Raw genomic sequence first — 57285 nt, forward strand, 5'->3', positions numbered from 1 at the left:
GGGGACGCGGCGGTGCGGACGCTGATAGCGGCGGAGTGGCGAGTCTGCTTCTCCCATGTCCTCGTGGACTGGACGGAGGAGCAGGACCTGGTGGCCTCGACCGACCGGGTCTGCTTCGAGCACCGCGTCGACGGCCAGTGGCGGCAGTCGCCGCTCGCCGAGGTCCCGCCCCCGGTGTTCAGCGAGGCCATGCGGGACGTGGACCTCTTCGTCGGCGTGACCTCGATCGCCGCCGACCCCGACTGGACCGCCGAGGGCCCGGCCCGGGCTTACTGGGAGCGGGCCGGTTTCGCCGACCTGACCGAGACCGCCGAGGCCCGCCGCGACGCCCTGCAGCGGATCCTGCCCCGCCTGAAGATCGCCGACCGCTGCACACTGGACGGCCGCTTCCTGGTCGTCCGCGGCGACCTGCGCACCTACCGCATCCACCTCGGCTCGGCCAACATCCTGATGGAGCCCGACCACTCCTACCTGTGCATAGTCCCGGCCCGCGGCAAGGCCGGCGGCAGGGTGTTCCTGCCCTTCGAGGACGATCGACTGACCCTCATCCTCAGCAAGGCGTTCCTGCTCGCCGCCGACACCGAGATCAGTGACGCCTCCATCCGTGCGCAGATCGACGGAGGCGTCTGACGTCCGCCGGCGGACGTCCGGTCAGCAGTCCCGGAACTCCGGTGACTGGTTCAGGACCTGCGAGCGCAGCGACGTGAACTTCGTGTAGGTCTCGCTGTCCTGGGTGCCCGGGCGGAAGGCGGCCACGCGGTGGCAGTTCTGGAAGGCCAGGGCCACCCCGAAGTGCCGCTCCAGGCTGCCGCGGATCGCGTCGCTGGCCAGGGCCCGCAGCAGTTGGCCGCGCTCCTTCTCGGACGGCGGGGGCGTCTGGTTGTCGGTGAACTCGGCCTGGCCGTCGTGCAGTTCGGTGGCGAGGGAGGCGATGAGGTCGTAGGCGTAGGGGAGGGACGTGCGGACGGTGTCCACGAAGTCCTCCTCGCGGATGGCGCCCTGCTCGGCTTCGGCGAGGAGCTTCGGGGAGACGTCGAGAGACATGAAGGTGCTTGTCCTGTCTGTGCGTTGAGTGGGGGGTGAGGGGGAGGGGGTGTGTCAGAGGAGGGAAGCGGGGCCAGGGACGAAGTCCGGGTCGACCTGGGAGGCGAGGTCCTCGCCCGCCCAGGCCCGGGCGTTGCGCAGATGGAACTCGACCGCGTGGCGGTGGAGGGCCGTCCAGTCGCGGGGGCGGGAGTCCACCGTCTCGCGCAGGACATTCAGAGCGTGGCGGTTGTGCGGTTCCAACTCGCCCTGCTCGCGGCCCTGTTCGGCGGCGCGGACCCAGGAGGACTGGACCAGGTGGGTCAGGAGGTCGTCCCCCACCTCCTCCTTGAGGAAGAGCAGATCGTCCTCGCCGGTCACCTTGTTGCCGATGACGCCGATCCGGATCCCGAACTCCCGGGCGTGGTCCCGGTACTGGCGGTAGACCGAGACGCCCTTGCGCGTGGGTTCCGCGACCAGGAACGTCATGTCGAAGCGGGCGAACAGCCCCGACGCGAAGGCGTCCGCGCCGGCCGTCATGTCGACGACGACGTACTCGCCGGGTCCGTCGACCAGATGGCCCAGGTACAGCTCGACCGCGCCGAGTTTGGAGTGGTAGCAGGCCACGCCGAGGTCGCTCTCGTCGAACTCGCCCGTCACCATCAGCGGCACGTCACCCACGCGCCGGACATGCCGGGCGTGCAGCTCGTCGTCGCCGAGGAGAGTCAGCAGACGGGAGCCCCGGCCCGGTGGAGTGGTCTTGATCATGGCCTCGGGGGAAGCGATACGCGGGTTGGTGCCGCGCAGGAAGTCCTTGATCTCGGCGAGGTGGGCGCCGAGGGGTGGGGTGTCGAGCGGTGGACCGTCGTGACCCAGTGCCTCGGCCAGATGCTGGTTGATGTCCCCGTCCACCGCGAGCACCGGGGCGCCGGAGCGGGCCAGATGTCGGGAGAAGAGCGCCGACAGGGTGGTCTTGCCGCTGCCGCCCTTGCCGACGAAGGCGATGCGCATCAGCATCCCGCCCTTGCCGCACGTAAGGCGTTTTTGAAAATGGATGTCATGTCGGTAGGTTTAAGGCGTGTTGTCGATCACTGTCAAATCGCCTGGTGGCCAACCTCCTCGCCGCCCGGTGATCAAAGCGGTTCGGCTTAATGCATATGATGTGCAAGTGCGCGACTACAGCATCAGGGCCGCGGGCCCGGACGACCTCGACGGTGCCCGAGCGGTGATGCTCGACACCGTCTACCGCGACTTCGGTTCCGGCTATGCGCCCCGCTGGCACGGCGACATCATCGACCCGGCCGCCGCCTACCTGGTCCCCGAACGCCACACCCTCCTCGTGGCGCTCGACCCGCAAAGCGGCGAGGTCGTCGCCACCGGCGCCCTGGACTCCCGCGGCCCGGCCCATCCGCCGAACCCGCTCCATGTCGCCGAGCGCTACCCCTCGGGGCGGACCGCACAACTGCGCCGCGTCTACGTGAGCCCCGAGCACCGCAGGCGCGGTCTCGCCCGCCGGCTGGTCGCGGAGCTGATGGAGTTCGCCGTCGCCGAGGGCGGCTACCGCTGCGTGTATCTGCACACCGACCCGGACGTCCCGGGCGCCGAGGCCTTCTGGCGATCCCTCGGCAAGCTCGTGCACGACGAGCGCGAGGACCCCGAGGGCGCGTCCGGCGTCCTGCACTTCGAGATCCCGATGGGGCGATGACCCGAATGACCCGACCGCGCTTCCTCCTCGCCCTCCTTCTGGCCCCCGCCCTCACCGGCTGCTTCGCCTCCGACGGCTCGCGCGGCTCGTCCGACGACGTCGGTGACGGCTCCCGGCTGCGCGTCGCCCTCGCCTTCCCGCCGGCCGAGAACCTCTCGCCGTACGGCGCCGACGCCACCCTCCTCAGCCGCCTCGGCGTCACCGAGGGCCTGACCGCCCTGGACGCCAACGGCGCCGCGGCCCCCGCGCTCGCCGCGTCCTGGACCCGCGAGAACGACCGCACCTGGCTGTTCACCCTGCGCGAGGCCACCTTCCAGGACGGCGCCGACGTCACCCCGGCCGCCGTCGCCACCGCCCTCACCCACGCCACCGAGGCCCGGCCGGCCCCCGCCGCTCTCTCCGGCATGACCCTCGCCGCGAAGGCCGAGGGCACCACCGGCGTCCGGGTCACCACGAAGAACCCCGACCCCGCACTGCCGCTGCGGCTGTCCAGCCCGAGCCTCGCCGTTCTCTCCGCGAAGGCCTACGGCAGGACGGACCGCGTCGACCCGATCGGCCACGCCACCGGCCCCTTCGAGCTCACCAAGGTCATGGGCGCCACCGCCGCCACCCTCGACCGCTACGACGACTACTGGGGCGGCCGCGCCCAGGCCTCGGGCATCGACGTGAAGTTCGTCGCCGACGGCACCGCCCGTGCGAGCGCGCTCCGTACCGACCAGGTCGACCTCGCGGAGGCGATCCCCGTCGCCCAGGCCGTCACCCTCGACAAGGGCATCCGCAAGGCCACGGCCACGACCCGCACCACGAGCCTGCTCCTCAACACCGAGTCGGACGTGTTCAAGGACGTCGGCCTCCGGGCCGCGGCCCGGCAGGCGGTCGACGCCTCCGCACTCGCCGAGGGCGTCTACGAGGGGTACGCCGACGCCGGCGCCGGCCTCTACGGACCCGCCGTGACCTGGGTCGAGGGCAAGCGGACCGCGCCGGCCGGCCGGGCGGAGGCCACCGACCCGGACGGAGCCACGATCACCCTCGCGACGTACGACAACCGGCCCGAACTGCCCGAGGTCGCCCAGGTGTTGAAGCAGCAGCTGGAGAAGGCCGGGTTCGAGGTCGAGCTGGAGGTGCGCGAGTACTCGCGGCTGGAGAGCGATGTGCTGGAGGGCAGGTTCGACGCCTTCGTCGGTGCCCGCAACAGCCTCCTCGACACCGGCGACCCCGTCTCACTCCTGGCCAGCGACTTCACCTGCGACGGCAGCTACAACCTGGCGCTGCTGTGCGACAAGGACGTCGACAAGGCGGTGAAGAAGGCCGAGGGCATCGCCGACACCGCGAAGCGCCAGGACGCCGCCATGGCGGCCGAGGCGAAGATCCTCGGCACCGACGCCGTCGTCCCGCTCGTCCACCAGCGCGTCATCACCGGCGTCGGCGCCCAGGTCGGCGGCGCCCTCCTCGACCCGTACGAGCGCACCCTCGTCGGCGTCGGCACCCGGCGCTGACGTATGCGGCAGCAAGCGGCCACGCTCCTGTGGCGGGCCGGGATCGCCGCCGCCCTCGTGTGCGCCATCGGCCTGCTGCCCTGGCTCAACCGCACGGATCCGGCGCTCGCCGAGAACCAGCCCTACGCCGAGCGCGCCCCCTGGGCCGTCCTCGCCCCGGCCGCCGTACTCGCCCTGCTCGGCGCGCTCGCGGTCACCGCGGCGGGAGGAGTGCGCACCCCGCGCCGCACCCCGCGTCCACCCGTGACCGAACCCGAACAGCAGCCTCGTACAAGGGAACTGGTGGAAGCCCGATGAGCAGCTCGCTGTCGACCGCCCTGCGCGGGACGCCGGACCGTACCCGCCTCACCCCCCTCCTGCGGCTGCTGATCCTCACCCAACTCGCCTTCAACGTCGGCTTCTTCGCGGTGCTGCCGTTCCTGTCCGAGCACCTCGGCACGGCGGTGGGCATGGTGGGCTGGATGGTCGGGTTCGTGCTGGGGCTGAGGACCTTCAGCCAGCAGGGTCTGTTCGTGGTGGGCGGGGCGCTCGCCGACCGGTACGGGATCCGGCCGGTCGTGCTCGCGGGCTGCGCGCTGCGGATCGCCGGGTTCGCCTGGCTCGGGTACGCCGAGGCGACCTGGGCGGTCATCGGGGCCGTGCTGCTGATCGGGTTCGCCGCCGCGCTGTTCTCCCCCGCGGTCGAGTCCGAGGTGGCCCGGCAGGCCGTCGTCCACGAGGAGGAGGGCGGCGGATCCCGTACCCGGGTGCTCGCGCTGTTCACCGTGGCCGGACAGGCGGGGGCGTTCGTCGGGCCGCTGCTGGGCGCGCTGCTGCTGGCGGTGGACTTCCGCAGCGTGTGTCTCGCCGGTGCCGGGATCTTCGTGCTCGTCCTCGCCGGGCACGCGTGGCTGCTGCCGCAGCACATCCCGGGACGCCAGCGGGTCCACGTCAAGGGCGGGATACGGGTGTTGGTGCGCAACCGGCGCTTCCTCGCGCTGTGCTGCGCGTACGGCGCCTATCTGCTCGCCTACAACCAGCTCTATCTCGCCCTGCCCGCCGAGGTGGAGCGGGCCACCGGCTCCCAGTCCGCGCTGGCCTGGCTGTTCGCCCTGTCCTCGCTGCTGGTGGTGACCGCCCAGCTGCCCGTCACCCGCTGGGTGGGGCACCGGCTCGCACTGCGCCGCTCGATGATGGCCGGACTGCTGCTGATCGCCGCCGGGTTCGCCGTCGTGGCGCTCGCCCGGCCGGCCGGCTGGACAGGGACGGCGGGGCTGCTGCCCGCGGCCGGGTTCGTCGTGCTGCTCACCCTCGGCCAGATGCTCGTCGCCCCCGTCGCCCGCGCCTGGGTCCCCGACCTCGCCGAGGAGGGGCGGCTCGGCCTCTACACCGGCGCGCTGTCCTCGGTCTCCGGCCTGATCGTGCTGGTCGGCAGCTCACTGACCGGCACACTCCTCGACAGCGGGCTGCCGGCGGCCGTGCCATGGCTGGTGCTGGCCGCCGTACCGGCCGCGGCGATCGCACTGCTGCCGCGCCGTCCCTGAGCGGGTCGGGTGAAGTCCGTTATGGTTCGGCAGCGCCCTGAAGGGGCGCGGGGCCGTATCCATATGCGGCTCCGCCGCGGGGCGCGACCAGCCTCGACGGCGCCGCGGACGGCCGACGGCACATCGCGGCACTTCCCGCGGAGCGCTCAGGGCCTGTTCATCCGGCGACCAGCTCGCGCACGTCCTCCAGCAGGACCTCCTCGATCCGGGAGGTGCGCAGCAGCCACAGGACGTCCCGGCCGAACGACCACACCAGCGCGCCCAGCGCCGTCGCGACGACCCCGAACTCCAGGGCGTACGGCAGCAGGCCCGAGGCGGCCAGGAGCAGGAACACTCCCTGGAGGGCGGCCACCGTCTTGCGGGCCGTGCTCGGCGGGAGCGGGGCGTTCAGCCACGGCCAGAGGCGGGCGGCGGCGACGAAGGCGTAGCGCATACCGCCGATCAGCAGGACCCACGGGCCGTGCGCCATGGACACGTAGACGCTGAGCACCAGGATCAGGAACGCGTCGACCTCCATGTCGAAGCGGGCGCCGAGCGGGGTGGAGGTGCCGGTGCGGCGGGCGACCTTGCCGTCGACGCCGTCGAGGATCAGGGCCACGGCCGTCAGACCGACGAAGAGGGTGACCGGCGGTGAACTCTGGAAGGAGTCGGCGACCAGGGCCGTGACCCCGCCGACCAGGGTGGCCCGGCCGAGCGTCACGCGGTTGGCGGGGCCGAAGGAGCGCGGACGGTGGCGGTGCAGGGCCCGGGAGAGCACCGCCCAGGTGGCGACGGCGAAGACGAGACCGGTCAGCCAGCCCGCCGGTCCCATGCCGATCGCCGTCCCGAGCAGAGCCAGCAACAGGATCTGCAGACCCGCCCCCACAGCGGTCTCCTGCTGGACCAGCCTTGCGTCGTAAGTGTTGTTCAGGGCCACCGAACATCCTCCGGCCGTGTGACAGAGTCGATCAACGCCGCGTACTGTGCGCGACCTGTGCACACCTCGGTACGTGAACCACTTCCCAAGCGTTCAGGAGGATGCCGATGAAGCGCACCGCGAGTGCTTTCTGGCTCAACAGCCCCGGTGCGGGTGAGATACGTGAGGTCACCCTCCCGGCCCCCTCCGAGGGGGAAGTACTGGTCCGCGCCCTGTACTCCGGCGTCAGCCGCGGCACGGAGACTCTCGTCTTCCGCGGCGGGGTCCCCGAGAGCCAGCACGCGGCCATGCGGGCGCCGTTCCAGGAGGGCGACTTCCCGGCACCCGTGAAGTACGGCTACCTCAGCGTCGGAGAGGTCGAGGAGGGCCCGGCGGACCTCGTGGGCGCTACGGTCTTCTGCCTCTACCCGCACCAGACGCGCTACGTCGTCCCGGTGACCGCCGTGACCCGGGTGCCCGAGAACGTGCCCGCCGAACGGGCGATCCTGGCCGGGACGGTGGAGACCGCCGTCAACGCGGCCTGGGACGCGGCGCCGTTGGTCGGCGACCGGATCGCCGTGGTCGGCGGCGGCATGATCGGCTGCTCGGTCGCCGCACTGCTGGCCCGCTTCCCCGGCGTACGGATCCAGCTGGTCGACGCCGACCCGGCGCGGGCGAAGGTCGCGAAGGCCCTCGGCGTCGACTTCGCGCTGCCGCGGGACGCGCTGGGGGAGTGCGACCTCGTCGTCCACGCCAGCGCCACCGAACAGGGACTGGCCCGCTCCCTGGAACTGCTGACACCCGAGGGCACCGTCCTTGAACTCAGCTGGTACGGCGACCGGCAGGTCAGCCTTCCGCTCGGTGAGGCCTTCCACTCCCGGCGGCTCGTCATCCGCAGCAGCCAGGTCGGCACCGTCTCCCCGGCCCGCCGCTCCAGCCGTACGTATGCCGACCGGCTGGCCCTCGCCCTCGAACTGCTCGCCGACCCGGCGCTCGACGCGCTCGTCACGGGGGAAAGCGCGTTCGAGGAGCTGCCACAGGTGATGCCCAGGCTCACTTCCGGGGAAATTCCTGCTCTTTGTCACCGCGTGAGGTACGGCAAGAGCGCCTGACCTGAGAAAAGAGTGAGAGACGGCTGAACGCGGGGAAGCGAGGAGCCGTATAACCCGGCATCCCCGCCGGCGATCAGCCGGGGGGATCAGACGTGCCGCACCTGGAGGGTCGTCCGTTGTTCAGTGTCACCGTCCGCGATCACATCATGATCGCCCACAGCTTCCGCGGCGAGGTCTTCGGACCCGCGCAGCGCCTGCACGGAGCGACGTTCCTCGTGGACGCCACCTTCCGGCGGGAGCAGTTGGACGACGACAACATCGTCGTCGACATCGGACTGGCCACGCAGGAACTCGGAGCCGTCGTCACCGAGCTCAACTACAGAAACCTCGACAACGAGCCCGACTTCGCCGGGATCAACACGTCGACGGAGTTCCTGGCCAAGGTCATCGCCGACCGGCTCGCCGAGCGGATCGAGAAGGGCGCGCTGGGCGAGGGCGCCCGGGGCATCGCAGCGATCGCCGTCACCCTGCACGAGTCGCATGTCGCGTGGGCGAGTTACGAGCGTGCGCTGTGACCGACGTGACCCTGGAGAAGGCCCCGCAGGCGGCCCTGGGCTATGTGCCCGTGCAGCATTCGGCTCTCAAGAACGCGGACATCGTCCCCATGGCTCTGCGCGACGTGCACTTCGTCATGCCCGGCGGTGTCGACGACCCGGCCGCCCCGAGCGGCGGCAACGCCTATGACCGGCGCGTGAGTCTGGACCTGCCGGGCTTCGGCTGGCAGGTCCACAAGCACGCGGTTTCGGGCGAGTGGCCCCGGCCCGGCGCCTCGGCCCGAGCGGAACTGGCCGCTGTGCTGCGGGGGTTGCCGGACGACACCGTGGTCCTGATGGACGGCCTGCTCGCCTGCGCCGTCCCGGAGATCGTCGTCCCGGAGGCGGAACGGCTGCGGCTCGCGGTCCTCGTCCACCTTCCGCTCGGCGACGAGACCGGCCTCGACCCCGTCCTGGCCGCCGAGTTGGACGCGAAGGAGCGCGCGGTGCTCCGCGCGGTCCCCGCGGTCGTCGCCACCAGCGACTGGGCGGTCCGCCGCCTCGTCTCCCACCACGGCCTCGCCCCCGACCGGGTCCATGTCGCCGCCCCCGGCGCCGACATCGCCCCCCTCGCCTCCGGCACCGACGGCCTCTCCCGGCTGCTGTGCGTCGCCGCGGTGACACCCCGCAAGGGACAGCACCGCCTGGTGGAGGCGCTGGCCGCGGTCCGGGACCTGCCGTGGAGCTGTGTGTGCGTGGGCGGCCTCGGCCAGGACCCGGAATACGTGGCCGACCTGCGGTCCCTGATCGCGAAGTACGGCCTGGAACACCGACTGCACCTGGCCGGACCGCAGGCCGGCGCCGAACTCGACGCCAGCTACGCCGCCGCCGACCTGATGGTCCTCACCTCCTACGCCGAGACCTACGGCATGGCGGTCACCGAGGCCCTCGCCCGCGGCATCCCGGTGCTGGCCACCGACGTCGGCGGTCTCCCCGAGGCGGTCGGCCGCGCCCCCGACGGCGGCGTGCCCGGCATCCTCGTCCCGCCGGAGGACCCCGCCGCCCTCGCCGCGGAGCTGCGCGGCTGGTTCGGCGAGGCGGACGTACGACGCCGGCTGAAGGCGGCTGCCCGGGGCCGGCGGGCCGCCCTGGACGGCTGGGCGACCACGGCCCGCAGCCTGGCCGGAGTACTGGGCCGACTGCCGAGCGAACCCAGGAGGGCGGCATGAGGAAGACGGCTACGACGACACAGCGCGCGGGACGGATTCCGGCGCAGGCGGGACCGAGGGACGTGGCAGGGGTGGAGTCCGAGATGGCCGGCGAAACCCCGACGTCCTCGGTGTCATCGGCGTCCGCCGACCCCGGCACCGACACGGAGTCCGTGATCCCCGGCGCCGGCCCCGCCGCCCGCCCCGGTGAGCGGCCCACCGTACGGCTGCGCGAGGACGGGCCCGAGGAGCAGCCCCGGTACGCGCCCGAGTGGCTGGAGCTGCGGGAGCCCGCCGATGCCGGCGCTCGCTCGCTCGATCTGCTCGACCCGCTGCGGATCCGGCTCGCCAACCTGCCCGGCAAGGCCGGGGTGACCGTGCACGACCTCGGGTGCGGTACCGGGTCGATGGGCCGCTGGCTCGCGCCCCGCCTCGACGGCCCCCAGCACTGGGTGCTGCACGACCGCGACCCCTACCTCCTGCACTTCGCGGCCGTCGCCTCCCCGCGGGTCGCCGCGGACGGCAGCCGGGTCACCGTCGAGACCCGGCGCGGTGACGTCGGCCGGCTGACCCCGGACGCCCTCGCGGGTGCCTCCCTGGTGACGGCCTCCGCACTCCTGGACGTCCTCACCCGCGAGGAGATCGAGACCCTGGCCGCCGCCTGCACCGGCGCCGGCTGCCCGGCCCTGCTCACGCTCTCCGTGGCCGGCCGCGTCGACTTCACCCCGTCCGACCCGATGGACACCGAGATCGCCGAGGCGTTCAACGCCCACCAGCGGCGCTCGGGCCTGCTCGGCCCGGATGCGGTCACGGTGGCCTGCGAGGCCTTCTCCGAACTCGGCGCGACGGTACGGCTGAACCCGAGCCCCTGGCGGCTGGGCCCCGCCGAGTCCGCGCTCACGGCCCAGTGGCTGCGCGGCTGGGTCGGCGCCGCGGTGGAACAGCGCCCGGAGCTGCGCGAGCGCGCGGACCGCTACCTCCGCGCCCGGCTGGAGGCCTGCGAGGCGGGCGAGTTGAGCGTGGTCGTCCACCACACCGACCTACTGGCACTGTCCCGCCCGACGGGCGGGGCGGCATGAGCGTGGAGACGGTACGGGCGGCCCACGCGGGCCTGCGGGGGCCGGGCCGACGCAGGCGGTGGGCCGGGGTGAGCCGGGGGCGCGGCCGCGTCGCGGTGACGCCGGTGGACGCGACCGCGTCGGTGCTGGGCGTGGCCGGCTTCCCGGCGCGTACGGCGGTGGCGGAACGGTACGCCGACACGGCGACCGGCGGGGCACGTCCCGAGGCCGGCTCCGCCACCCTCGCCCTCCCGCCCGCCAAGGCCGTCCCGCCGCCGCCCGTCGCCGTCTCCGGGGACCGCATCGGCGTGATCGTCTCCGCCCCCCGGCCCGACACCGCCCCGGCCGCCCCCGGCGCCTCCTGGTGGCGAAACGTTCTCGCCCGCCTCAAGTCGCCCGCCGTACGCACCCACGTCGGCAGCGCCGTCGGCGTGGTCATCCTCGCCGTTCTGCTGTGGCGGCTCGGCACCGGCGTCTTCCTCGACGGGTTGCGCCGGATCGACGGGGCGACCCTGCTGGCCGCGCTCGGGATCGGCGTGGTCACCACCGTCTTCAGCGCCTGGCGCTGGCAGCTGGTCGCCCGGGGCCTGAAGATCCGGCTGCCGCTCGGTGCGGCCGTGGCCTCGTACTACCGGGCCCTGTTCCTCAACGCCGCCCTGCCCGGTGGCGTTCTCGGCGATGTGCACCGGGCGGTACGGCACGGGCGCAGCACCCAGGAGCTCGGGCGCTGTGTGCGGGCCGTCGTCCTCGAACGGGTCGCCGGGCAGCTCGCGTTGGCGGTCGTCGGCGCCGCGGTGCTGCTGACCATGCCGTCACCGGTGCTCTCCCAGGCCCGCCATCTCGCGCCGCTGCTCGTGTTCGCCACGCTGGGAGCGCTGGCCGTCGTGCTCGCCCTGCGGATGAACCGGGCGCCCTCACGGGCCGGCAAGGCCCTGCGCGAGGCCCGCGAGGGACTGCTGTCGCGGCAGAACGGGCCCGGTGTCGTGCTGTCCTCCGCTGTCGTCCTCGCCGGACACCTCGCGATGTTCGTGCTCGCCGCCCGCGTCGCCGGTTCCGCCGCCTCCGTCGCCGTCCTGCTGCCGATCGCCGTGCTCGCCCTGCTCGCCATGGGCCTGCCGCTCAACGTCGGCGGCTGGGGCCCGCGCGAGGGCGTCACCGCCTGGGCGTTCGGCGCCGCCGGTCTGGGCGCCGGCAGCGGGCTGGCCGTCGCCGTCGTCTACGGGGTGCTCTCGCTGGCGGCCAGCCTGCCCGGCGTCATCGTCCTGCTCGCCCGCTATCCGCGCGCCGAATCGTCGTCGGAGGTGAGCAGTGAGAAATACGTGCCGAAGGATTCCGTCAGGCTCGCCAACAGCGCTTTGCCCTTTTCCGCCGAACCCAGCGAAGGACGGCCGATGACACCGGAATCGGTATAGGCGGACATACCGAGGGTGAGCAGATGACGTCGGTCGTCGGCGACGAAATCGGTGGTCTCATAACCGGGTCGGACGAATTCGGGATGAGCGTGCAGAAGGATGGAGGTCTCGATTTCCCCCGCATGCATGTCGGTGAGCAGCGAGGTGACCACCCCCGACTGCTCCCGGGCCGTCTCCCAGTCCTCCGGGGCCGGGAACAGCGCCATTCGCTCGCCGCAGGCGGAGGATTCCTGAACGACGTTGCCCAGTACGTAGTTTCCGCCGTGCCCGTTGACCACGACCAGCGTCTCGACGCCGGACCGGCGGAGCGAAGACGCTATGTCCCGTATCACCGAGTGAAGGGTCACCGAGGAGATGCTGACGGTTCCCGCCCACGCCGCGTGCTCGTGCGAGCAGGAGATCGTCACGGGAGGGAGGAGGTGCACCGGGTATGCCGCGGCGATCTCCCGGGCGACGGCGCAGGCGACGAGCGTGTCGGTCGCCAGCGGAAGGAACGGGCCGTGCTGTTCGAAGCTCCCGACGGGAAGGACGGCGACCTGTCGTGAGACACCCTCGCCCCGCGCCCGTACGTCTTCCGTGGTGTCCGCCGGCAACGTACCGTGCTCCGCCGACCGCGTTTGCGAACCACTCATTCTTTCACGGCCTTTCGTCTCTGCTTAGGAACTCGAGAATCATGACAGAAAAAGTTGGCGTACTCGGCAAGAAGACCCCACAGCGTACGGGCGTGGAACGCGTCGTGAATGCTCCGCTGCCCACCGTGTACGGTGAATTCAGGGCGGTCGGTTACCTCGACCACGATCGCGGTGACGAGCAAGTGGCCCTGGTCTACGGCGAGATCGGCACGGACGAGGTCCTGACCCGGCTGCACTCCGAATGCCTGACCGGTGACGCCTTCGGCTCCCGGCACTGCGAGTGCGGCGAACAGCTCGACTCGGCCCTCAAGGCCGTCGTCGCCGAGGGCAGCGGCATCGTCGTCTACCTGCGGGGCCACGAGGGCCGCGGCATCGGACTGCTCGCCAAGCTGCGCGCCATGGCCCTGCAGGCGGAGGGCCTGGACACCGTCGAGGCGAACCTCGCCCTCGGCCTGCCGGTGGACGCCCGCGACTACGGGGTCGCCGCCGGGATGCTGCACGACCTGGGCGTGCGCTCGGTGCGGCTGATGTCCAACAACCCCGACAAGCGCGAGGCGTTGGTACGCCACGGCATCGAGGTCGCCGAGACCGTCCCGCTGCTGATAGCGCCGTGCGAGAGCAACATCACCTACCTGCGCACCAAGCGGGAGCGGCTGGACCACCACCTGCCGCATCTGGACGCGGTGGCCCACCTGTCCTGATTACGGGCACCGGCGTCCGGACAGGAAGAGGGGACCGGCCCCGACATCCCTGGGAGGCTCGCTCGTGAGGACGCAGGCAAACGCCGTGGTGATCGGCGGCGGAGTGATCGGCGCGAGCATCGCCTACCACCTCGCCGCCGCCGGTGTCCGCGACATCGTCCTCGTCGAACGCGACGAACTGGCCTCCGGGTCCACGTCGAAGGCGGCCGGAGGGGTGCGGGCCCAGTTCTCCGACGCCCTCAACGTGCTGCTCGGCGCGCGCAGCCTGGAGGCGTTCGGCCGGTTCCGGGAAGAGGTCGGCCACGACATCGGCCTGCACCGCGTCGGCTATCTGTTCCTGCTGTCGACGCCCGAGGACGTGGCCTCCTTCGAGGCGGGGGTGCGACTGCAGAACTCCCTCGGCGTGCCCAGCCGCATGCTCACCCCGAAGGAGGCCCGCACGCTCTCCCCGCTGATCAGCACCGACGGGCTGCTGGCCGCCGCCTTCTCGCCGGACGACGGCCACTGCACCCCCGAGGCCGTCGTCCACGGCTACGCCTCCGCCGCCCGCGCCCTGGGCGCCCGCATCCTGCGGCACACCGAGGTCACCGGCATCACCGTGCAGGGCGACACCATCAGGGCCGTCGAGACGACGCTCGGCACCATCTGCACCGACACGGTGGTCTGCGCGGCCGGCGCCTGGTCACGCGCGATCGGGAAGATGGTCGGCGTGGATCTGCCGGTGGAGCCGCTGCGCCGCCAGATCGCGGTCACCGCGCCGGTCCAGGGCCTGCCGCCCGGCCTGCCGATGACCATCGACTTCAGCAGCACCCTCTACTTCCACCGCGAGGGCCCCGGCCTCCTGCTGGGCATGTCCGACCCCGACGAGCGCCCCGGCTTCGCCACCGACACCCACGACCGCTGGATCCCCCGCCTCGCCGCCGCCATGGAGCACCGCGCCCCCTCCCTCCTGGACCTGCGTCGCACCGGCGGCTGGGCGGGCCTGTACGAGGTCACCCCGGACCACAACGCCCTGATCGGCGAGGCGACTTCGGTATCCCGTTTTCTGTATGCGACCGGCTTCTCCGGTCATGGTTTCCTCCAGGGACCGGCCGTCGGCGAGGTCGTCCGTGACCTGTGCCTGGGCCGCGTACCCTTCGTGGACGTCAGCCCGTTGAACGCCGGCCGGTTCGCGGCCGACGCCCCGCGCCCGGAGGCCAACCGCGTATGACCGAGCTCCATCTGTGGCTGCGCCACGAGGACCGTCCCACCGAACGGCGCACACCGGTCGTGCCGTCCGACGCGCGCAGGCTCGTCGAGAGCGGGGCGACCCTGACCGTCGAGGAGTCCCCGCAGCGGATCTTCCCGATCGAGGAGTACGAGGCTGTCGGCGCCCGGGTCGCGCCCACGGGCTCATGGGTGGCGGCGCCGCCGACGGCGGTCGTCCTCGGTCTGAAGGAACTCCCCGGCACACCGGCCGAGTTGACGCACCGGCACATCTTCTTCGGGCACGCCTACAAGCAGCAGCCGGGCGCCGCGGACCTGCTCCGCCGGTTCGCCGCCGGGGGAGGGGCACTCCTGGACCTGGAGTACCTCGTCGACGACCACGGACGCCGGCTCGCCGCCTTCGGCTACTGGGCGGGCTATCTGGGCGCGGCCCTGGCGGTGCTCCAGCACCGGGGCCGGCTCGTCGCACCGCTCACGCCCACCTCGAAGGAGGAGCTCGACGAGATCCTCCGGCCCGCTGCCGGGGACGAGGAGTTCACCGCACTTGTCATCGGCGCCCTGGGCCGCAGCGGCCGCGGCGCCCGCGTCGCCTTCCAGGCCGCCGGGCTCGACCCCACCTGCTGGGACCTGGCGGAGACCCGAGACCTGGACCGCGCGGCTCTGCTGGCGCACGACGTGATGGTGAACTGCGTCCTCGCCACCACGCCGGTCCCGCCCTTCCTCCAGGAAGCCGACCTCGACGCCCTCACCCGCCGCCTGCGCACCCTCTCCGACGTCACCTGCGACGTCGGCTCCCCCCTGAACGTCCTGCCGGTCTACGACCGCACCACCGACTGGGACGAGCCGGTACGCCGACTCCGCAAGGGGGAGCCCCCGCGCCCCCCTCTCGACCTCATCGCCATCGACAACCTGCCGTCGCTGTTGCCGAAGGATTCCAGCGAGGGCTTCTCGGGACAACTGCTGCCGCTGCTCCTGGACTTCGGGACCGGCGGCCCGTGGGGGCGCTGTCTGGACCGGTTCCGTGCGACCTGCCGGCAACTGGGCATCGTAGAAGGGGAGTCGCGGAATGTCTGAGCTGGTTCCGGCGAGCGGCACCGTCCACTGGATCGGCACCGGACTGTCCACGGGCAGCGGTCTGGCCCGGGTGTGCTCGGCGGCCGAGCGGGTGCGGGTGTGGCACCGCACCGAGGAGCGCGCGGCGAAGGCCCTGGACCGGCTGGGTCTCACCGGCCGCGCCGAGCCCCGCGCGTACACCCTTGTCGCGCTGACGGCCGAACTCGCGCCCGGGGACGTCGTCGTGTCGATGCTGCCCGCACCGGAGCATGCCGGGATCCTGGCCGCGTGCGTCGCGCGGAAGGCGCACTTCGCCTGTTCCAGCTATGTGTCGGACGCCGTGCTGGAACAGGTGCCCGCGGCCCTCGCGGCCGGGATCGTCGTCCTCACCGAGGCCGGGCTCGACCCGGGCATCGACCATCTCTTCGCGCACAGCCTCGTCGCCCGCGCCCGGGACACGATCGGTGACGGTACGGCGGCCTCGTACCGCCTCACCTCCTACTGCGGCGGCATCCCCGCGGTGCCGAACGACTTCCGGTACCGCTTCAGCTGGGCGCCCCTCGGAGTCCTGGGCGCCCTGCGCTCACCCGCCCGCTACATCGAGGACGGAGCCGAGACCACCGCCGCGCGGCCGTGGGAGGCGACCCGGCGCCATGTCGTCGACGGGGAGGGCTTCGAGGTCTATCCGAACCGCGACAGCGTGCCGTTCGTCGAGCAGTACGGGATGCCGCCCGCCTGGAAGGCACGGTCCTTCGTGCGGGGCACCCTGCGCCTTGAGGGGTGGCTGCGGGCCTGGGACGCCGTCTTCGAGGAGCTCAAGGCTGGTGACGACGCCCGGATCGCCGCGCTGGCACGGGAGTTGGCGGCGGCCCACCCGACCACGGACACCGACCGGGACCGGGTCGTGCTCGCCGTGTCGCTGGATGTGCGGGGCCCGGCGGGGCAGGCGTGGTCGGGCAGCTATCTGCTGGACCTGGTGGGGGACGAGGAGGAGAGCGCGATGGCCCGCTGTGTCTCCCGCACCCTCGCCCTCGGCGTGCGGCACGTCCTGGACGGCTCGCTGCCGCCCGGCCTCGGCCGAGCCGCCGAGACGGCGGCCCGGTCGCAGGAGTGGCTGCGGGAACTCGCCCTGGAGGGCGTGGAGTTCACTCTGCGCGTCGACGCCTGATCACTCGATCACGGCCTCGTGCACCAGGCGCCTGAGGTCCGGGTTGAGCTTCAGGGATTTCGGCCGTACCTGGGTGTAGAACTGCACGGTCAGATCGCGGCGGGGATCGACCCAGAAGGTCGTGGAAGCGGCTCCGCTCCAGCCGAACGTGCCCGAGGTCGTGGGTGCGAGCGTACGGGCGGGGTCGATCACCACGGAGACGCTGAGACCGAAGCCGACCCCGTCGTTGTTGGGCTCGTCGTGGGCCGGTTTGCTGCCGAAGGCGCGCAGGTCGGCGCCGCCGGGAAGGTGGTTCCTGGTCATCAGGTCCACCGTTTCGGGGGCGAGCAGGCGGGTGCCGTCGAGTTCGCCACGACGGCGCAGCATTTCCATGAAGCGGTGCATGTCGTGCGCGGAGGCCGCCATGCCGCCGCTGCCGGAGAGGAACCGGGGCCGGCCGTGGAGCGGGAGCCCGGGGATCGGCTCGATGCCGCCGTCGTCCTTCTCGCCGTACAACTCGCTGAGCCGGCCCGCCTGTTCGGCCGTGACGCTCAGGCCGGCGTCGGTCATGCCGAGCGGTCCGAAGACCCGCTCGGCGAAGAAGGCGTCCAGCGGCTGCCCGGACACCACCTCGATGACCCGGCCGAGCACATTGGAGGAGACCGAGTAGTTCCACTGCGTGCCCGGCTCGAACTGGAGCGGCAGGCTCGCGTACACCTCGACCGTCTCGGCCAGGGTCGAACCCGGCACCACCGACGACTCCAGGTCGGCCTCTCGGTACAGGGCGTCGACCGGGTGGGAGTGGTAGAAGGCGAAGGTCAGGCCTGCCGTGTGGGTCATCAAGTGCCGTATCAGCAGGGGGTGTCCGGCGGGCCGGGTGACCATGTCGGAGCCCGAGCCGCTGACATGCACCCGGGCGTCGGCGAAGGCCGGCAGATGCCGGGCGACCGGGTCGTCCAGCGACAGCTTCCCCTCCTCCACCAGGATCAGCGCGGCCACCGCGGTGACGGGCTTGGTCATCGAGTAGATCCGCCACAGGGTGTCCGGTTCGACGGGGAGTCCGGCGGCGAGATCGCGGTGGCCGTGCGCCGTGAGGTGGGCGACGCGGCCGCCGCGGGCGACGGCCACGAGGAAGCCGGGCATGCGTCCCTCGTCGACGTAGTGGGCGAAGTGCTGGTCGAGGCGGTCCAGCGCCTTCGCGTCCAGTCCGGCCTCACCCGGGTCGACTTCCTGCCGCAGCTGTGCCATCGCTCTCCTCCGCTCGCGTTCGTCGAGGTGCGATCCGGCATACCCCGCCGCGACGACCTCAGACCTCATCGTCGCGCAGGAATCTCCGAGCGGTTGCCCGGTCGACCTCGATCGGTGATCGTGGCACGGAAACCCGCCGCCGGCACCGCGCCCGCCAGCGCGACAGCGGCGAACGTGACGAGTGACACCTCCGTGGCGGCGAGAGCCACCCCGAGCGTCGGCCCGACGTTCATCGCGGTCTGCTGCAGCCCGCCCGCCACCCCGGCCGACCCGACCGGACTCTCCCGTACGACGACATGGGTGGCCGCCACCATGACGGTCCCGAACCCCGCCCCCAGCAGCGCGAATCCGGCGCCCAGCGCGAGCGCGCCCGACGCGTGGGAGAGCACCAGGATCCCGACGGCGAGGACCGCCATCGCGGTCGCCGCCGTGCGGCGGGCGCCCGCCCGGCGCAGGAGCACGGGGCACATCGCGGCGGCGGCCACCATCAGGACCGCCAACGGGAGGCAGCGCAGGGCACTTTGGAAGGGGTCCAGGCCGAGCGTGTACTGCAGGACGTACGTGCTCACGAACAACGTGCCCGACAGGGCGGCCGACGCGGCGACCAGGACGCCGAGCGGTGCGCCGGGGACGGTACGCGGTATCAGCGGGCTCGCGGTGCGGCGCTCGTGGCGTACGAAGGCGGCGCCGGTCACCGCGGTCACCGCCAGGCCGAGCCAGTGCGGGGACACCAGCGTATGGACCAGGAATCCCAGCGTCACCGCGAGCAGGGCGGCACCGGGCAGGTCCAGCCGGACCTCGGTGGCCCGTTCCGGCTCCCGCACCGCCAGGGCGAGCACACCGAACACCAGCGCGGGCACGACGTTGACGAAGAACACCGCCCGCCACCCGGACCCGGCCACCAGTACTCCGCCGACCAACGGGCCGGCCGCGGCGGCCACCCCGATCGCCGCGGTACGCACGGCGATGGGCCCTTGGAGCCGGTCCGGCGGGTAGGCGACGCGCAGCATGCCGAGGGTCGCGGGTTGCAGCAGCGCCCCGAACACGCCTTGGACGACCCGCAGTCCGATCACCCAGCCGACACCGGGCGCCAGTGCGATGCCCGCCGACGCCAGCCCGAAGCCGAGCATGCCGATCCCGAAGAGCCGCCGGTGCCCGTACCGGTCGCCGAGCCGCCCCGCGAACACCAGCAGACTCGCCACCGCGATGAGATAGCCGGTGCTGGTCCACTGGACCTGGGCGAAGGAGGCGTCCAGGTCCCTTTGCAGGGTGGGCTGGGCGATGGTGAGGACCGTGCCGTCGAGGGCGACGATCACGGCTCCGGTGACGCTGCCCGCGAGGACGAGACGAGGGTTCACCCGCCCTCCCGGCCGAGGTGCGCGTCGAGGGCGTTGCGCAGAAGTGGTGCCAAGTCGTCCGCGCCGGTGGCCAGTTGGAGGCTGCCCCAGCCCCACAGCTGGGCGATGCCGTGCAGGTTCGCCCACAACGCCCCGGCGACGAGGCGGGCGTCCGCGTCCGGGCGGGCCAGGGCGACCAGCTCCACCAGGCGACCGAAGAGCGGCAGGCTGGTGTCCCTGAGACCCAGATGGCCGCTCTCCAGCAGGTCGTGACGGAACATCAGCTCGTACATGCCGCGGTTGTCCAGCGCGAACCGCAGATAGACCCGCCCCAGCTCCGTCAGCCGGCCGCGCGGGCTCGCGGTGCCGTCGTCGGCCTGCTCCGCCCGCTCCGCCAGCTCGCCGAAGCCGCGGCGTGCGATGGCCGACAGCAGTTCCAGATGGGTCGGGAAGTAGCGGCGCGGCGCCCCGTGCGAGACACCCGCCCGGCGGGCGATCTCCCGCAGGGTCAGCGCCTGCACGCCCTCGCGGGCCACCAGCTCCACCCCGGCGTCGACCAGCCGGGCCCGCAGCCCGCTCTCCGGTTCATGCATAGACACTGTCTACCAGTCACTCGTAGACAGTGTCTACCCGCTTCCCTTCCGGGAATGCGCGCACCCCGAGTGCCGGTTGACCCAGGCATGACTCAGGACGCGACGCAGAACGCACTGCTCGGGCTGCTCTCCGAGGGCCACGGCGGGGTGCTGGTCACCCTCAAGCGCGACGGCCGGCCCCAGCTCTCGAACGTCAGCCACGCCTACTACCCCGACGAGCGGATCATCCGGATCTCGATCACGGACGACCGGGCCAAGACCCGCAATCTGCGCCGCGATCCGAGGGCGTCCTACCACGTGACCGCCGCGGACCGGTGGGCGTACACGGTCGCCGAGGGGACGGCCGAGCTCGCACCGGTGGCGCGGGACCCGTACGACGAGACGGTCGAGGAGCTCGTCCGGCTGTACCGCGACGTCGTGGGCGAGCACCCCGACTGGGACGACTTCCGGACCGCGATGGTCCGCGACCGGCGGCTGGTGCTGCGGCTGAAGGTGGAGCGGGCGTACGGGATCCCGGCAGGGGCGAATCAGGGCTAGGGCCCTTCTGACGGATCAGCGTGGGCCGAGGAGCGGCGTCCGGTGCGTGCGATCGCCGTGCGGGTGGAGGGTCATGTGGCGGAGCCACCTGGCCCTTCGCCCCGTGCGTCTGGGGGTCCCCCCACGCCCTTCAGGCAGTGGGGGAGTGCGTGCCGGGCGTCGCGACGCCACGATGATCCGTCAGAAGGGCCCTAGGTGCGGACAGGGCGAGCGCGGTGATCCCGTTCGGCGTGGCCACGTACGCGCGCAGTCCCTGCTCGGCGGCGCTGATCACGGGGCTGTACTCGGCCCCTCGGCGTACTCCGCCCGCACCGCCTTCACCGCCACCCGCGCACCGGTGCCAGGCCCTTTCGGGGAGGTGACGGGACGTCATACTGCTTCCGCCTCGCTAGGGTTGATCCACCGCGAGCGACGCGGAGAGTCGGACGGGGAGCGATCGGCATGATGGACCTGATCTCGGTGGGTGCGATCAGCGCCGTGCTCACCACGGTCTGGCAAGGGATGGGCAGCGAAGCCGGCAAGTCGCTCTGGGTGTCGGCGGGCGGACTGGTCCGCCGGATCGCTGGGCGCGAGGTGGCGGCACCCGCCACCCCCGCTCAACTGGACGGCGTGGCCCGGCTGGTGCATGAACGCGTGCGCGAGGACCCCCGACTCGCCGACTCCTGGTTGCTGTTCGCCAGGACCGTGCCCGCCGCCGGGGCGTCCGCGGTGCTCCGTCGCCCCAGCCTGCCCAACGCCCCGCGCTACTTCACCGACCGCGAGGAGGCGCTGCGGCTCCTGGACAAGGAGGCGTCCCGTCCCCACGACGGCCGCCCCCGGCTCGCGCTTCTGCACGGACGCGAAGGCATCGGCACCAGCACACTCGCCCTCCACTGGGGCTGGCGGCAGATCTCCCGCTTCCCCGACGGTCAGCCGTACGTCGATCTGCGCAGTCTCGGACCCGAGGCGGCCGTCGGTCAGATGCTGCGCCAACTCGGCCTGCGGGACGAGGAGATACCCCTGGCCGCCCGGGACCGCGCCGAACTCCTGAGGCAGTGTCTGGCCGACCGGCGGATGCTCCTCGTCCTCGACCACGCCCGGTCCCTGGCGCAGATCGACCCCCTGCTCACCTCGGCGCCCGGGGTGTTCACGATCGTCGTCGCCCGACAGCCACTCGCCGGCCTCGGTGCCCTGACCATCCCGGTCGGACCGCTGGCGAACCGCGACGCCCGACAGATGCTGGAGCGGCTCGTCGGCACCTCCGCGGTCACCGCCGCCCGGAGCACCCTGCCGACCCTGCTCGATCGCTGTGCCGGCTCGCCCTACGCCCTGCGCGCCGCCGCACTCCGGCTGGCGACCCCGCCCGCACGCCCGCAGGTGGCTCCCGCCGTGCCCGAGAGCGACCCGGTCCGCGCCGCCGCCGAGGATTCCTACCGCCTGCTCACCCCCGGGGCGGCCCGCCTCTACCGCCTGGCCGGACTGCGGGACTGGCCCGCCCTCGACAGCGCCGCGGCGGCCCGGGCCGCGGACGTCCCGTCCACCGAGGCCACCCGGCTCCTCGACGAACTTGTCGCGGCGCTCCTCGTCGAGCGCCAGGACACCGGCCGCCACCGCTACCGCCCCGCCGTGCGCGCCCACGCCGAAGGCATGGCGTCGACGGTCGACGGTATACCGCAGTGCTCGGCGGCCGTGGCCCGCGTCGTCGAGGGCTACCGCGCCCTGGCCCTCGGGGCGGCCCGCGCGGCGCTGCCGCAGAGCTGGCGGGTCCCGCGGGCGACACCGGGCCCGCCGGATCCCGGTGCGGGCGTCGCCGCCCCGCCCGCGCAGGGCGATCCTGGTGCGGGCGTCGCCGCCCCCGGACCGTACGCCGGTCCCGGGGCCGCCGTCGCCGCCCTTGCCGCCGAGGCGCCGAGCCTGGTCGAGGCGGTGCTCACGGCCGAGGAGTACCGCGACTGGGACTCCGCCGTCCTGATCGGCCAGGCCCTGTGGCCGCTCCAGCTGAAGGCCGGCCAGTTCGACGTCCTGCTGCCCGCACTGCGTGCCGCGGCACGTGTCGCCGACGAACGGTTCCCCGGCACCCGCACCGCAGGCGCCCTGCACTTCCAACTCGCCCACTGCCTGATGGAGTCGGCCCGCTGGGACGAGGCCGAGACCGAGGCGCTCGCCGCCGTCCGCGACGAGCGGGCGGCCGGACACGCACGGGGCCACGCCTCGGCGGTCGAGCTGCTGGGCCTGCTGCGGCTGCGCCAGTGGCGGCCCGAGGAGGCGTACGCGTGCTTCGAGGAGTCGATCGTCGTCTACGGCACCATCGGCCCCGGGGAGCTGGGCTTCGCCGACCTCCCGCGCGCCCGGGCGCTGCTCGACCGGCACCGGGGCCACGCCCTGGGGCAGCAGGGCCGACGCCAGGACGCGACGGAGCTTCTCGAGCGCGCCCTGCGGTTCTTCCGGGACAGCGGCGAGGCCTACAACACGGCCCGCACGCTCACCGACCTCGCCTCACTGCATGTCGACGCCGGCGCGGTCGGCACCGCGCTGCCGCTGATCGACGAGGCGCTCGCGGCCCTCGCCGACGAGAAGGCCGAGCACCATGTGCGGCGGCTGCGGGTGCTGCGGGAGCGGTGCGTCAGGCCGGAGTGATCCTGACGTGGTGCGCGGAGCGGCCCATGCGCACCCGCAAGCCCCGCGCGAACAGTTCCTCCAGTGCCTTGCCCGCCCCCACCCACGCGTGCAGCGCGGACGCGTACCCGGCGGGGTCCGCGTCCGCGCCGGATTCCGCCGTGAGGTTCAGGAGTGCGCCGGCGCGGGTGCGGACGACACACGACCCCGGCCCGGTGACGTATGCCGCGAGCGCGCAGTACGGATGCCGGTCGAGGACCTCCGCCGTCCAGAGCGCGGGCGATCCGAACCGGGGGTCGTCCGCGTCGCCGTACCGGAACACCACGTCCGCCAGGGCCAGTCGGTCGGTCTCGCGGGTGTCCTCGTGGACCGCGAGGTGCGCCTCGCCGTCGCCCTCGGGGGCGGGGTGCGGGCCCGCGTACCGGGTCACCGCGACCTCGCCGGAGGCCGTCAGCCGGGTCAGTACCAGGAGCGGCACGGTGGGGACCGCCGGCTCGTACGGCGGCAGCGGGAGCGGTTCCAGGCGGGCGGGTTCCGTGGGCTCGGGGAGGCCGAGGTGGCCGTAGAAGAGACGCCGTAGGCGGGCGGCCGACTCGCCGGGGGCGGAACTGACGAACTCGGCCGGACGGCCCGGGGGTTGCGGGGGCGGTGCGTCCACCTGGGGGCGCAGCGGGCGTGTCGGATCCAGCCGGGGTGCCGTGCGCACGAACTCGTACACCGGTGCCTCGGGGGCGAGACCGGCGAGCGGGGCCGCACCGAGCAGCACCGGAGTGCCCAGGGCGGCGGCGTAGTAGGTGACCGAGCCGTGGTCGCCGATGACCAGGTCGGCGGCGACGAGAGCTTGGCGCCAGCCCTGCAGGGGGTCGATCAGGGTCAGGCCGGCCCGGCGGGCGCGGTCGAGCCAGGCGCGGATCTGGCCGGGGCCGTGACCGTGCCAGATGTTGGGGTGCAGGACGGCCGCGAGCCGGTACTCGTCGGCCGGTAGCTCCGAGGTCAGCCGGGGCAGCAGGGAGGGCAGGACGTCGTCGCCGCCGTCACCGAACAGACTCTCGGGATTCCAGGTGGAGTTGAGGACGATCAGCCGCTGTCCACGGCCCAGGCCCAGAGCCCGGCGGTAGCGGTCGCGGTGTGGGCGGGCCGCCACCATCCGGTCCCAGCAGGGATCCCCGGCGACCACCGCGGTGGGTGCGGCCTCGGGGCAGACGGTGCGCAGTCGCTCGTACTGCTCGGGGTGGGAGAGGACCAGGGTGTCCGCGATCGGCTTCCCGTCCTCGTCGAGCAGCCACTGCGGTGACATCCCGAAGACCGGATCCGATCGCTCGCTCCCACCGACGACCGTCGGGTGTCGGGTGTCGGGTGTCGCCAATCTCTTAGTGTATCCGATACCGTGCGACAATACGGCCAATTTACCGGAAAGTGCCCATAGTTGACCGCCGAAGCTCGCCGAGACCGCGAGTGCGACCGGAGTGGTGACCGCCTGCTCCCACGGCATCACCCGTACACCGGTCTGTGCCAGGAGCTCGGCGAGGCCCGCCTCGAATGCCGACGAGCCGGGGCAGGTCGCCAGCAGCTGCACCTCGAACTCGTCGTGGAAGAGCGGCAGTACATCGAGGAGGCGGGTCGCCGCGGTCACGTTGTGGACGACGAAGAGGACGTTGCGGCCGCGCCCCCGGGTCGCCCAGCGGGCCGCGTCGTCCCCGACCGGCACCCGTATCCAACCGGCCCCCGCCACGCTCTCAACCGCCTCTCGCCGCCCGCCCGTGTGATCGGGCAACGATAGACAACGGCCGCTTCGCGCGTACCGGCCGCCCCTGAAACCGGCCGGTACGCGCGAGGGGCCCCCTCCCCGGACTGACGTCACACGAGGCGCTTCTGCTCTTTTCTGCTCGCTTCGGCCGATGTTCTTGCCGAAAACGTCAACTGTCAACGGGGTGGAGCGGTTCAAGCGGTCCTAGGACCCGGGGCGCAGGGCGGACGACCGATGGTTTCGCGATCAAGCGTTGCCTAGGCTGCCGTAGGAGACGCCGCAGCTCAGGAAGAGGTCACGATGCCGGTCGACGGCCGCAGTCACATCCGTATCGCCCGCCCGTCCCGCGACCTCGCCGCGGCCGAGCGCTTCTGGGCCGACGGGCTCGGCCTGGCCGTCGTATGGCGGGCCGAGGGCGGCACCGGACCGGGCCACCACGACCTGCTCATGCTCGGCTGGCCCGACGCCCACTGGCACCTGGAACTCGTCCACGAGCCCGCGCACCCCGTCCGACCCCGGCCCACGGAGGAGGACCTCCTGGTCGTCTACGTCGACGGTCCCGTGCCGCAGGACCTTGTCGCCCGGCTCGAACAGCACGGCGGCAAGCGGGTCCCCTCGCCCAACCCCTACTGGAACGAATGGGGCGTGACGATCGAGGACCCGGACGGATACCGGCTGGTGCTGTGCGAGCGGGCGTGGTCCAACTCGTAGGGGACGGGCCCGAGTCGGATGACCGCCCGACTCGTCACGGGCCGGGACGGGCGCGAGGGCGGTCCCAACTCGTGGCGGGAGGGGGCCTATCGAAGGCGGCCCCCACTCGGCTCGGGGCCACCCCGGCCGGCAGCTGAGCCGGCGCGACTCGTCGGGGACCGTCCCGGCTCACAGCGGGTCGGTCCCCGATCCCGGGCCCGCTCAGGCCCCGACATACTCCGCGAGATGCTGGCCCGTGAGCGTCGAGCGGTCCGCGATCAGTTCCGTCGGGGTGCCCTCGAAGACGATCCGGCCGCCGTCGTGGCCGGCGCCGGGGCCGAGGTCGATGATCCAGTCGGCGTGCGCCATGACCGCCTGGTGGTGCTCGATGACGATGACCGACTTCCCGGAGTCCACCAGCCGGTCCAGCAGGCCCAACAGCTGCTCCACGTCCGCGAGATGGAGTCCGGTCGTCGGCTCGTCGAGGATGTAGACCCCGCCCTTCTCGCCCATGTGGGTGGCCAGCTTCAGCCGCTGCCGCTCACCGCCGGAGAGGGTGGTCAGCGGCTGCCCGAGGGTGAGGTAGCCCAGCCCGACGTCCGCGAGCCGCTCCAGGATCTTGTGCGCGGCCGGCGTACGCGCCTCGCCCGCGCCGAAGAACTCCTCCGCCTCGGACACCGGCATCGCGAGGACCTCGCTGATGTCCCGGCCTCCGAGGTGGTATTCGAGGACCGCCGCCTGGAACCGCTTTCCCTCGCACTCCTCGCACGTGGACGCCACGCCGGCCATCATCGCCAGGTCGGTGTAGATGACGCCCGCGCCGTTGCACGTCGGGCAGGCGCCCTCGGAGTTGGCGCTGAACAGGGCCGGCTTCACACCGTTGGCCTTGGCGAACGCCTTGCGGATCGGCTCCAACAGCCCGGTGTACGTCGCCGGGTTGCTGCGCCGCGAACCGCGGATCCCCGTCTGGTCGACCGTGATCACACCGTCCCGCCCGGACACCGAGCCATGGATCAGCGAGCTCTTGCCGGAACCGGCAACCCCGGTGACGACGACCAGCGCCCCCAGCGGGATGTCGACGTCGACGTCCTGGAGGTTGTTCGTGCCCGCGCCGCGTACCTCCAGCACCCCCGACGGCTTGCGCACCGTGGGCTTGAGCGAGGCCCGGTCGTCCAGGTGCCGTCCGGTGAGCGTGTCGCTGGACCGCAGCCCCTCGACGGTGCCCTCGAAGACCACCTCGCCACCCGCGGTGCCGGCGCGCGGACCGAGGTCCACGACATGGTCGGCGATCTCGATCGCCTCCGGCTTGTGCTCCACGACCAGCACGGTGTTGCCCTTGTCGCGCAGTTGCAGCAGCAGTTCGTTCATCCGGCGGATGTCGTGCGGGTGCAGCCCGATCGTCGGCTCGTCGAAGACGTACGTCACATCGGTGAGCGAGGAGCCGAGGTGGCGGATCATCTTGGTGCGCTGCGCCTCACCGCCGGAGAGGGTGCCCGAGGGGCGGTCGAGGCTGAGGTAGCCGAGCCCGATCTCGACGAACGAGTCCAGCGAGTGGCCCAGCGCGGCCAGCAGCGGCGCCACCGACGGCTCCTTCAGGTCACGGACCCAGTCCGCCAGATCGTCGATCTGCATCGCGCAGACGTCGGCGATGTTCTTCCGCTTGATCTTCGAGGCCCGGGCCTCCGCGCTGAGCCGTGTGCCGTCGCACTCGGGGCAGGTCTGGAACGTCACCGCCCGCTCCACGAAGGCGCGGATGTGCGGCTGGAGGGCGTCGACGTCCTTCGACAGGAAGGACTTCTGGATCTTCGGGACCAGTCCCTCGTACGTCAGGTTGATGCCCTCGACCTTGATCTTGGTCGGCTCCTTGTGGAGCAGGTCGTGCATCTCGCGCTTGTTGAACCTGCGGATCGGCTTGTCCGGGTCGAAGAAGCCGCAGCCCCGGTAGATACGGCCGTACCAGCCGTCCATGCTGTAGCCGGGGATCGTCAGCGCGCCCTCGTTGAGCGAGAGGCTGTCGTCGTAGAGCGCGGTGAGGTCGAAGTCACTGACCGAGCCCATGCCCTCGCAGCGCGGGCACATGCCGCCGAGCCGGTGGAACGTGGCCTTCTCCGCCTTGGTCTTGCCACCGCGCTCCACGGTGATCGCACCGCTCGCCGACACCGACGGCACGTTGAACGAGTACGCGTTGGGCGGGCCGATGTGCGGCGTGCCGAGCCGGCTGAAGAGGATGCGCAGCATCGCGTTGACGTCGGTCACGGTGCCGACGGTCGAGCGGGCGTTGGCACCCATCCGCTCCTGGTCGACGATGATCGCCGTGGTCAGTCCGTCCAGTACGTCGACCTCGGGCCGCGCCAGCGTCGGCATGAAGCCCTGCACGAAGGCGCTGTACGTCTCGTTGATCAGCCGCTGCGACTCCGCGGCGATCGTGTCGAACACCAGCGAGCTCTTGCCCGACCCGGAGACACCGGTGAACACCGTCAGCCTGCGTTTGGGGATCTCGATGCTGACGTCCTTGAGATTGTTCTCGCGCGCGCCGTGCACGCGGATCAGATCGTGGCTGTCGGCGGGGTGCGACGCGGGCGGCTGGGGGTTCGTCCTCTTGGTGGCCATGCTGACTGTTCTCCATCGTTCGGCTCGATCTCACCGGCTCCGAGCATTAGGTCTGATTTCCCTGGAGGAACAAAGCGTTCCGCGTCGTTTCGAGCCCGTCCTCGGTGAGGCCGGCGTCGACGCCCGGCGGATGCGGCACGACCGACGTGCCGGGCTGACCGGCGGGAGCGACCGTGATCCGGCGCATCGAGCCCTCGCCGACATCGCCGCGCACCTCGCAACCGAGGAGATCGCGGCAGAAGGCCGGCGCGGCGTCCGGCTCGTCCTGCGGAAGGAAGCTCGCGTGGAGGGTGAGGTCCATGGACGTCACGCTAGGCGCTGTCCCGGGGCGGGCGCTTCTCGAAAACTGACGCGCCGTGGCGTCGGCGGCGGTGCTTGCCCACCGGGCCGCGCCTCACTAGCCTCCGCGCGTGATCAATGGGGCACATGTGGTGATTCACAGCCGCGACGCCGAGGCGGACCGTGACTTCCTGCGGGAGGTGCTGGGCTGGTCCCACGTCGACGCCGGGCACGGCTGGCTGATCTTCAAGGCACCTCCGACGGAGGTCGCCTGCCATCCCACGGAGGGTGCGGCGGCGTATGAACTGATGTTGATGTGCGACGACATCGAGGCCACGACCGCCGAGCTCGGGGACAAGGGCGTCGGGTTCACCCGCCCGCTCCAGGACGCCTCCTGGGGACGGGTGACCGGCTTTAGGCTTCCGGGCGGCGCCGAGGTCGGCTTGTACGAGCCGCGTCATCCGCGCGCCTAGGCGGGGGAAAGCCCGAGTCCCCGGAGCCGTTACGGCGTCCGGGGACTCGGGAGTCCTGCGAGCGGGGATCAGGCGGTCACGGTCTCCCGCTCCGCCGCCGGCTTCGGCGTGCGCTCGCCGAGCTGCTCCGTCGCGATGGTGTGGGTCTCGCGGGCCGTGAGGACGGCGATGACCGGCGGGACGCACAGGGCGGCGGTGAAGATCGCGACCGCCGACCAGTCGCTGCCGTCGGGGCCCGCGATCTGCGCGGCGAAGGTGACCGCGAACCCGGCCACGGCGAAGCCGATCTGGGTACCGATCGCCATGCCCGACAGCCGGACACGGGTCGAGAACATCTCGCCGTAGAAGGAGGGCCACACCCCGTTCGCGGCGCTGTAGACGACACCGAAGGTGACGATGCCCAGCACCAGGGTCAGCGGGTAGTTGCCCGTGGAGATCGCCCAGAGGTACACGAACATCATGACCGCGCTGCCCGCGGCGCCGATCAGGTAGACCGGGCGGCGGCCGATGCGGTCCGAGAGCGTGGCCCACGCCGGGATCGCGCCGAGGGCGACCAGGTTGGCCAGCGCGCCCACCCACAGCATCGAGGAGCGGCTCATCCCGACCGAGTCGCTGGTGGCGTACGCCAGCGCCCAGACCGTGAAGATCGTCGAGACCGAGGCGATCAGCGCACCCGCGATCACCCGCAGGACGTCCGCCCAGTGGTTGCGGGCCAGGAACGCGAGCGGCATCTTCACGACGCCCTCGGAGGCGGTCTGCTGCTCGAAGGCCGGGGTCTCCTCCAGCTTGCGCCGGATGACGTAGCCGACGACGGCGACCGCGATGCTCAGGAAGAACGGGATCCGCCAGCCCCAGGACAGCAGCTGGTCCTCGGGGAGCGCGGCGATCGGGATGAAGGCCAGCGTGGCGAGGAGCTGGCCGCCCTGGGTGCCGCTGAGCGTGAAGCTGGTGAAGAAGCCGCGCCGGTTCGGCGGCGCGTGTTCGAGCGTCATGGAGTTGGCGCTCGCCTGCTCGCCGGCGGCGGAGATGCCCTGCAGGACACGGCAGGCCACCAGCAGGACCGGGGCGAGCGTGCCGACCTGGTCGCGGGTGGGCAGACAGCCGATGAGGAACGTCGACAGACCCATCAGGATCAGCGTGAAGACCATGATCTTCTTACGGCCGACCTTGTCACCGAAGTGGCCCAGGAAGAGCGCGCCGATCGGCCGGGCCGCGTAGGCCACACCGAAGGTGGCCAGCGACAGCAGGGTCGCGGTGGCCGGGTCGGACTTGTCGAAGAAGATCTCCGGGAAGATCAGCGCGGCCGCGCTGCCGTAGATGAAGAAGTCGTAGTACTCCAGCGCGCTGCCGATCCAGGCGGCAGTGGCCGCCTTTTTCGGCTGCCCGACGGAATCGGCAGGGTCGCGGGGCGTGACAGTGTTAGCCACGAGCGTGCTCCTTTGGGGAACTCCAACGTAAGCGGAGTGAGCGGCGGGAAGAAGTGCCTGACCTCGTGGGGGTGCTGGGTCGGCCGCGCTGGGGTCCTGGGGGGTTCTCGGTTAATTAACCCACTAGGTAGTTAGTAGCGCTTGGGTAGGGATGTTGCGCTCGCGTTTCCCGCCTGTCAAGAGGTGGCGACGGACGATCTTCAGTCCGCGATGCGCTCCGCCGTCAGGTAGGCGATCACCATGTCGCCCAGCATGTTCCGGTAGTGCTCGCGCTGTGCGGGGTCGATGAGGTCGCGGCCGAAGAGGGCACCGAAGGTGTGCCGGTTGGCGACCCGGAAGAAGCAGAAGGAGCTGATCATCGCGTGCAGGTCGACGGCGTCCACGTCGGCCGTGAACAGACCGGACTGCCGACCCGACTCCAGGATCCGGCGGATCACGTCCAGGGCGGGCGAGCCGATCTTGCCGAGCTTCTCGGAGGCGGCGATGTGCTCGGCCTCGTGGATGTTCTCGATGCTGACCAGACGGATGAAGTCGGGGTGCCGCTCGTGGTGGTCGAAGGTGACCTCGGCGAGCTTGCGGATGGCCGCGACCGGGTCCAGATGCTCGACGTCCAGCTCCTGCTCGGCCTCCCGGATCACGCCGTACGCCCGCTCCAGGACGGCTGTGAACAGCTGCTCCTTGCCGCCGAAGTAGTAGTAGATCATCCGCTTCGTGGTGCTGGTGCGGGCGGCGATGTCGTCGACCCGCGCCCCCGCGAAGCCGACCCGGGCGAACTCGCGGGTCGCCACATCGAGGATCTCGGCCTTGGTGCGCGCGGCGTCACGGGTGCGCCCGCCTGGTCGTACCGGTTCTTCGACGCTGGTCATCGGGTTCCTTCGGGTGTGCGGCCAGTGCCGCGATTCTAGAAGCCCGCACGCCCCGCGGAACGGATCAGGGGTTCCCAAGTGCGGTTTCCGGGTGCTATGACTAACTCACTAGTTCGTACATTAGTGAGCCGCTCAGGAGGTCCGCCGTGGCCAAGGACTCGTATCTCGTCGGACTGATCGGTGCGGGCATCGGCCCCTCGCTCAGCCCGGCCCTGCACGAGCGGGAGGCCGACCGCCAGGGTCTGCGCTATCTGTACCGGCTCATCGACATCGACGTCCTCGGCATCGGTCCCCAAGCGGTCGGCGATCTGCTGCGGGCCGCCCGGGACACGGGCTTCGACGGGCTCAACATCACGCACCCCTGCAAACAGCTCGTCATCGAGCACCTCGACGCGCTCTCCCCGCAGGCCGAGGCGCTCGGCGCGGTCAACACCGTCGTCTTCGAGGACGGCCGGGCCATCGGCCACAACACGGACGTGACCGGCTTCGCCGCCTCCTTCGCCCGTGGCCTGCCCGACGTACCGCTGGAGAAGGTCGTCCAGCTGGGCGCCGGCGGCGCGGGAGCGGCCGTCGCGCACGCCACGCTCACCCTTGGCGCGGAGCAGGTGACGGTCGTGGACGCGCTGGCCGACCGGGCCGCCGACCTCGCCGCCTCCCTGAACCGCCACTTCGGCGAAGGCCGGGCCGCCCACGCGAGCCCGGACCGGCTCCCGGACCTGCTCGCGAGCGCCGACGGGATCGTTCATGCCACCCCCACCGGCATGGCCGCCCACCCCGGCCTCCCCTTCGCCGCCGAACTCCTGCACCCCGGCCTGTGGGTCGCCGAGGTCGTCTACCGCCCCCTCGAGACCGAACTCCTGCGCACCGCCCGCGCGATGGGCTGCGCCACGCTGGACGGGGGCGGAATGGCCGTGTTCCAGGCCGTGGACGCCTTCCGCCTCTTCACCGGGCGGGAGCCCGACAGTGCTCGGATGCTGGCCGACATCGCCGAGCTCGCCGGTGCTGTGGGAACCCCGAAGTAGGAAGAGGTACCGACGTGCGTACGTCCATCGCCACCGTCTCCCTCAGCGGATCCCTCACCGAGAAGCTCACGGCCGCCGCCCGGGCCGGCTTCGACGGTGTGGAGATCTTCGAGAACGACCTCCTCGCCAGCCCCCTCACCCCCGAGGAGATCCGCACCCGCTGCGCCGACCTCGGTCTCGGCATCGACCTCTACCAGCCGATGCGGGACATGGAGGCGGTCCCCGAGGAGCAGTTCGCGAACAATCTGCGCCGGGCCCGGCACAAGTTCGAGCTGATGGGCAGGCTCGGCACCGACACGGTCCTCGTCTGCTCCAGCGTCCACCCCCTCGCCGTGGACGACGACGCCCTCGCCGCCGAGCAGCTGGGCCGACTGGCCGACCTCGCCCAGGAGTTCGGCATCAAGGTCGCCTACGAGGCACTGGCCTGGGGCCGGCACGTGAGCACCTACGACCACGCCTGGCAGATCGTCCGCGCGGCCGACCATCCCGCGCTCGGCACCTGCCTGGACAGCTTCCACATCCTCTCCCGAGGGTCTGAACCCAAGAGCCTCGAAGCCATCGAGGACATCCCCGGCGAGAAGATCTTCTTCCTCCAGCTCGCCGACGCCCCGCTGCTGGCGATGGATGTCCTCCAGTGGAGCCGCCACTACCGCTGCTTCCCCGGGCAGGGTGGATTCGATGTCGCGGATCTTGTGCGCCGTGTATTGCATACCGGCTACGACGGTCCGCTCTCTCTAGAGGTCTTCAACGACGTCTACCGCCAGGCCGAGGCCGGTCGGACGGCCGTGGACGCGCACCGCTCGCTCCTGCTCCTCCAGGAGACGGTCGGCGTGACGACCCCGCCCGCGGCCGTCGTTCCCACCGGCATCGCCTTCGCCGAACTGGTCACCCCCGACGCCGAGCCGGTCTCCGCGGTGCTCGGCGCACTGGGCTTCGCCCGCACCGCGCGCCACCGCACCAAGCCGGTGGACCTGTGGCAGCAGGGCGAGGCCCGCCTGCTCCTGAACACCGGCCCGGCCGGCCGCCGCGACGGCACGGGCCTCGCCGCGATCGGCCTGGAGTCACCGGACCCGGCGGGCGCGGCCCGCCGCGCGGAGTCCCTGCTGGCCCCGGTGCTGCCGCGGCGCCGCGCCGTCGAGGACGCCCCGCTGGACGCCGTCGCGGCGCCCGACGGCACGGAACTCTTCTTCTGTGCGACCGGCCGTCCCGAACTGCCCAACTGGCGGGCCGACTTCGAGGACGTGGCGCATGAGACAGGGGCGACGGGCGTGCGGCGCATCGACCATCTGGCCCTCGTCCAGCCCTGGCACCAGTTCGACGAGGCGGCGCTGTTCCACCGCAGCGTGCTCGGGCTGCACGCGCAGGAGAGCGTGGACGTCGCCGACCCGTACGGCCTGATGCGCAGCCGGGCGGTGACGAACCCGGACGGCAGCGTCCGGATCGCGCTGAGCGTCGGCGCGGCTCCCACGGACGACACGGTGCACGCCCAGCACATCGCGTTCGCCACGGACGACGTGGTCACGGCGGTACGTCGCTTCCGGGACGCGGGCGGCCGCGTCCTGCCGATCCCCGCGAACTACTACGACGACCTCGCCGCCCGCTTCGAGTTCGCCGACGGCGAGCTGGAGACGTACCGCGAGCTCGGCATCCTCTACGACCGGGACGCGTACGGCACCTTCCGCCACTGCTACACCCGCACGGTCGGCCGGGTCTTCTTCGAACTCGTCCAGCGCGACGGCTACCGCGGCTACGGCGCCCAGAACGCCCCCGTGCGGCTGGCCGCCCAGCACGGCGTCACTGGCGGCTGACCGCCCGGGTCACACCGGTCACCACGGTCGTGGCCAGGATCCAGCCGGTGATCACGAGGGCGTAGGAGAGCGCCTGGTACCCGCCCTCCGGGGCGAACGCCCCCTCCTGCCCGAACGAGATCACCGGCAGGAGCAGGTCCAGGGTGAAGAACACCGGGTCGAAGTCCGGGTGTTCGGAGGCCTTCAGCGGGGGCGGCTCGTGGAGGGCGTACACGAGGGAACCGACGGCGAGCAGGGAGACCAGCCAGGCGCAGGCGCGCAGCGGGCGGAAGCCGTAGCCGACGGTGACGTCCTGGAGGTAGCCCCACAGGCGCCCGTACCAGGCGCGGGTGGCGCGCAGGCGGCGCTGTTTGGCGAGCTGGACCTGGCGGGCGGCGTAGTCGTCGCCGATGCGGAGGTAGGCGGCGGTCAACTGCTCGTAGGCGTGGGGGACATAGCCGTCGGCGTCTCGATCGAGGACGGGCAGGCGTTGCTCGGCGGGGACGTGCGGGGTGAGGGCGCTGTAGGTCAGGCCGTCAAGGCGGACTTCGGAAGGCAGGATCTCCGGTGCTGCGTGCAGGAGTTCGAGCTGGGAGCGCCGCAGGTTGACCGCGCCCTGGACGGGTACGGCGTCCCTCAGCCACAGTTCGCCGATCACCGCGCTGCTCGCGCGCAGCGCGGTGTCTCCGGGGTTCGACAGCCGAGCACGTGTGAGGTTGAGCTGGCTGGAGATGCGTATGCCGCGCATTTCGACGCGCCCGAACGCTGTGAGGTTCCGGGCGTGCACCGTGTTCGCGGAGAGTGCCTGGGCGTCGATCGCCGTGCCGCCGGGATTCTCCAGCTGGGCGTCGTTGAGGTTGACCGACGCGGCGATGGAGGCGCTGTTGATCACCAGGCGGCCACGGACCCGTATCCCGGGCGCCACCAAGTCCTCCCCGATGGAGGAGTGGTTGAGCCGCAGCGCGGGCTCCTCGCCGTCGTCCGGTGCTCGGAACTGGGCCCGGTCCATGAACAGCGCGCCGGCGATCTGGGACCCGACGAGCGTCACGATCCCCCGAAACTGACAGTCTGTCAGCCTTAGCGCGCCCTCCACCCGCAGGGTTCCCCGCGTCTAGTCCCGGCAGCTCCGAGCCACTCAGGTCGAGCTGCCGGAACTGGCTGCCGTGCAGACGCGGGACCTGGTCGAAGTGACACTGACTCAGCCCTGCGTATGTCTCGACCGTGCCGTACTGGACATCGAGTGTGCCCGTGATCCTTGCTCCGGCCAGTTTGAGGGCGGGTATTTCACCTTCCTGTCGCGGCCCGTTGAGCATCAGCGCCCGCAACACGGCTGCCCGGACGGTCCGTTCGGTGCCGTCGCGCAGATCGACAGCCGTCCCCGTCGCGAACGCCTCCCACACCCGCCGCTCGGCGGGCGTCAGATCGTTGATCTCCACAGAGCGGGACTCTAGTCGCATCCTTCGACGCCGACGGCCCGGGCCACGACATGGCCCGGGCCGTCCTCTCGGACCTCTACGGTCGGGTGTTCCACTCGGCGACGACCGGTCGGCCGTGTTCCGTGGACAGTCGGCTGACGGTGGCCGTCGCGAGCTGGAACAGGCGGCCGTCCGCCGCTTCCAGGCCGAGCCGACGAGCCGTCAGCACCCGCAGGAAGTGGGCGTGCGCCACGAGGACCACGTCCCCGTCCGGGAGTGCCGCGTCCACCCGGGCCAGCACCCGGTCGGCACGTGCCCCGACCTCGGCGGGCGACTCTCCGGGGTGTCCCTCGGGGCCGGGCGGCACGCCGTCGGTCCACAGGTACCAGTCGGGCCGGGTCCGGTGGATGTCGACGGTGGTGACGCCTTCGTAGCCGCCGTAGTCCCACTCATGGAGGTCGTCATAGGGCAACACCCCTGACAGACCCGCGAGTTCGGCGGTGCGTATCGCGCGGCCCAACGGGCTGCTGAGCGCGGATGCGAAGGTCCGTCCGGAGAGGAGCGGAGCGAGGGACTTGGCCTGTTCCTCACCGTGTGCGGTGAGGGGCAGGTCGGTCCAGCTGGTGTGCCGGCCCGACACGCTCCACTCCGTCTCCCCGTGGCGGACCAGCAGGAGATCCCCCACGGTGCGCTACTCCTTCGACTCGACGGCGTGGCCGCCGAACTGGTTGCGCAGCGCCGCGATCATCTTCATCTGCGGCGAGTCGTCCTGACGGGACGCGAACCGCGCGAACAGGGAGGCCGTGATCGCGGGCAGCGGTACCGCGTTGTCGATGGCCGCCTCGACGGTCCACCGGCCCTCGCCGGAGTCCTCCGCGTAGCCGCGCAGCTTGTCCAGGTGCTCGTCCTCGCCGAGGGCGTTGACCGCCAGGTCGAGCAGCCAGGAGCGGATGACCGTGCCCTCCTGCCAGGAGCGGAAGACCTCGCGCACATCGGTCACGGAGTCGACCTTCTCCAGGAGCTCCCAGCCCTCGGCGTAGGCCTGCATCATCGCGTACTCGATGCCGTTGTGGACCATCTTCGCGAAGTGCCCGGCGCCCACCTTGCCCGCGTGGACGAAGCCGAAGTCGCCCTCGGGCTTGAGCGCGTCGAAGACCGGCTGCACCTTGGCGACGTGCTCGGCGTCGCCACCGACCATCAGGGCGTAGCCGTTCGTCAGACCCCACACGCCACCCGAGACACCGGCGTCGACGAAGCCGATGCCCTTGGCCGCGAGTTCCCCGGCGTGCTTCTCGTCGTCCGTCCAGCGGGAGTTGCCGCCGTCGACGACCGTGTCGCCGGGGGAGAGGAGGTCGCCGAGCTCGTCGACGACGGACTGGGTCGGGGCGCCGGCCGGCACCATCACCCAGACCACGCGGGGGCCTTCGAGCTTCTCGACGAGCTCGGCGAGGCTCGCCACGTCGGAGACCTCGGGGTTGCGGTCGTAGCCGATGACGGTGTGCCCTGCGCGGCGGATCCGCTCGCGCATGTTGCCGCCCATCTTGCCGAGGCCGATGAGGCCGAGCTGCATCGACGTCATGTCAGCGCACTTCCTTCAGTTCACGGTATGCGGCCACGAGGGCGGCGGTTGATGCGTCGAGGCCGGGTACCTCGGCGCCTTCGGTGAGGGCGGGTTCGACCCGCCTGGCGAGCACCTTGCCCAGCTCGACACCCCACTGGTCGAAGGAGTCGATGTTCCAGACGGCGCCCTGGACGAACACCTTGTGCTCGTACAGCGCGATCAGCTGACCGAGGACCGACGGGGTCAGTTCCTTCGCCAGGATCGTCGTGGTGGGGTGGTTGCCCTTGAACGTCTTGTGGGTGACCAGTTCCTCGGGGACACCCTCCGCGCGCACCTCGTCCGGCGTCTTGCCGAACGCGAGCGCCTGTCCCTGCGCGAACAGGTTGGCCATCAACAGGTCGTGCTGCGCCTTGAGTTCGTCGCTCAGCTCGGCCACGGGCTTGGCGAAGCCGATGAAGTCGGCCGGGATCAGCTTGGTGCCCTGGTGGATCAACTGGTAGTACGCGTGCTGCCCGTTGGTGCCGGGCGTGCCCCACACCACCGGTCCCGTCTGCCAGTCGACGGGCCGGCCGTCGCGCTGCACCGACTTGCCGTTGGACTCCATGTCGAGCTGCTGGAGATACGCCGTGAACTTCGACAGGTAGTGGCTGTACGGCAGTACCGCATGCGACTGGGCACCCAGGAAGTTGCCGTACCAGACGCCCAACAGGCCAAGGAGCAACGGGGCGTTGTCCGCGGCGGGGGCCCTGCGGAAGTGCTCGTCGACGATGCGGAAGCCGTCGAGCATCTCCCGGAAGCGGTCCGGGCCGATGGCGATCATCAGCGAGAGGCCGATCGCCGAGTCGTAGGAGTAGCGGCCGCCGACCCAGTCCCAGAACTCGAACATGTTGTCCGGGTCGATACCGAACTCGGTGACCTTGCCGCCGTTCGTCGACAGCGCCACGAAGTGCTTGGCGACCGCCTTCTCGTCACCCCCCAGACCTTGGAGCAGCCAGGAACGGGCCGAGGTGGCGTTGGTGATCGTCTCGATCGTGGTGAAGGTCTTGGACGCGACGATGAACAGCGTCTGCGCCGGGTCCAGGTCGCGGATGGCCTCGTGGAGGTCGGAGCCGTCCACGTTGGAGACGAACCGGAAGGTCAACTCCCTTGCCGTGAACGCGCGCAGCGCCTCGTACGCCATCGCCGGACCCAGGTCGGAGCCGCCGATGCCGATGTTGACGACATTGCGGATACGCCGGCCCGTGTGGCCGGTCCACTCACCGGAGCGGACCCGGTTCGCGAAGTGGCCCATCTGGTCCAGCACGGCGTGCACCTGCGGCACGACGTTCGCGCCGTCGACCTCGATGACCGTGTCGGCCGAGGCGCGCAGCGCGGTGTGCAGGACGGCCCGGTCCTCGGTGAGGTTGATCTTCTCGCCGCGGAACATGGCGTCACGCAGGCCGAACACGTCGGTGGCGGTGGCCAGTTCCTGGAGCAGGGCCAGCGTCTCGTCCGTGATCAGGTGCTTGGAGTAGTCGATCCGCAGATCGCCGACGCGTACGACGTACCGCTCCGCGCGTCCCGGGTCCGTCGCGAACAACTCCCGCAGCTGCGCGAGCCCTTGGGCGCGGTGGCCCGCCAGGGCGGTCCACTCGGGCCGCCGGGTGAGGTTCGGGGTGTCGGACATCAGCCGTTCTCCTTGGTGGCCTCGCCCCGCAGGGCGACGGCGTACATCTCGTCCGCGTCGAGGCGCCGCAGCTCCTCGGCGATCAGTTCGGAGGTGGTGCGAACCTTCAGCGCGAGGGTGCGCGAGGGCTGGCCGGGCAGCGACAGCGTCGCCAGCGGGCCCTCGGGGCGGTCGATGACGATCTCGCCGTTCTCGGTGCCCAGCCGGACGGCCGTGACGACCGGACCGTCGGTGACCACGCGGTCGACACCGACGCCGAGGCGGGCCTCCAGCCAGCGGGCCAGCAGCTCGGCGGCCGGGTTCTCCTCCTCGGCCTCCACAGCCGCCGAGGTGATCTTCGCGCGGGCCTGGTCGAGGGCGGCGGCCAGCATCGAACGCCACGGCGTGAGCCGGGTCCAGGCGAGGTCGGTGTCGCCGGGCGCGTAGGAGCGGACCCGGGCCTTCAGTACGTCGAGGGGGTTCTCCACGGCGTACAGGTCGGTGATCCGGCGCTGCGCCAGGGCGCCCAGCGGGTCCTTCGCCGGGTTCTGAGGGGCCTCCACCGGCCACCACACCACCACCGGCGCGTCCGGGAGCAGCAGCGGCAGCACGACGGAGTCGGCGTGGTCGGAGACCTCACCGTACGTCCGCAGCACGACCGTCTCACCGGTGCCCGCGTCGGCGCCCACCCTGACCTCGGCGTCCAGCTTGGACGACTGCCGGTCGCGCGGGGTGCGGGCGTGCCGCTTGATGACGACCAGGGTGCGCGAGGGGTGCTCGTGCGAGGCCTCCTCGGCCGCCTTGATCGAGTCGTAGGCGTTCTCCTCGTCCGTGACGATGACCATCGTCAGGACCATGCCCACGGCAGGGGTGCCGATGGCGCGGCGCCCCTGCACCAGCGCCTTGTTGATCTTGCTTGCCGTGGTGTCGGTCAGGTCGATCTTCATGGCCTGCGCCAGCTCCGTCCGTCTCGTGCGAGCATCTCGTCGGCTTCCTTGGGACCCCAGCTGCCCGACGCGTACTGCGCGGGCTTGCCGTGCCGTGCCCAGTACGCCTCGATCGGGTCGAGGATCTTCCAGGACTCTTCCACTTCCTGGTGACGGGGGAACAGGTTGGCGTCGCCCAGGAGGACATCCAGGATGAGTCGCTCGTACGCCTCCGGGCTGGACTCGGTGAACGACTCGCCGTAGGCGAAGTCCATCGAGACGTCCCGGATCTCCATCGAGGTGCCCGGCACCTTGGAGCCGAACCGCACCGTCATGCCCTCGTCCGGCTGGACGCGGATGACGATGGCGTTCTGCCCGAGCTCCTCGGTGGCCGTGGAGTCGAAGGGGGAGTGCGGGGCGCGCTTGAAGACGACCGCGATCTCGGTGACCCGGCGGCCCAGGCGCTTGCCGGTGCGCAGATAGAACGGGATGCCCGCCCAGCGCCGGTTGTCGACCTCCAGCTTGATGGCCGCGTACGTGTCGGTCTTCGACTGCGGGTCGATGCCCTCCTCCTGGAGGTACCCGGCCACCTTCGCACCGCCCTGCCAGCCCTCGGCGTACTGCGCCAGCACGGTGTGCTCACCGATCTTCTCCGGCAGCCGCACCGACTTCAGCACCTTGAGCTTCTCGGTGAGCAGCGACTCGGCGTCGAAGGCGATCGGCTCCTCCATGGCGGTGAGGGCCATGAGCTGGAGGAGGTGGTTCTGGATGACGTCACGGGCGGCGCCGATGCCGTCGTAGTAGCCGGCGCGGCCGCCGATGCCGATGTCCTCGGCCATCGTGATCTGTACGTGGTCCACGTACGACCGGTTCCAGACGGGCTCGTACATCTGGTTGGCGAAGCGCAGCGCCAGGATGTTCTGGACGGTCTCCTTGCCCAGGTAGTGGTCGATCCGGAACACCTGCTCCGGGTCGAAGACGTCGTGCACGAGCGCGTTGAGATCCCGCGCGCTGGCCAGGTCGCTGCCGAACGGCTTCTCGATCACCGCGCGCCGCCAGGAGCCCTCCGGGGCCTTGGCCAGGCCGTGCTTCTTCAGCTGCCGCACGACCTTCGGGAAGAACTTCGGCGGTACGGAGAGATAGAAGGCGTAGTTGCCGCTGGTGCCCCGGGAGGCGTCCAACTCGTCGACTGCGGACCGCAGCTGCTTGAAGGCGGTGTCGTCGTCGAAGTCGCCGGGGATGAACCGCATGCCCTCGGCGAGCTGCTGCCAGACCTCCTCACGGAACTCCGTGCGCGCATGCTCGCGCACCGAGTCGTGCACGACCTGCGCGAAGTCCTGGTCCTCCCAGTCCCGCCGGGCGAACCCGACGAGCGAGAAGCCCGGCGGCAGCATGCCGCGGTTGGCCAGGTCGTACACGGCCGGCATCAGCTTCTTGCGGGACAGGTCACCGGTGACACCGAAGATGACGAGCCCGGACGGACCGGCGATACGGGGGAGCCTGCGGTCCTGGGGATGGCGGAGCGGGTTCTCCCACGCCCCGGCGGCCGCGACGATCTCGGTGGCCGCGACGGTCTCGGTGGCTGCCGCGAGGGCCTCGGTGGCGGGCGTCTCGGTCATTCCGCGTCCACCCCCTTGCTGTCCAGCGACTTGGTGACGGTGGCCAGCAGGTCGTTCCACGCCGCCTCGAACTTGGCGACGCCCTCGTCCTCCAGCTGCTGCACGACCTCGTCGTAGGAGATCCCGAGAGCCTCTACGGCGGCCAGGTCGGCGCGTGCCTGGGCGTAGCCGCCGGTGACGGTGTCGCCGGTGATCTCGCCGTGGCCGGCGGTGGCGTTGAGGGTCGCCTCCGGCATGGTGTTGACGGTGCCGGGCGCGACCAGCTCGTCGACGTAGAGCGTGTCCTTGTATGCGGGGTCCTTGACGCCGGTCGAGGCCCACAGCGGGCGCTGCTTGTTGGCGCGGGCACCGGCGAGAGCGGTCCAGCGGTCCCCCGCGAAAACCTCCTCGTACGCCTCGTAGGCGAGCCGGGCGTTGGCGAGCGCGGCCCTGCCCTTGAGGGCGAGGGCCTCGTCCGTGCCAAGGACGGTCAGCCGCTTGTCGATCTCGGCGTCGACACGGGAGACGAAGAAGGAGGCCACCGAGTGGATGGTGGAGAGGTCGACGCCGTTCGCGGCGGCCTTCTCCAGACCGGCCAGGTAGGCGTCCATGACCTCGCGGTAGCGCTCCAGCGAGAAGATCAGCGTGACGTTGACGCTGATGCCGAGGCCGATGACCTCGGTGATCGCGGGGAGGCCCGCCTTCGTCGCCGGGATCTTGACCATGACGCCCGGGCGGTCGACGAGCCAGGCGAGCTGCCTGGCCTCGGCGATGGTCGCCGGCGTGTTGTGGGCGAGGCGGGGGTCGACCTCGATGGAGACCCGGCCGTCCCGACCGTTCGACGCCGTGTATACAGAATCCAGAATATCGGCGGCGGCACGCACATCGGCCGTCGTCATCATCCGTACGGCCTCCTCGACCGTGACGCCCCGTAGCGCGAGGTCGCTCAGCTGCTCCTCGTACCCCTCACCGGAGCCGATGGCGGCCTGGAAGATGGACGGGTTGGTGGTGACACCCACGACGTTCTTGTTCTCGACGAGTCCGGCGAGGTTCCCGGACTCGATCCGCCGCCGCGACAGGTCGTCCAGCCAGATGGAGACGCCCTCGTCGGACAGGCGCTTGAGTGCTCCCGCGGTCGCGGTTGCTTCGGTCACTGTGATCATCTTCTTTCTGGCGATCGGATCAACCGCGCGCGGCGGCGAGGGATTCCCTGGCTGCTGCGGCGACGTTCTCGGCGGTGAAGCCGAACTCGGCGAAGAGGGTCTTGGCATCGGCGGAGGCGCCGAAGTGCTCGAGGGAGACGATGCGTCCGGCGTCGCCGACGTACCGGTACCAGGTCAGTCCGATCCCGGCCTCGACCGCGACGCGCGCCTTCACGGCCGGGGGCAGCACGCTCTCGCGGTACGCGCGGGGCTGCTCCTCGAACCACTCCACGGACGGCATCGACACCACACGTGTGCCGAGCCCCTCGGCCTCCAGCAGCTCCCGGGCGGCCACGGCGAGCTGCACCTCGGAGCCGGTGGCGATCAGCACGACGTCCGCGGTCGGGGTGGAGGAGTCCTTCAGCACATACCCGCCCTTCGCCGCGTCGGGGTTCACGGGGAACGTCGGCACGCCCTGACGCGTGAGCGCGAGGCCGTGCGGGGCCGGGTTCGTGGCGTGCCTCTTCAGGATCTCGGCCCAGGCCACGGCCGTCTCGTTGGCGTCCGCCGGGCGGACGATGTTCAGGCCCGGGATGGCCCGCAGCGACGCGAGGTGCTCGACCGGCTGGTGGGTGGGACCGTCCTCGCCGAGGCCGATGGAGTCGTGCGTCCACACGTAGGTGACGGGCAGCTGCATCAGCGCGGCCATCCGGACGGCGTTGCGCATGTAGTCGGAGAACACCAGGAAGGTGCCACCGTAGATCCGCGTGTTGCCGTGCAGCGCGATGCCGTTCATCTCGGCGGCCATCGAGAACTCGCGGATGCCGAAGTGGACCGTTCGGCCGTACGGGTTCGCCTCGGGCAGCGGGTTGCCCTCGGGGAGGAAGGAGGAGGTCTTGTCGATGGTGGTGTTGTTCGAGCCGGCCAGGTCGGCGGAGCCGCCCCACAGCTCGGGCAGGACCGCGCCGAGAGACTGGAGGATCCTGCCGGAGGCGGCGCGGGTGGCGACGGCCTTGCCCTCTTCGAAGACCGGGACCGAGGACTCCCAGCCCTCGGGGAGCCGGCCGGCGACCACGCGGTCGAAGAGCCCGGCCCGCTCGGGCTGGGCGCCGCGCCACTCGGCGAGCTGCTTGTCCCAGGCCGCGTGCGCCTCGGCGCCCCGGTCCAGGGCCCGGCGGCTGTGGGCGAGGACCTCGTCGCCGACCTCGAAGGCGCGCGCCGGGTCGAAGCCGAGGACGCGCTTGGTGGCCGCGATCTCGTCGTCGCCGAGGGCGGAGCCGTGGGAGGCCTCGGTGTTCTGCGCGTTCGGGGCGGGCCAGGCGATGATCGTGCGCATCGCGATGATCGAGGGCCGCTCGGTCTCGCCCTGGGCGGCCTTGAGCGCCGCGTGGAGGGCGGGTACGTCGATGTCGCCGTCGGCGGCGGGCTCGATGCGCTGGGTGTGCCAGCCGTAGGCCTCGTACCGCTTCAGGACGTCCTCGGAGAAAGCGGTCGCGGTGTCGCCCTCGATGGAGATGTGGTTGTCGTCGTAGAGGAAGACCAGGTTGCCGAGCTTCTGGTGGCCCGCGAGGGAGGAGGCCTCGGCGGAGACACCCTCCTCCAGGTCGCCGTCGGAGACGATCGCCCAGATGGTGTGGTCGAAGGGGGACTCGCCCTGCGGTGCCTCGGGGTCGAACAGGCCGCGCTCGTAGCGGGCGGCCATGGCCATGCCCACGGCGTTGGCGGCGCCCTGCCCGAGCGGCCCGGTGGTGGTCTCGACGCCGGCGGTGTGCCCGTACTCGGGGTGACCGGGCGTCTTGGAGCCCTGGGTCCTGAACGCCTTCAGGTCGTCGAGCCCGACCTCGTACCCGGCGAGGTAGAGCTGGGTGTAGAGGGTGAGCGAGGTGTGGCCGGGGGACAGGACGAACCGGTCGCGGCCGGTCCACTCCGGGTCCGCCGGGTCGTGACGCATCACCTTCTGAAAGATCGTGTACGCGGCCGGGGCCAGGCTCATCGCGGTGCCCGGGTGTCCGTTGCCGACCTTCTGTACGGCGTCGGCCGCCAGCAGGCGGGCGGTGTCGACGGCACGCCGGTCGAGTTCGGTCCATTCGAAGCTGTCCGGTGTCTGCGTGCTCATCTTCAAGAAGTCCTCGATTGGAGCGGGGAGCTGCTCTGACGCGTTCAAATCTAAAAGTCTGACTTTTACGGGGGAAGGTCGCGGTGTGTCAGCCTGTGGTGAAAGTGGGACACGGACGGCTTGAGCAAGGCGGCACGAGTAGGACATGGCGGACAGAACCATCCAAGGCGGAGGCGGCGACGGCGGTGTGAACGGGATCAGAACGTTCCCCTTTCCCATCGAGCTCAGCGTCGGTGGCGTCGGCATGCAGGTCGGCCCGATGGGTCCGCACCGCACCTGGCACGCTGACGCCCCGCTGCACCGCGTCCACCGGATCGACTTCCATGTCGTGATGCTCTTCGACAAGGGCCCCGTCCGCCACATGATCGACTTCGCCGAGTACGAGGCGTACGCCGGCGACGTGCTCTGGATCCGCCCGGGCCAGGTCCACCGCTTCTCCAGTGCCAGCGGGTACCGCGGAACGGTCCTCACCATGCAACCGGGCTTTCTGCCACGGGCGACGGTGGAGGCGACGGGGCTCTACCGCTACGACCTGCCGCCTTTGCTGCACCCCGACACGGCGCAGTTGGCGGGGCTGGGGGCGGCGCTGGCGCAGCTGCGGCGGGAGTACAAGGACACGGCGACCCTCCCCCTGAGTCTGCACACGGCCGTGCTCCGCCATTCCCTGACGGCCTTCCTGCTCCGCCTGGCCCATCTGGCGGCGAGTTCGCAGGAGGCGGCGCGGGGGCAGTCGGACACGACGTTCACGCTGTTCCGGGACGCGGTGGAGAAGGACTTCGCGACGAACCACAGCGTCAGCGCGTACGCCGACACCCTCGGCTACTCCCGCCGCACCCTGGTCCGCGCGGTGCGTGCCGCGACCGGGGAGACACCCAAGGGGTTCATCGACAAGCGGGTCGTCCTGGAGGCGAAACGGCTTCTCGCGCACACCGACATGCCGATCGGGCGGGTGGGCGCGGCGGTGGGGTTCCCGGACGCGGCGAACTTCTCGAAGTTCTTCCAGCTGCACGCGGGGCAGACGCCGGTGGGATTCCGGGCGGAACTGCGATGAGGGGCCCCGGCCCGCGGAGCCCCTCACCCAAGTGATGCGTCAGTGCCCGAAGTTGAACCAGTTCAGGTTCACGAAGTCCGCCGACTGCCCGCTCGTGAAGGTCAGATACACGTCGTGGGTGCCGGTCACCGAGCTGATGTTCGCCGGTACGGTCCGCCAGGTCTGCCAACCGCCCGTGCCCGCCAGGGAGAAGCTGCCGACCGGCGTGTTGGACCGGCTGTCCAGACGGACCTCGACCAGCCCGCTCACGCCCGAGGCCGCACCGCTGGCGACCCGGGCGACGAACTGAGTGGCCGCCGTGGAACCGAAGTTGACGTTCTGGTAGAGCGCCCAGTCGCCGTTGGCGAGGTAGCCGATGTTCTGGCCGCCGCCGGTGTCGGTGGTGGTCTCGGTGCTCACACCGCTCTGGCTGTTGTACGACTCGGCCTGGATGGCCGAGTAGGCGTCACGCGATCCCGTCGGCGGCGGCGTGGTGCCGCTCCCGGCGGCCGAGAGCACCTGGACGTAGTCGACGGTCATCGGTACGCCGGACTGGGTGCCGCTGTCCAGGCCGCCGCCGAACGCGTCCGGGAAGGCGCCGCCCATCGCCACGTTGAGGATGATGAAGAAGCCGTGGTTGGTGGCGTTGGACCAGGTCGTCGCGTCCACCTGGTTCGCGTTGACGGAGTGGAACTGGGTGCCGTCCACCAAGAAGCGGATGGTCTCCGGAGTGACGGAGCGGTCCCATTCCATGGTGTAGGTGTGGAAGGCCGACTGGCATGTCGAGCCCGGACAGGCGGTGTTGTTCCCCAAGCCCGTCGTCTCGTTGCACGGGCCGCCGGGGTTGGTGCCGCAGTGCATCGTGGCCCACACGCGGTTCATGCCCTGGACGTTCTCCATGATGTCCAGCTCGCCGACGCTCGGCCAGTTCTGGTAGTTGCCCCGGTAGGGCGCGCCCAGCATCCAGAACGCCGGCCAGTAGCCCTCGGCCGCCGTGCCGGTGACGTTGGGCATCTGGATGCGTGCCTCGACGCGCAGCTTCCCGCCGGACGGGGGCTGGAAGTCGGTCCGGTTGGTCTCGATGCGGCCGGACGTCCAGGTGCCGGCCGAGTTGCGGACCGGGGTGATGCGGAGATTGCCGTTGCCGTCGAGCGAGACGTTGGACGTGCTGTTCGTCATCGTCTCGACCTCGCCGGTGCCCCAGTTGGCGGGGCCGCCCGGGTAGCCGGTGCCGGTCGCGTACTGCCAGTTGGCGGTGTTGACGCCGGTGCCCGCGGTGCCGTTGAAGTCGTCGACGAAGACCTGCGTCCAACCCGTGGGTGGAGTGGGCGCGTTGGCGTTCGCGGGCAGGGTCGCGACCGTGGCGAGGGTGGCCGCCAGACCGAACGTGGAGAGTACGGCGATCAGGGCGCGCCGGCGTCTGGATGTTCCGGAGGGTGCACTCATGGGGTGTGCCTCTCGGGTACGGAGGGGGATGCGCGGGTGATTCGACAGCACGCCCAGAACCGTCTGAGAGCGCTCTCAAAGTGGGCCCAATGTGCTCTCGGTCACTCCGGTCGTCAAGAGGTGTAACCGTGAAAGTCCTTCGAGGACGGGGGAGTTCACCCCATGAAGCCGCGAATGTGCCGAGAGGTCGCCGCTCCGGGGCGGGGACGGGCGTACCGTCGAACCTGGTCCCTGAGAAGTGGGGGCGCCATGAGCCGGCACTCCGTCACCGCACGCCATCTGCGGCTGATGCTCGACGTCGTGGACGAGGCACGGCACGACGAATCCGACGAGTTCCCGCCACCGTCCCTCCTCAGGGGACTGGGGCGACTGGTCTCCTGCGACCTGGCCGAGTTCAGCGAGGTCGACCTGCCCACCCGCCGGGGGCTGGGCTACCAGGCGGTGCAGTACGGCGGCCCCTACCCGGAGTGGGACGACGAGGTGTGGTGGCTGTGGAAGCACCAGCACCCGCACTGCGTGGACGTGGAGCGCAGTCACGGGCGCCTGGAGGTGGCCCAGTTGACGGACTACATGCCGACCCGGGAGTTCCGCGACACGGCGCTCTACACCGACTACATGCGGCCCTTCGTCGCCATGATGGTCCTCGCCCTGCCGACGGCGCCGGGACGCATCCGCATGTACTCCGTCTCCCGCGATCGCGACCGGCCGTTCAGCGAGCGCGACCGGCTGACCCTCCAGCTCCTGCGTCCGCACATCGACGCCGTCCACCGTGAGGCGGCCCGCCGGCGTCGCGAGCCGGTGCGGCTCACCCCGCGCGAACTCGACGTCCTGCGGGCCGTGGCCAACGGGTGGGGGACCGAGGACATCGCGGGACAGTTCGTGGTCGCGCCGAGCACGATCCGCAAGCACCTGGAGAACATCTTCCGCAAGCTGGACGTCTCCAGCCGCACCGCTGCCGTCGCCCGTGTCTTCCCGGAACCCGAGGCGTCCCCGCCCTGACCGGCCCTACAGGGCGCTGCCCGTCTTCCACTCCTCCCAGGACAGGTTCCAGCCGTTGAGTCCATTGGCCGGATCGACGCTCTCCTCGCCGGAGTTCTTCACGATCACGACATCGCCGAGCATCGAGCTCTCGTAGAACGTGTAGCCCGGGACCGCGCTGTCGTTCGCGCCCTTCGCGTCGTGCAGGCCGACACAGCCGTGGCTGGTGTTCTGGCTGCCGAACACCGAGGTGGACGCCCAGTAGTTGCCGTGGATGAAGGTGCCGGAGGTGGTGAGGCGCTGGGCGTGCGGGACGTCGGAGATGTCGTACTCGTCGCCGAGGCCGACCGTGGAGGACTCCATCCGGGTCTCCTTGAACCGCTCGCTGATCACCATGGTCCCGGACCAGGTGGTGTGGTCGGCGTCGCCGCCGGAGACGGGGTAGGTGGCGTAGGTCGCGCCGCCCCGCTTCACCACCATCTCCTTGGTGGCCAGGTCGACCGTGCTGATCTGCTCACGGCCGATGTGGAAGGTGACATCCTTCGACTGTGTACCGTATACACCATTCTGTCCTTCGACGTCCTTCAATCGCAGACCGAGGGTGATCGTCGTGCCGGCCGCCCAGTACGTCTGCGGCCGGAAGTCGAGCCGGGTGTCGCTGAACCAGTGGCCCACCACCTCCACGGCCGGCTCCGCCGTCACCGTGATCGCCTTCTCCACGGCGGCCCTGTCGGACACGGCGTGCGTGAAGTTGACCGACACGGGCATGCCCACGCCGGAGGTCGAGTCCGCCTCGGGCGTGAAGTAGCCGACGAAGGTCTCGCCCGGGGACCTGGTGGTGAAGGTCGCGGTCTGTGCGTCGACGCCCTCGGCCTGCGCGGTGACCGTGTACTTGGTGCCCGAGTACGGGTTCCGCGTCGACGTCCACCTGGTCCTGGCATCGTCGTACGTCCCGGCCAGCGTGGAGCCGTCGTTGCCGGTGACCTTGACGGAGGCGAGCGTGCCGTCGGTCACGGTGACCTCCACCGGGTCGCTGAAAGCGGCCTTCCTGGTGCCGTCCGCGGGGCTCACCGAGACGACCGGCTTCTTCGTCGCGGCGACCTTCGCCGACGCCGACGACTGCGCTCCCTGGGAGGCGTCCGCCGAGCCGCCGCACCCGGTCAGCACCGCGGCCGGAACCACGCCCAGCACGGTGAGCACCCCGCGCCGCGACCACCTCTCGCAGGGCTGGTCGGACCGGTTCGGTATGTGCGAGACGCCCACGGCAGGCCTTCCTGAGATATCCGCCTTTGCGTGTGCATCCTGCGCCGCGCAGATGTGCTGATCCTTTGAATCCCCGGGCCGCTTCCTGAGATTCGTGTGAGGACCCGCCCGGGATCCGGTTTCTGCGGCGGTGGGACTTGTTGCAGGGACGCCGCGCGGGAGGGGACCCGGCCCCCGGCCGGGTCCCCCTGCCTACCGGACGCCGTCAGGCAGGTGTCGTCACCTGCGGTTCGGGTGCCTCCTCCTCGCTCAGCCCGAACCGGTCGTGCACCCGCCGCAGCGGCTTCGGCGCCCACCACGCCCGCCGCCCGAGCAGCGCCATCGTCGCCGGGACGAGCAGCATGCGGACGAGGGTGGCGTCGATCAGCACCGCGAGGGTGAGGCCGAGTCCGATCTGGAGGATGGGGGAGAAGCCGCCCGTCATGAAGGCCCCGAAGACCACGGCGAGCAGGAGCGCGGCGCAGGTGACGACGCGTCCCGAGCGGCGCAGTCCGGTGACCACGGCCTCCTGGTCGTCACCGGTGCGCCGCCGGGCCTCGCGCATCCGGGCCAGGATGAACAGTTCGTAGTCCATGGCGAGGCCGAAGGCGATCGCGATGATCAGCGGTGGGGCGGTCAGGCTCAGCGCACCGAGGCCCTCCGCGCCCAGCAGCCCGGCCAGATGGCCGTCCTGGAAGACCCACACCACCACACCGAGCGCGGCACCCAGGCTGAGCAGGGTCGTGGCGATCGTGCGCAGCGGGATCAGCACCGAGCCGGTGAACGCGAACAGGAGCAGGAAGATGCCGGCCAGGACGGTCACGGCCGCCCAGGGGGCCCGGTCGGCGAGCATCGCTCGGAAGTCGACGAGCCTCGCCGCGGGTCCGGTCACCACGACCGGGTCGTCGCCCCGGATCTCCCGTACCCGCTCCACCAGGTCGGTGGCGCCGTCGCCGTCCACGCTGCCGGGCGGCGGCAGCTCCACGACGGTGATGCCGCCCGGCACGTCCCGGGACTCGGCGCGGGGGCTGAGCGACTGTATGCGGTCGACGGTCGACTGGTCCGTGCCCGGCTTCAGGACGACCGTCACCGGTGACACCCCGGTCCCGGGCGGGAAGTGGGCGTCGACCGTGTCGTACAGCTGTCGTGCCTCGGTGCTCGACGGCAGCTGCTGGGCGTCCCCGAGGTTGATCCGCATACCGGCGACCGGCAGGGCGAGCACCAGCAGGGCCGGGACGACCACCGCGAGGACGGCGATCCGGTTGCGGGCGGAGAAGCGGGCCAGACGGGCGAAGACGCGGCCCTCCTCGCCCTCCGGACGTACCTTCGCCGGCGGGATCTTCCCGCCGAAGCGGGTGAGCAGCGCGGGCAGCAGGGTGAGCGCGGCCAGCATGTCGACGACGACCACGGCGGCCACGGCCAGCCCCATGCTGCGCAGGAACACGCTGGGGAAGACCAGCAGCCCGGTCAGACTGACCGCCACGGTGAGTCCGGAGAACAGCACCGTCCGCCCGGCCGCGGCGACCGTGCGGTGCACGGCCTCGGTCACATCCTCGGGGGAGCCGGATTTCCTGCGCTCCTCCCGGAAGCGGACCAGCATCAACAGGGCGTAGTCCACGGCGAGTCCGAGGCCCAGCATGGTGGTGACCTGGATCGCGTACACGGAGATGTCCGTGACCTCGCTGAACAGGAACAGGGCGAGGAACGCGCCCGCGATGCCGCTCACCGCGATCACCAGGGGCAGCGCGGCCGAGCGCAGCCCGCCGAACACCACGAGGAGCAGCGCGAGTACGACAGGAAGGGAGATCAACTCGGCGTTCCTCACGTCCTCCTGGGCCTTCTCGCCGATCTGCAGACCGAGCAACGGGCCGCCGCTGACGTGCACCTCGGGCGCGTCGATCTCCTTGATGCGGTCGGCCGCCTCGTCGACCGTCCGTTCCTCGGCGTCGTCGTCCAGACCGCCCTCCAGGGCGACGGGGATGATGAGCGCCCGCCCGTCCTCGGCAAGCAGGCCGGGCGTCTCGTACGGATCCGGCACGGCGGCGACCCCGGCGACCTCCCGGACCTCGGCGACGGCCCGCTCCACCTGGGCCCGAAGTCCCGGGCCCAGGACGGCGGTTCCCTCGACGACGGCCGTGATCGACTCACCGGCGGGGTCGACCCGGTCGAGATACTGAGCGGCCGCCTCCGACTCGGTGCCGGGGACTTCGGGCACGTTGTCCGACAGGCGCCCGAAAACGCCCGTCCCGAGCCCGAAGCCGAGCAGCAGGAAGAGCACCCAGAGCGCGATGACGGTGAGCGGACGGCGCGTGGCCGTCCGGGCGAGTGTGGAGAGCACGGTCCCTCCCGGCGGGGCATCGGTTGACATGCCCTCAGACTCGTGCGGGAGGGGGTGGTGCCGGATCGCCGGAGGGAGCGGTTTCCGGGGCTCCGTCGCGCGGGGGAGACGACCTTCCGTCTCACTCCTGAGAGGGAGGAATGAACCGCACCGGTACCGGAGTTGATCACATCACCATCCGCGATCCCGAGGAGCCGCCATGTCCGACGCACCCGCCGTCCGCGAACTCCGTCTCGTCGTCACGGCCGAGGACTACGACGAGGCCCTGCGCTTCTACCGCGACGTCCTCGGCCTGCCCGAACGCGCCGCGTTCTCCTCGCCCGACGGCCGGGTCACCATCCTCGAGGCCGGCCGGGCCACGCTGGAGATCACCGACCCGAACCATGCCGCGTTCATCGACGAGGTCGAGGTGGGGCGCCGGGTGGCCGGACCCATCCGGGTCGCCTTCGAGGTCGACGACTCCACCGCCACCACGGCGAGACTGGCACAGGCCGGCGCCGAGGTGATCGCCGAACCGACCCGCACCCCCTGGAACTCCCTCAACTCCCGCCTGGAGGCACCGGGCGCACTCCAGCTCACCCTCTTCACCGAGCTGGGCGACCAGGACTAGGGCCCTCAGGGCGCGCCCGGCGTCACCAGCCCGGTCTCGTACGCGCAGATCACCGCCTGCACCCGGTCCCTGAGCCCCAACTTGCCGAGCACATTGCTGACATGGGTCTTCACGGTGTGCTCGCTGACGAACAGGGACGTCGCGATCTCGGCGTTGGACAGGCCGCGGGCGAGCATCAGCAGGGTCTCCACCTCGCGCGCGGTCAGCACGTCCAGGCGCCGCGAGGAGACGTCGGCCGCGGCCTCCTCCCGGCGCCGCTTCACGATGTCCGCGACCAGCCGCCGGGTCACCGCGGGCGCGAGCAGCGAGTCGCCGGCCGCGACCACCCGTACCGCGTGCACCAGGTCGTCGCGGCGCACGTCCTTCAGCAGGAAGCCGCTGGCGCCCGCGTACAGCGCCTCGTACACGTACTCGTCCAGGTCGAACGTGGTCAGCATGACGACCTTGCACGCGGACTGCGCGCACACCCGCCGGGCCGCCTGGAGGCCGTCCATCACGGGCATGCGGATGTCGAGCAGCAGCACGTCGGGCGTGTGCCGCTGCACCGCCGCGACCGCCTGTGCCCCGTCGCCGGCCTCGGCGACCACCTCGATGTCCGCCTGCGCCTCCAGGATCATGCTGAAGCCGCTGCGGACCAGTTCCTGGTCGTCCGCGACGACCACTCGGATGCTCACCCCGGCGCCGCCTGCCGGTCCCCCACCGGAAGGCGTACGACGACCCGGAACCCGCCGTCCGGACCCCGCCCGGTGCGCGCGTCACCGCCGCAGGCCGCGGCCCGTTCCCGGATGCCGATCAGCCCGTGGCCACCGCCCGGGGCCGTGGGGCCCTGCCCGTCGTCCGTCACCGACACCGTCAACGCCTCCTCCGCCCAGTCGAGTTCGACGATCGCGAAGGAAGCGTACGCGTGCTTGACCGTGTTGGTGAGAGCCTCCTGGATCACGCGGTAGACCGCGATGTCGGTGTCCGGCGGCAGCGGCTTCGGCTCACCCCCGGCCCGCAACTCGACCCGCAGGCCCGTCGATTCACGGACCTGCCGGACGAGTACGGGCAGTGCCTTGATGCCCGGCTGCGGTGAAGTCCCGTTGCGCTGTTCGTCCTTGAGGACACCGAGGATCCGCCGCAGCTGCGACATGGCGTCCCGCCCGGCCGCCGCGATCGCCTCGAACGCGGCTTCCGCCCGCGCCGGATCACTGCGCACCACGACCGGCCCGGCCTCGGCCTGCACCACCATCAGGCTCACCGCGTGCGCCAGGATGTCGTGCATGTCCCGGGCGATCCGGGCGCGTTCCTGCGCCGTCGCCCGTGCCGTGTCCGCGGCCCGCTCCCGTTCCAGCCGCCGGGCCCGGTCCTCCAGTTCGGCGGTGTAGGCGCGTTGGACGCGGGCCAGCATCCCGAGGGCGTACGCGCAGGCGACGCTCAGCAGCTGGAAGGCGTACTCGAAGGGCTCCGCGCCCTCCTTGTGGAGCATGGTGACCGAGACGCCGATCGACCAGCCCACCAGCATGAAGCGCCGCTGCGTGGGCGTGCCCCGGGCGGCCATGGTGTAGAGGACGACGAGACCGCCGTACATCACGTCCGGCGGCGGGGCGTGGTGGACGGCCTGGGCGGGCGTGGCCACCGACACCGCGCACGCCGTTACGAAGGGGGCGCGGCTGCGCCACACCAGAGGGAGTGCCGTGGCCGCGCCGAGCAGCCAGCCGAGCCGGGAGAGCGGGTCGTCCCCCTCGTCGGGGAAGATCCACTGGAGCGAGGCGGCGAACAGCACGAGCGCGGCGAGCGCCGTGTCGACGACATACGGATGCGTCGTACGCAGCCGTGCGGCGACCGGCGTGAACCAGGACTGGGCGGACATGAGCGGCTCCTCGGGGCAAGGGCCGTACCAGTATCGCGAGGGGTGTGCTGCCCGGCCTCGCCGGTGAGAGGGATATCTCCGGGGCGTGGTGGCGTGGCGGGGCCAGTGCTCACCCCGCCGCCGTACCCGCCTCCGGCTGCCACCCCAGCGCCCGCGATATCCCCCGCGCAGCCAACCGCACCGCCGGCACCAGTACCGGTACCTGTGCGTCGGCCTGCGGCACCACGATCGACACGGCGGCCGCCACCGCCGTGCCCGTTCCGCGTACGGGGGCGGCCACCGACAGGGCGTCGTCGGTGACCTGGCGGTCGCTCACCGCCACCCCCGTGCGCCGTACGTCGGCCAGGACCCGGCGCAACCGGGCCGGGTCGGTGATGGTGTACGGGGTGAAGGAGGTCAACGGGCCCGCGCAGTACCGCTCCTGGAACTCCGGGCTCTCGTGCGCGAGCAGGGCGAGGCCGACGCCGGTGGCGTGCAGCGGCCAGCGGGCGCCGACCCGGATGTGGACGCCGACCGACGAACGGCCCGACAGCCACTCGATGTAGACGACCTCGCCGCCGTCCCGTACGGCCAACTGCACGTTCTCGTGGGTGGCTTCGTACAGGTCCTCCAGGTACGGCAGCGCGATCTGGCGCAGCGCGAGCCCGCGCGGGGCGAGCGCCGCGATCTCCCACAGTCGCAGTCCCACGTGGTACACGCCGGACTGGTCCCGCTCCAGGGCGCCCCACTCGGTGAGGGCGCCCACGAGCCGGTGTGCGGTGGTCAGGGTCAGCCCGGCCCGCCGGCTGATGTCCGTCAGGCTCAGTGCCGGATGCTCGTGGTCGAACGCGGCGAGCACGGACAGTAGTCGTTCGGGCGCGGTGGGGGCGCCCCCGCTCGGGCGAAGCCGAGAGTGGGGGAGGACGGTCATGGCCGGGTGTCTCCCGGGTGGGCGAGGTCGTACGGGCGGGGGTAGGCGGTGGGGCGGTAGCTCACGTATCGGGGTGTCGTCGCCGAATCCTCTTGTGACGCACGGGCGTTGAGGGCCTGCGGCGAGGCGTCCCAGCGGCCGGTGTCCAGGCGGTGTTCCAGGGTGCGCAGGGCGCCGGTCATTTCACCCGTGGTGAAGGCGCAGTGGCCGGGCCCGTCGACGTAGGCCTGGCTGAGCAGCCTGCCGGAGTGCCCCGCCGTGGCGGCCCGTCGGTAGGCGCTCTCGGCCTGGACGGGGATCAGCGCGTCGCCGGTCGTGTGGATGTCGAGCTGGGGGTCGGTGAGCCGGCCCGAGAGCGTGCTGGTCTGCCGCATCCACCGTACGGCCTTGGCGTCGGCGGATATCCGGGGTGCGCGGTCGAGGGTCTTGAGGTCGGTGCGCAGGGCGAGTCCCGCCTCCTTGTAGAGCTCCGTCACCTCTTTGAACAGCGGGGACCGGGCGAGCATCGCCGTGTAGTCGACGCCCGTGTTCCAGGACATGTTGCCGCCTGCCCGGCTCTCGGCCTCCTGCCGCCAGCTGAAGGCGGGGCGACCCAGGAGGCCGGAGACCGCCGCGTACTGGTTGGCCTGCTGGGCGTTCCAGTCGGTGGGGGCGGGCTCGGTCTGGGAGGCGTCGTTGTGGCCGGGGATGTTGTGCAGGGCGGCGGCCAGTGCGATACGGGCCCGGCCCTCGGGCGTCCGCTGGGCGTCGGTGACCTTCGCGGCGAGCGCGTTCGCGGCACCGACGGCCGCCGACTGGTCGGTGAAACCGGTGAGCTGGATGCCGGCGCCCGGCGCGAGCAGCGTCCTGAGCGCGAACACCGGGTCCAGGGTGCTGTTCCAGTTCGCGACACCGCCCTGCACAAGCCCGCACATCGACAGCGAGCCGTCGAACCGGTCGGCGTACCGCTCGGCGAGGGTCGTCGTGACGAAACCGCCGTACGACGTGCCCCAGGCGATGGTCTCCCGGGCCTTGCCGAACTTCTCACCGAACAGGTCCAGCGTGGCCAGTTGGTCCGGCACGGCGTCCGTGATCGCCCAGCCGTTCGTCGCGTACGAGGAGCCGATGAGCGCGTACCCCTCGTCGAGGAGCTTGGTGAGGGTGGCCGAACTGGGCGCGTTCTGCGCGGAGACGGGGGCCGCGGTGGGGCGGTAGCCGTGGCTGTAGAGCAGCACGGTGCCGTTCCAGTCGGCGGGGACGTCCATCAAGTACTTGGCGCCCGAGGGGAGTTGCCCTTCGAGGTGGGTGTCCGTGGCGGCGGCCTGGGCGGGGACGGCGACGGCTGTGCACAGGGTCGCGGTCAGTACGGCGAGAGCGGTGGGGGTTCTCAACGCGGGGTCCCTTCCGATGCGGGGCGGGAGTGCGGGACGCGAGTGAAGTTAGGTAACGCTTTGCGCTGCCGTCAATAAGGTGCACAACATCAGCTGAGTCCGTCCTCCGCGATCCGCAACAGCAGCCCGTGCAGGGCCTCCCGCTCGGTGGCGTCCAGCGGGCCCAGGAGCTCGTTCGTCACCCGCAGGCCCGCCTCGTCGGTGTCCCGCAGGAACGCGCGGCCGTCCTCGGTCAGGACGACGATCCGGCTGCGGCGGTCGTCGGGGGAGGGGCGCCGCTCGGCGAAGCCCAGCTTCTCCAGGTCGTCGACCAGACCGACGATCGCGCTCGGGTCGTAGCCGAGCCGATGGCTCAGTTCGCGCTGCAGCGCGCCGTCGGAACCGGCGAGGAAGCGCAGCACGGCGTAGTGGCGCAGCCGCAGCCCCGACTCCTGGAGGAACGTGTTGAACAGCTGCCCCGAGCGCAGCCCCAGGCGATACAGCAGATAGCCCGTGTCGGCGTGCAGCCCGCGCATCCACGGCTCGTCCGCGTCGATCAGGTTCGGGTCCGTGAGGTGCTGGCGTGTGATGGCGGGCTCCCTGGGTCGGTCTCTTGTGCGGATTCCAGCATGACGCACCCGTAGGTCATCAACAACTATTGACGTCAACAATTATTGCTCTTAGCTTCGATCTCGGCAGCGGAGCCGCACGGCGGCCTCCGCACCACCCGCATCAGCTCGTGAAGGGACCTCCCCCGTGCCCAGCATCGATCTCTCCGGCAAGGTCGCCGTCGTCACCGGCAGCGGCCGGGGCCTCGGCCTCGCCTATGCGCACGCCCTCGCCGCCCACGGGGCGTCCGTGGTCGTCAACGACGTCGACGAGGCGGTTGCCGAGGCGGCCGTGAAGTCCATCACCGAGGCCGGCGGCAGCGCCGTCGCCGAGGTCGTCCCCGTCGGCACCACCGAGGCCGCCGAGCGGCTCGTGAACAGGGCCGTCGAGGAGTTCGGACGGATCGACATCCTGGTCACCAACGCGGGCATCCTGCGCGACAAGGTGCTCTGGAAGATGACCGACGACGACTTCGACGCGGTGATCACCACTCACCTCAAGGGCACCTTCACCTGCGCCCGCGCCGCCGCCGTCCGGATGCGCGAGCAGGGCGAGGGCGGCTCCCTGATCCTGGTCGGCTCCCCGGCCGGGCAGCGCGGCAACTTCGGGCAGACGAACTACGCCGCCGCCAAGGCCGGCATCGCCGCCTTCGCCCGCACCTGG

Annotated in this window: 50 protein-coding genes and 2 pseudogenes (2 of these 52 running past the window's edge); 24 read left to right on the plus strand and 28 right to left on the minus strand. The window is 71.4% G+C overall.

The window, feature by feature from the left end:
* Positions 1-630 carry the 3' end of a DUF4132 domain-containing protein gene (locus TN53_RS43955; RefSeq protein WP_159038091.1) on the plus strand. Its footprint begins 1701 nt before the window's first position, so the window shows 630 of its 2331 coding nt (coding positions 1702-2331); the start codon falls outside the window, past its left edge; the stop codon is at positions 628-630.
* A 21-nt stretch (positions 631-651) separates the two neighbouring features.
* On the opposite strand, the gene TN53_RS00210 is transcribed toward TN53_RS43955, so the two are convergent.
* Both TN53_RS00210 and TN53_RS00215 read right to left on the minus strand, forming a co-directional pair.
* Positions 652-1044: an SCO5389 family protein gene (locus TN53_RS00210; RefSeq protein WP_046256188.1), complete on the minus strand. Its 393-nt coding sequence runs from the start codon at positions 1042-1044 to the stop codon at positions 652-654.
* A 54-nt stretch (positions 1045-1098) separates the two neighbouring features.
* Positions 1099-2034, minus strand: coding sequence for an ATP-binding protein (locus tag TN53_RS00215; RefSeq protein WP_046256189.1), 936 nt, complete (start codon positions 2032-2034; stop codon positions 1099-1101).
* A gap of 157 nt (positions 2035-2191) precedes the next feature.
* On the opposite strand from TN53_RS00215, the gene TN53_RS00220 reads away from it, so the two are divergent.
* From TN53_RS00220 to TN53_RS00235, 4 genes are read left to right on the plus strand one after another with little or no spacing between them, the layout of a single operon-like run.
* On the plus strand, positions 2192-2728 hold the full coding sequence (locus TN53_RS00220; protein ID WP_046256190.1) for a GNAT family N-acetyltransferase: 537 nt from the start codon (positions 2192-2194) through the stop codon (positions 2726-2728).
* 5 nt (positions 2729-2733) lie between these two features.
* Positions 2734-4224 carry an ABC transporter substrate-binding protein gene (locus tag TN53_RS00225; RefSeq protein ID WP_095046214.1) on the plus strand — a complete coding sequence of 497 codons (1491 nt, stop codon included), beginning with the start codon at positions 2734-2736 and terminating at the stop codon, positions 4222-4224.
* Positions 4225-4227: 3 nt separating this feature from the next.
* Positions 4228-4521 carry a hypothetical protein gene (locus TN53_RS00230; protein WP_046256192.1) on the plus strand — a complete coding sequence of 98 codons (294 nt, stop codon included), beginning with the start codon at positions 4228-4230 and terminating at the stop codon, positions 4519-4521.
* Positions 4518-5747 carry an MDR family MFS transporter gene (locus tag TN53_RS00235; RefSeq protein WP_046256193.1) on the plus strand — a complete coding sequence of 410 codons (1230 nt, stop codon included), beginning with the start codon at positions 4518-4520 and terminating at the stop codon, positions 5745-5747. Before TN53_RS00230 ends, TN53_RS00235 begins: the two co-directional genes overlap by 4 nt.
* A 157-nt stretch (positions 5748-5904) precedes the next feature.
* On the opposite strand, the gene TN53_RS00240 is transcribed toward TN53_RS00235, so the two are convergent.
* Positions 5905-6663 carry a CDP-alcohol phosphatidyltransferase family protein gene (locus tag TN53_RS00240; RefSeq protein ID WP_046256194.1) on the minus strand — a complete coding sequence of 253 codons (759 nt, stop codon included), beginning with the start codon at positions 6661-6663 and terminating at the stop codon, positions 5905-5907.
* Positions 6664-6770: 107 nt separating this feature from the next.
* Between TN53_RS00240 and TN53_RS00245 the strand changes: the two genes are divergently transcribed.
* The 5 genes and pseudogenes from TN53_RS00245 to TN53_RS00265 form a co-directional block, all read left to right on the plus strand.
* Positions 6771-7754, plus strand: coding sequence for a dehydrogenase (locus TN53_RS00245; protein WP_046256195.1), 984 nt, complete (start codon positions 6771-6773; stop codon positions 7752-7754).
* 116 nt (positions 7755-7870) lie between these two features.
* Complete coding sequence (locus TN53_RS00250; protein WP_046256196.1) at positions 7871-8269, plus strand: 6-pyruvoyl trahydropterin synthase family protein; 399 nt, start codon at positions 7871-7873, stop codon at positions 8267-8269.
* The gene (locus TN53_RS00255; RefSeq protein WP_046256197.1) at positions 8266-9456 is read left to right on the plus strand and encodes a glycosyltransferase family 4 protein; all 1191 of its coding nucleotides are present in this window, start codon (positions 8266-8268) and stop codon (positions 9454-9456) included. The genes TN53_RS00250 and TN53_RS00255 overlap by 4 nt, the downstream gene beginning before the upstream one ends.
* 83 nt (positions 9457-9539) lie before the next feature.
* The gene (locus TN53_RS00260) at positions 9540-10514 is read left to right on the plus strand and encodes a class I SAM-dependent methyltransferase (protein ID WP_420719071.1); all 975 of its coding nucleotides are present in this window, start codon (positions 9540-9542) and stop codon (positions 10512-10514) included.
* Positions 10511-11680 (plus strand): annotated as a pseudogene (locus TN53_RS00265) (lysylphosphatidylglycerol synthase transmembrane domain-containing protein); the annotation flags it as partial. The gene TN53_RS00260 and the pseudogene TN53_RS00265, both read left to right, overlap by 4 nt.
* An 86-nt stretch (positions 11681-11766) precedes the next feature.
* Here TN53_RS00265 and TN53_RS44560 read toward each other — a convergent pair.
* On the minus strand, positions 11767-12537 hold the full coding sequence (locus tag TN53_RS44560; protein ID WP_095046215.1) for a creatininase family protein: 771 nt from the start codon (positions 12535-12537) through the stop codon (positions 11767-11769).
* Positions 12538-12578: 41 nt separating this feature from the next.
* On the opposite strand from TN53_RS44560, the gene ribA reads away from it, so the two are divergent.
* The 4 genes from ribA to TN53_RS00285 all read left to right on the plus strand — a co-directional run bounded on the left by ribA (position 12579) and on the right by TN53_RS00285 (position 16665).
* The gene (ribA, locus tag TN53_RS00270; RefSeq protein ID WP_046256199.1) at positions 12579-13238 is read left to right on the plus strand and encodes a GTP cyclohydrolase II; all 660 of its coding nucleotides are present in this window, start codon (positions 12579-12581) and stop codon (positions 13236-13238) included.
* A 64-nt stretch (positions 13239-13302) separates the two neighbouring features.
* Complete coding sequence (locus TN53_RS00275) at positions 13303-14448, plus strand: NAD(P)/FAD-dependent oxidoreductase (protein WP_046256200.1); 1146 nt, start codon at positions 13303-13305, stop codon at positions 14446-14448.
* Positions 14445-15518, plus strand: coding sequence for a saccharopine dehydrogenase (locus TN53_RS00280; RefSeq protein ID WP_046256201.1), 1074 nt, complete (start codon positions 14445-14447; stop codon positions 15516-15518). Before TN53_RS00275 ends, TN53_RS00280 begins: the two co-directional genes overlap by 4 nt.
* Positions 15511-16665: a saccharopine dehydrogenase family protein gene (locus TN53_RS00285; RefSeq protein WP_046256202.1), complete on the plus strand. Its 1155-nt coding sequence runs from the start codon at positions 15511-15513 to the stop codon at positions 16663-16665. The genes TN53_RS00280 and TN53_RS00285 overlap by 8 nt, the downstream gene beginning before the upstream one ends.
* Here the strand turns inward: TN53_RS00285 and TN53_RS00290 are convergent, their stop codons facing one another.
* The 3 genes from TN53_RS00290 to TN53_RS00300 all read right to left on the minus strand — a co-directional run bounded on the left by TN53_RS00290 (position 16666) and on the right by TN53_RS00300 (position 19822).
* Positions 16666-17892, minus strand: a complete 1227-nt coding sequence (locus tag TN53_RS00290; RefSeq protein ID WP_046256203.1) for a serine hydrolase domain-containing protein — start codon at positions 17890-17892, stop codon at positions 16666-16668.
* 65 nt (positions 17893-17957) lie between these two features.
* A complete protein-coding gene (locus tag TN53_RS00295) occupies positions 17958-19250 on the minus strand; it encodes an MFS transporter (protein ID WP_046256204.1) in 1293 nt (430 codons plus the stop codon).
* Positions 19247-19822, minus strand: coding sequence for a TetR/AcrR family transcriptional regulator (locus TN53_RS00300; protein WP_046256205.1), 576 nt, complete (start codon positions 19820-19822; stop codon positions 19247-19249). Before TN53_RS00300 ends, TN53_RS00295 begins: the two co-directional genes overlap by 4 nt.
* Positions 19823-19909: 87 nt before the next feature.
* Here TN53_RS00300 and TN53_RS00305 point away from each other — a divergent pair, with 87 nt between their 5' ends.
* The gene (locus TN53_RS00305) at positions 19910-20359 is read left to right on the plus strand and encodes a PPOX class F420-dependent oxidoreductase (RefSeq protein WP_046256206.1); all 450 of its coding nucleotides are present in this window, start codon (positions 19910-19912) and stop codon (positions 20357-20359) included.
* A 441-nt stretch (positions 20360-20800) separates the two neighbouring features.
* Complete coding sequence (locus TN53_RS00310; RefSeq protein WP_046256207.1) at positions 20801-22975, plus strand: tetratricopeptide repeat protein; 2175 nt, start codon at positions 20801-20803, stop codon at positions 22973-22975.
* Here TN53_RS00310 and TN53_RS00315 read toward each other — a convergent pair.
* On the minus strand, positions 22962-24686 hold the full coding sequence (locus TN53_RS00315; protein WP_046256208.1) for a hypothetical protein: 1725 nt from the start codon (positions 24684-24686) through the stop codon (positions 22962-22964). The genes TN53_RS00310 and TN53_RS00315 overlap by 14 nt on opposite strands.
* A 315-nt stretch (positions 24687-25001) precedes the next feature.
* On the opposite strand from TN53_RS00315, the gene TN53_RS00320 reads away from it, so the two are divergent.
* Entirely contained in the window at positions 25002-25412 is a 411-nt protein-coding gene (locus TN53_RS00320) for a VOC family protein (protein WP_046256209.1), read from the plus strand.
* A gap of 201 nt (positions 25413-25613) precedes the next feature.
* On the opposite strand, the gene TN53_RS00325 is transcribed toward TN53_RS00320, so the two are convergent.
* Together TN53_RS00325 and TN53_RS00330 are read right to left on the minus strand one after the other, a co-directional pair.
* Complete coding sequence (locus TN53_RS00325; protein WP_046256210.1) at positions 25614-28001, minus strand: ATP-binding cassette domain-containing protein; 2388 nt, start codon at positions 27999-28001, stop codon at positions 25614-25616.
* 46 nt (positions 28002-28047) lie between these two features.
* Positions 28048-28302 carry a hypothetical protein gene (locus TN53_RS00330; protein WP_052745120.1) on the minus strand — a complete coding sequence of 85 codons (255 nt, stop codon included), beginning with the start codon at positions 28300-28302 and terminating at the stop codon, positions 28048-28050.
* A gap of 109 nt (positions 28303-28411) precedes the next feature.
* On the opposite strand from TN53_RS00330, the gene TN53_RS00335 reads away from it, so the two are divergent.
* Positions 28412-28753, plus strand: coding sequence for a VOC family protein (locus TN53_RS00335; protein WP_046256211.1), 342 nt, complete (start codon positions 28412-28414; stop codon positions 28751-28753).
* Positions 28754-28821: 68 nt separating this feature from the next.
* Here the strand turns inward: TN53_RS00335 and TN53_RS00340 are convergent, their stop codons facing one another.
* Positions 28822-30180 (minus strand): MFS transporter, encoded by a 1359-nt coding sequence (locus TN53_RS00340; RefSeq protein ID WP_046256212.1) that lies wholly within the window; start codon positions 30178-30180, stop codon positions 28822-28824.
* A gap of 200 nt (positions 30181-30380) precedes the next feature.
* Positions 30381-31046: a TetR/AcrR family transcriptional regulator gene (locus tag TN53_RS00345; protein ID WP_046256213.1), complete on the minus strand. Its 666-nt coding sequence runs from the start codon at positions 31044-31046 to the stop codon at positions 30381-30383.
* Positions 31047-31192: 146 nt separating this feature from the next.
* On the opposite strand from TN53_RS00345, the gene TN53_RS00350 reads away from it, so the two are divergent.
* Entirely contained in the window at positions 31193-32068 is an 876-nt protein-coding gene (locus tag TN53_RS00350; RefSeq protein ID WP_046256214.1) for a shikimate dehydrogenase, read from the plus strand.
* 14 nt (positions 32069-32082) lie between these two features.
* On the plus strand, positions 32083-33876 hold the full coding sequence (locus TN53_RS00355) for a bifunctional sugar phosphate isomerase/epimerase/4-hydroxyphenylpyruvate dioxygenase family protein (protein WP_046256215.1): 1794 nt from the start codon (positions 32083-32085) through the stop codon (positions 33874-33876).
* Here TN53_RS00355 and TN53_RS00360 read toward each other — a convergent pair.
* From TN53_RS00360 to tkt, 8 genes and pseudogenes are all read right to left on the minus strand, one after another.
* Positions 33863-35291 (minus strand): annotated as a pseudogene (locus TN53_RS00360) (membrane-associated oxidoreductase). The gene TN53_RS00355 and the pseudogene TN53_RS00360 overlap by 14 nt on opposite strands.
* A gap of 76 nt (positions 35292-35367) precedes the next feature.
* The gene (locus TN53_RS00365) at positions 35368-35955 is read right to left on the minus strand and encodes a histidine phosphatase family protein (protein ID WP_046256216.1); all 588 of its coding nucleotides are present in this window, start codon (positions 35953-35955) and stop codon (positions 35368-35370) included.
* A gap of 6 nt (positions 35956-35961) precedes the next feature.
* Entirely contained in the window at positions 35962-36840 is an 879-nt protein-coding gene (gnd, locus tag TN53_RS00370; RefSeq protein WP_046256387.1) for a phosphogluconate dehydrogenase (NAD(+)-dependent, decarboxylating), read from the minus strand.
* A gap of 10 nt (positions 36841-36850) precedes the next feature.
* Positions 36851-38497: a glucose-6-phosphate isomerase gene (gene pgi, locus TN53_RS00375; RefSeq protein WP_046256217.1), complete on the minus strand. Its 1647-nt coding sequence runs from the start codon at positions 38495-38497 to the stop codon at positions 36851-36853.
* The gene (gene opcA, locus TN53_RS00380) at positions 38497-39423 is read right to left on the minus strand and encodes a glucose-6-phosphate dehydrogenase assembly protein OpcA (RefSeq protein ID WP_046256218.1); all 927 of its coding nucleotides are present in this window, start codon (positions 39421-39423) and stop codon (positions 38497-38499) included. The genes pgi and opcA overlap by 1 nt, the downstream gene beginning before the upstream one ends.
* Complete coding sequence (gene zwf, locus TN53_RS00385; protein WP_046256219.1) at positions 39420-41021, minus strand: glucose-6-phosphate dehydrogenase; 1602 nt, start codon at positions 41019-41021, stop codon at positions 39420-39422. The genes opcA and zwf overlap by 4 nt, the downstream gene beginning before the upstream one ends.
* Positions 41018-42163: a transaldolase gene (gene tal / locus TN53_RS00390; RefSeq protein ID WP_046256220.1), complete on the minus strand. Its 1146-nt coding sequence runs from the start codon at positions 42161-42163 to the stop codon at positions 41018-41020. The genes zwf and tal overlap by 4 nt, the downstream gene beginning before the upstream one ends.
* A 19-nt stretch (positions 42164-42182) precedes the next feature.
* Complete coding sequence (gene tkt, locus TN53_RS00395; protein ID WP_046256221.1) at positions 42183-44258, minus strand: transketolase; 2076 nt, start codon at positions 44256-44258, stop codon at positions 42183-42185.
* A 145-nt stretch (positions 44259-44403) separates the two neighbouring features.
* Between tkt and TN53_RS00400 the strand changes: the two genes are divergently transcribed.
* Positions 44404-45309, plus strand: coding sequence for a helix-turn-helix domain-containing protein (locus TN53_RS00400; protein WP_046256222.1), 906 nt, complete (start codon positions 44404-44406; stop codon positions 45307-45309).
* A 39-nt stretch (positions 45310-45348) separates the two neighbouring features.
* Here the strand turns inward: TN53_RS00400 and TN53_RS00405 are convergent, their stop codons facing one another.
* Positions 45349-46734 carry a glycoside hydrolase family 16 protein gene (locus TN53_RS00405; protein WP_046256223.1) on the minus strand — a complete coding sequence of 462 codons (1386 nt, stop codon included), beginning with the start codon at positions 46732-46734 and terminating at the stop codon, positions 45349-45351.
* A 249-nt stretch (positions 46735-46983) separates the two neighbouring features.
* Here TN53_RS00405 and TN53_RS00410 point away from each other — a divergent pair, with 249 nt between their 5' ends.
* On the plus strand, positions 46984-47733 hold the full coding sequence (locus TN53_RS00410) for a helix-turn-helix transcriptional regulator (protein ID WP_046256224.1): 750 nt from the start codon (positions 46984-46986) through the stop codon (positions 47731-47733).
* Positions 47734-47739: 6 nt separating this feature from the next.
* Here TN53_RS00410 and TN53_RS00415 read toward each other — a convergent pair whose 3' ends face one another.
* Together TN53_RS00415 and TN53_RS00420 are read right to left on the minus strand one after the other, a co-directional pair.
* A complete protein-coding gene (locus tag TN53_RS00415; RefSeq protein WP_046256225.1) occupies positions 47740-48975 on the minus strand; it encodes a L,D-transpeptidase in 1236 nt (411 codons plus the stop codon).
* Positions 48976-49180: 205 nt separating this feature from the next.
* The gene (locus TN53_RS00420) at positions 49181-51292 is read right to left on the minus strand and encodes an MMPL family transporter (RefSeq protein WP_046256226.1); all 2112 of its coding nucleotides are present in this window, start codon (positions 51290-51292) and stop codon (positions 49181-49183) included.
* 199 nt (positions 51293-51491) lie between these two features.
* Between TN53_RS00420 and TN53_RS00425 the strand changes: the two genes are divergently transcribed.
* Positions 51492-51902, plus strand: a complete 411-nt coding sequence (locus TN53_RS00425; protein WP_046256227.1) for a VOC family protein — start codon at positions 51492-51494, stop codon at positions 51900-51902.
* A gap of 5 nt (positions 51903-51907) precedes the next feature.
* On the opposite strand, the gene TN53_RS00430 is transcribed toward TN53_RS00425, so the two are convergent.
* The 5 genes from TN53_RS00430 to TN53_RS00450 all read right to left on the minus strand — a co-directional run bounded on the left by TN53_RS00430 (position 51908) and on the right by TN53_RS00450 (position 56549).
* The gene (locus tag TN53_RS00430; RefSeq protein WP_046256228.1) at positions 51908-52576 is read right to left on the minus strand and encodes a response regulator; all 669 of its coding nucleotides are present in this window, start codon (positions 52574-52576) and stop codon (positions 51908-51910) included.
* Positions 52573-53754: a sensor histidine kinase gene (locus tag TN53_RS00435; protein ID WP_046256229.1), complete on the minus strand. Its 1182-nt coding sequence runs from the start codon at positions 53752-53754 to the stop codon at positions 52573-52575. Before TN53_RS00435 ends, TN53_RS00430 begins: the two co-directional genes overlap by 4 nt.
* A 109-nt stretch (positions 53755-53863) precedes the next feature.
* The gene (locus tag TN53_RS00440) at positions 53864-54664 is read right to left on the minus strand and encodes an IclR family transcriptional regulator (protein ID WP_046256230.1); all 801 of its coding nucleotides are present in this window, start codon (positions 54662-54664) and stop codon (positions 53864-53866) included.
* Positions 54661-56034 (minus strand): alpha/beta hydrolase family protein, encoded by a 1374-nt coding sequence (locus TN53_RS00445; RefSeq protein WP_046256231.1) that lies wholly within the window; start codon positions 56032-56034, stop codon positions 54661-54663. Before TN53_RS00445 ends, TN53_RS00440 begins: the two co-directional genes overlap by 4 nt.
* 89 nt (positions 56035-56123) lie before the next feature.
* Positions 56124-56549, minus strand: a complete 426-nt coding sequence (locus TN53_RS00450; protein ID WP_046256232.1) for a MarR family winged helix-turn-helix transcriptional regulator — start codon at positions 56547-56549, stop codon at positions 56124-56126.
* A gap of 220 nt (positions 56550-56769) precedes the next feature.
* On the opposite strand from TN53_RS00450, the gene TN53_RS00455 reads away from it, so the two are divergent.
* Positions 56770-57285, plus strand: partial view of an SDR family NAD(P)-dependent oxidoreductase gene (locus tag TN53_RS00455; protein WP_046256233.1) — the 5' portion only. The gene runs 402 nt beyond the window's last position; only the first 516 of its 918 coding nucleotides appear in the window; it begins with the start codon at positions 56770-56772; the stop codon falls past the right edge of the window.

The sequence above is a fragment of the Streptomyces sp. WM6386 genome (assembly GCF_000972385.1).
Taxonomy (GTDB): Bacteria; Actinomycetota; Actinomycetes; order Streptomycetales; family Streptomycetaceae; genus Streptomyces.

Excerpts from the sequence above, each read along its gene's own strand:
- TN53_RS00330 (WP_052745120.1), bottom strand. The coding sequence starts at position 28,302 with ATGGACCTCACCCTCCACGCGAGCTTCCTTCCGCAGGACGAGCCGGAC.
- TN53_RS44560 (WP_095046215.1), bottom strand. The coding sequence starts at position 12,537 with ATGAGTGGTTCGCAAACGCGGTCGGCGGAGCACGGTACGTTGCCGGCG.
- TN53_RS00345 (WP_046256213.1), bottom strand. The coding sequence starts at position 31,046 with ATGACCAGCGTCGAAGAACCGGTACGACCAGGCGGGCGCACCCGTGAC.
- TN53_RS00305 (WP_046256206.1), top strand. The coding sequence starts at position 19,910 with ATGACTCAGGACGCGACGCAGAACGCACTGCTCGGGCTGCTCTCCGAG.
- TN53_RS00320 (WP_046256209.1), top strand. The coding sequence starts at position 25,002 with ATGCCGGTCGACGGCCGCAGTCACATCCGTATCGCCCGCCCGTCCCGC.
- TN53_RS00225 (WP_095046214.1), top strand. The coding sequence starts at position 2,734 with ATGACCCGACCGCGCTTCCTCCTCGCCCTCCTTCTGGCCCCCGCCCTC.
- TN53_RS00260 (WP_420719071.1), top strand. The coding sequence starts at position 9,540 with ATGGCCGGCGAAACCCCGACGTCCTCGGTGTCATCGGCGTCCGCCGAC.
- opcA (WP_046256218.1), bottom strand. The coding sequence starts at position 39,423 with ATGAAGATCGACCTGACCGACACCACGGCAAGCAAGATCAACAAGGCG.
- tkt (WP_046256221.1), bottom strand. The coding sequence starts at position 44,258 with ATGAGCACGCAGACACCGGACAGCTTCGAATGGACCGAACTCGACCGG.
- TN53_RS00435 (WP_046256229.1), bottom strand. The coding sequence starts at position 53,754 with ATGTCCGCCCAGTCCTGGTTCACGCCGGTCGCCGCACGGCTGCGTACG.
- TN53_RS00400 (WP_046256222.1), top strand. The coding sequence starts at position 44,404 with ATGGCGGACAGAACCATCCAAGGCGGAGGCGGCGACGGCGGTGTGAAC.
- TN53_RS00285 (WP_046256202.1), top strand. The coding sequence starts at position 15,511 with ATGTCTGAGCTGGTTCCGGCGAGCGGCACCGTCCACTGGATCGGCACC.
- TN53_RS00410 (WP_046256224.1), top strand. The coding sequence starts at position 46,984 with ATGAGCCGGCACTCCGTCACCGCACGCCATCTGCGGCTGATGCTCGAC.
- TN53_RS00215 (WP_046256189.1), bottom strand. The coding sequence starts at position 2,034 with ATGCGCATCGCCTTCGTCGGCAAGGGCGGCAGCGGCAAGACCACCCTG.
- TN53_RS00300 (WP_046256205.1), bottom strand. The coding sequence starts at position 19,822 with ATGCATGAACCGGAGAGCGGGCTGCGGGCCCGGCTGGTCGACGCCGGG.
- TN53_RS00210 (WP_046256188.1), bottom strand. The coding sequence starts at position 1,044 with ATGTCTCTCGACGTCTCCCCGAAGCTCCTCGCCGAAGCCGAGCAGGGC.
- ribA (WP_046256199.1), top strand. The coding sequence starts at position 12,579 with ATGACAGAAAAAGTTGGCGTACTCGGCAAGAAGACCCCACAGCGTACG.
- TN53_RS00230 (WP_046256192.1), top strand. The coding sequence starts at position 4,228 with ATGCGGCAGCAAGCGGCCACGCTCCTGTGGCGGGCCGGGATCGCCGCC.
- TN53_RS00440 (WP_046256230.1), bottom strand. The coding sequence starts at position 54,664 with ATGACCGTCCTCCCCCACTCTCGGCTTCGCCCGAGCGGGGGCGCCCCC.
- TN53_RS00325 (WP_046256210.1), bottom strand. The coding sequence starts at position 28,001 with ATGGCCACCAAGAGGACGAACCCCCAGCCGCCCGCGTCGCACCCCGCC.
- pgi (WP_046256217.1), bottom strand. The coding sequence starts at position 38,497 with ATGTCCGACACCCCGAACCTCACCCGGCGGCCCGAGTGGACCGCCCTG.
- TN53_RS00280 (WP_046256201.1), top strand. The coding sequence starts at position 14,445 with ATGACCGAGCTCCATCTGTGGCTGCGCCACGAGGACCGTCCCACCGAA.
- TN53_RS00425 (WP_046256227.1), top strand. The coding sequence starts at position 51,492 with ATGTCCGACGCACCCGCCGTCCGCGAACTCCGTCTCGTCGTCACGGCC.
- zwf (WP_046256219.1), bottom strand. The coding sequence starts at position 41,021 with ATGACCGAGACGCCCGCCACCGAGGCCCTCGCGGCAGCCACCGAGACC.
- TN53_RS00235 (WP_046256193.1), top strand. The coding sequence starts at position 4,518 with ATGAGCAGCTCGCTGTCGACCGCCCTGCGCGGGACGCCGGACCGTACC.
- gnd (WP_046256387.1), bottom strand. The coding sequence starts at position 36,840 with ATGCAGCTCGGCCTCATCGGCCTCGGCAAGATGGGCGGCAACATGCGC.
- tal (WP_046256220.1), bottom strand. The coding sequence starts at position 42,163 with ATGATCACAGTGACCGAAGCAACCGCGACCGCGGGAGCACTCAAGCGC.
- TN53_RS00245 (WP_046256195.1), top strand. The coding sequence starts at position 6,771 with ATGAAGCGCACCGCGAGTGCTTTCTGGCTCAACAGCCCCGGTGCGGGT.
- TN53_RS00405 (WP_046256223.1), bottom strand. The coding sequence starts at position 46,734 with ATGAGTGCACCCTCCGGAACATCCAGACGCCGGCGCGCCCTGATCGCC.
- TN53_RS00310 (WP_046256207.1), top strand. The coding sequence starts at position 20,801 with ATGATGGACCTGATCTCGGTGGGTGCGATCAGCGCCGTGCTCACCACG.
- TN53_RS00290 (WP_046256203.1), bottom strand. The coding sequence starts at position 17,892 with ATGGCACAGCTGCGGCAGGAAGTCGACCCGGGTGAGGCCGGACTGGAC.
- TN53_RS00450 (WP_046256232.1), bottom strand. The coding sequence starts at position 56,549 with ATGCGCGGGCTGCACGCCGACACGGGCTATCTGCTGTATCGCCTGGGG.